The 54,831-nt window shown below is 60.6% G+C and carries 53 protein-coding genes and 3 tRNA genes (1 of these 56 only partly in view); 26 read left to right on the top strand and 30 right to left on the bottom strand.

From position 1 onward, the window contains the following. Positions 1–71, top strand: partial view of a zinc metalloprotease gene (locus HMPREF3056_RS10815; RefSeq protein ID WP_046647030.1) — the end only. It extends 532 nt beyond the left edge of the window; the window shows 71 of its 603 coding nt (coding positions 533–603); its start codon lies beyond the left edge, outside the window; its stop codon occupies positions 69–71. Between the two features lies 1 nt (position 72). Here HMPREF3056_RS10815 and HMPREF3056_RS10810 read toward each other — a convergent pair whose 3' ends face one another. Further along, positions 73–915 carry a PrsW family intramembrane metalloprotease gene (locus HMPREF3056_RS10810; RefSeq protein ID WP_049156732.1) on the bottom strand — a complete coding sequence of 281 codons (843 nt, stop codon included), beginning with the start codon at positions 913–915 and terminating at the stop codon, positions 73–75. Next, positions 915–1,406, bottom strand: a complete 492-nt coding sequence (locus tag HMPREF3056_RS10805) for a hypothetical protein (RefSeq protein ID WP_049156735.1) — start codon at positions 1,404–1,406, stop codon at positions 915–917. The genes HMPREF3056_RS10810 and HMPREF3056_RS10805 overlap by 1 nt, the downstream gene beginning before the upstream one ends. Positions 1,407–1,448: 42 nt before the next feature. On the opposite strand from HMPREF3056_RS10805, the gene HMPREF3056_RS10800 reads away from it, so the two are divergent. Together HMPREF3056_RS10800 and HMPREF3056_RS10795 are read left to right on the top strand one after the other, a co-directional pair. Further along, complete coding sequence (locus tag HMPREF3056_RS10800; RefSeq protein WP_070754776.1) at positions 1,449–3,365, top strand: M13 family metallopeptidase; 1,917 nt, start codon at positions 1,449–1,451, stop codon at positions 3,363–3,365. 14 nt (positions 3,366–3,379) lie between these two features. Further along, positions 3,380–4,189 (top strand): alpha/beta hydrolase, encoded by an 810-nt coding sequence (locus HMPREF3056_RS10795; protein WP_141759872.1) that lies wholly within the window; start codon positions 3,380–3,382, stop codon positions 4,187–4,189. A 2-nt stretch (positions 4,190–4,191) separates the two neighbouring features. Here HMPREF3056_RS10795 and HMPREF3056_RS10790 read toward each other — a convergent pair whose 3' ends face one another. The 5 genes from HMPREF3056_RS10790 to HMPREF3056_RS10770 form a co-directional block, all read right to left on the bottom strand. Then, positions 4,192–7,485 (bottom strand): arabinosyltransferase domain-containing protein, encoded by a 3,294-nt coding sequence (locus tag HMPREF3056_RS10790; protein WP_070754774.1) that lies wholly within the window; start codon positions 7,483–7,485, stop codon positions 4,192–4,194. Between the two features lie 31 nt (positions 7,486–7,516). Continuing rightward, complete coding sequence (locus tag HMPREF3056_RS10785) at positions 7,517–9,463, bottom strand: galactan 5-O-arabinofuranosyltransferase (RefSeq protein WP_049156745.1); 1,947 nt, start codon at positions 9,461–9,463, stop codon at positions 7,517–7,519. 38 nt (positions 9,464–9,501) lie between these two features. After that, the gene (locus HMPREF3056_RS10780) at positions 9,502–10,260 is read right to left on the bottom strand and encodes a decaprenylphospho-beta-D-erythro-pentofuranosid-2-ulose 2-reductase (RefSeq protein WP_070754773.1); all 759 of its coding nucleotides are present in this window, start codon (positions 10,258–10,260) and stop codon (positions 9,502–9,504) included. Positions 10,261–10,274: 14 nt separating this feature from the next. Continuing rightward, the gene (locus tag HMPREF3056_RS10775; RefSeq protein ID WP_070754771.1) at positions 10,275–11,690 is read right to left on the bottom strand and encodes a decaprenylphosphoryl-beta-D-ribose oxidase; all 1,416 of its coding nucleotides are present in this window, start codon (positions 11,688–11,690) and stop codon (positions 10,275–10,277) included. A 145-nt stretch (positions 11,691–11,835) separates the two neighbouring features. Then, positions 11,836–12,114, bottom strand: coding sequence for a hypothetical protein (locus HMPREF3056_RS10770; protein WP_046647039.1), 279 nt, complete (start codon positions 12,112–12,114; stop codon positions 11,836–11,838). A 36-nt stretch (positions 12,115–12,150) separates the two neighbouring features. Here HMPREF3056_RS10770 and HMPREF3056_RS10765 point away from each other — a divergent pair, with 36 nt between their 5' ends. Genes HMPREF3056_RS10765 through HMPREF3056_RS10750 form a run of 4 tightly spaced genes read left to right on the top strand, consistent with a single transcriptional unit; the run spans position 12,151 to position 14,349 of the window. Further along, the gene (locus HMPREF3056_RS10765) at positions 12,151–12,573 is read left to right on the top strand and encodes a hypothetical protein (RefSeq protein WP_070717111.1); all 423 of its coding nucleotides are present in this window, start codon (positions 12,151–12,153) and stop codon (positions 12,571–12,573) included. 20 nt (positions 12,574–12,593) lie between these two features. Further along, positions 12,594–13,469 (top strand): plasmid pRiA4b ORF-3 family protein, encoded by an 876-nt coding sequence (locus tag HMPREF3056_RS10760; RefSeq protein WP_049156751.1) that lies wholly within the window; start codon positions 12,594–12,596, stop codon positions 13,467–13,469. 32 nt (positions 13,470–13,501) lie between these two features. Beyond that, on the top strand, positions 13,502–13,891 hold the full coding sequence (locus HMPREF3056_RS10755) for a GtrA family protein (protein WP_049156808.1): 390 nt from the start codon (positions 13,502–13,504) through the stop codon (positions 13,889–13,891). Positions 13,892–13,893: 2 nt separating this feature from the next. Continuing rightward, positions 13,894–14,349, top strand: a complete 456-nt coding sequence (locus tag HMPREF3056_RS10750; protein WP_049156754.1) for a GtrA family protein — start codon at positions 13,894–13,896, stop codon at positions 14,347–14,349. Here the strand turns inward: HMPREF3056_RS10750 and HMPREF3056_RS10745 are convergent. Next, positions 14,346–15,260 (bottom strand): galactofuranosyltransferase GlfT1, encoded by a 915-nt coding sequence (locus tag HMPREF3056_RS10745; protein ID WP_198531134.1) that lies wholly within the window; start codon positions 15,258–15,260, stop codon positions 14,346–14,348. The genes HMPREF3056_RS10750 and HMPREF3056_RS10745 overlap by 4 nt on opposite strands. 34 nt (positions 15,261–15,294) lie before the next feature. On the opposite strand from HMPREF3056_RS10745, the gene HMPREF3056_RS10740 reads away from it, so the two are divergent. Further along, the gene (locus HMPREF3056_RS10740; protein ID WP_083312735.1) at positions 15,295–15,900 is read left to right on the top strand and encodes a GNAT family N-acetyltransferase; all 606 of its coding nucleotides are present in this window, start codon (positions 15,295–15,297) and stop codon (positions 15,898–15,900) included. Between the two features lie 111 nt (positions 15,901–16,011). On the opposite strand, the gene HMPREF3056_RS10735 is transcribed toward HMPREF3056_RS10740, so the two are convergent. Then, positions 16,012–16,809 (bottom strand): galactan export ABC transporter ATP-binding subunit Wzt/RfbE, encoded by a 798-nt coding sequence (locus HMPREF3056_RS10735; protein ID WP_070681585.1) that lies wholly within the window; start codon positions 16,807–16,809, stop codon positions 16,012–16,014. 12 nt (positions 16,810–16,821) lie between these two features. Continuing rightward, positions 16,822–17,673 (bottom strand): galactan export ABC transporter permease subunit Wzm/RfbD, encoded by an 852-nt coding sequence (locus tag HMPREF3056_RS10730; RefSeq protein ID WP_049156811.1) that lies wholly within the window; start codon positions 17,671–17,673, stop codon positions 16,822–16,824. A 195-nt stretch (positions 17,674–17,868) separates the two neighbouring features. On the opposite strand from HMPREF3056_RS10730, the gene HMPREF3056_RS10725 reads away from it, so the two are divergent. Then, positions 17,869–19,080, top strand: coding sequence for an aminotransferase class V-fold PLP-dependent enzyme (locus HMPREF3056_RS10725; protein ID WP_049156761.1), 1,212 nt, complete (start codon positions 17,869–17,871; stop codon positions 19,078–19,080). Here the strand turns inward: HMPREF3056_RS10725 and HMPREF3056_RS10720 are convergent. Both HMPREF3056_RS10720 and HMPREF3056_RS10715 read right to left on the bottom strand, forming a co-directional pair. Then, positions 19,077–20,033: an NAD(P)H-quinone oxidoreductase gene (locus HMPREF3056_RS10720; protein WP_070525080.1), complete on the bottom strand. Its 957-nt coding sequence runs from the start codon at positions 20,031–20,033 to the stop codon at positions 19,077–19,079. The genes HMPREF3056_RS10725 and HMPREF3056_RS10720 overlap by 4 nt on opposite strands. A gap of 15 nt (positions 20,034–20,048) precedes the next feature. Next, positions 20,049–20,945 carry an NAD(P)/FAD-dependent oxidoreductase gene (locus tag HMPREF3056_RS10715; protein ID WP_070525082.1) on the bottom strand — a complete coding sequence of 299 codons (897 nt, stop codon included), beginning with the start codon at positions 20,943–20,945 and terminating at the stop codon, positions 20,049–20,051. A gap of 226 nt (positions 20,946–21,171) precedes the next feature. On the opposite strand from HMPREF3056_RS10715, the gene HMPREF3056_RS10710 reads away from it, so the two are divergent. The 3 genes from HMPREF3056_RS10710 to HMPREF3056_RS13550 all read left to right on the top strand — a co-directional run bounded on the left by HMPREF3056_RS10710 (position 21,172) and on the right by HMPREF3056_RS13550 (position 23,592). Continuing rightward, positions 21,172–22,884 (top strand): SulP family inorganic anion transporter, encoded by a 1,713-nt coding sequence (locus HMPREF3056_RS10710; RefSeq protein ID WP_070754769.1) that lies wholly within the window; start codon positions 21,172–21,174, stop codon positions 22,882–22,884. A 128-nt stretch (positions 22,885–23,012) separates the two neighbouring features. After that, positions 23,013–23,100: transfer RNA gene (locus HMPREF3056_RS10705), tRNA-Ser, on the top strand. Between the two features lie 351 nt (positions 23,101–23,451). Then, on the top strand, positions 23,452–23,592 hold the full coding sequence (locus HMPREF3056_RS13550) for a type II toxin-antitoxin system Phd/YefM family antitoxin (RefSeq protein ID WP_168163677.1): 141 nt from the start codon (positions 23,452–23,454) through the stop codon (positions 23,590–23,592). Between the two features lie 28 nt (positions 23,593–23,620). Here the strand turns inward: HMPREF3056_RS13550 and HMPREF3056_RS13155 are convergent, their stop codons facing one another. From HMPREF3056_RS13155 to HMPREF3056_RS10665, 8 genes are all read right to left on the bottom strand, one after another. Continuing rightward, positions 23,621–23,941: a type II toxin-antitoxin system RelE family toxin gene (locus tag HMPREF3056_RS13155; protein WP_083317817.1), complete on the bottom strand. Its 321-nt coding sequence runs from the start codon at positions 23,939–23,941 to the stop codon at positions 23,621–23,623. 9 nt (positions 23,942–23,950) lie between these two features. Further along, on the bottom strand, positions 23,951–24,205 hold the full coding sequence (locus tag HMPREF3056_RS10695; protein WP_369816114.1) for a type II toxin-antitoxin system Phd/YefM family antitoxin: 255 nt from the start codon (positions 24,203–24,205) through the stop codon (positions 23,951–23,953). Positions 24,206–24,266: 61 nt separating this feature from the next. Further along, on the bottom strand, positions 24,267–25,010 hold the full coding sequence (locus HMPREF3056_RS10690) for an NAD-dependent deacylase (protein ID WP_070546101.1): 744 nt from the start codon (positions 25,008–25,010) through the stop codon (positions 24,267–24,269). Positions 25,011–25,014: 4 nt separating this feature from the next. After that, on the bottom strand, positions 25,015–25,746 hold the full coding sequence (locus HMPREF3056_RS10685) for a DUF1648 domain-containing protein (RefSeq protein ID WP_070754767.1): 732 nt from the start codon (positions 25,744–25,746) through the stop codon (positions 25,015–25,017). A gap of 441 nt (positions 25,747–26,187) precedes the next feature. Next, a complete protein-coding gene (locus HMPREF3056_RS10680) occupies positions 26,188–27,270 on the bottom strand; it encodes a ThiF family adenylyltransferase (RefSeq protein ID WP_246822514.1) in 1,083 nt (360 codons plus the stop codon). After that, positions 27,267–27,686, bottom strand: a complete 420-nt coding sequence (locus tag HMPREF3056_RS10675) for a molybdenum cofactor biosynthesis protein MoaE (RefSeq protein ID WP_070533419.1) — start codon at positions 27,684–27,686, stop codon at positions 27,267–27,269. The genes HMPREF3056_RS10680 and HMPREF3056_RS10675 overlap by 4 nt, the downstream gene beginning before the upstream one ends. Further along, on the bottom strand, positions 27,676–28,146 hold the full coding sequence (locus HMPREF3056_RS10670) for a MogA/MoaB family molybdenum cofactor biosynthesis protein (protein ID WP_070754765.1): 471 nt from the start codon (positions 28,144–28,146) through the stop codon (positions 27,676–27,678). Before HMPREF3056_RS10670 ends, HMPREF3056_RS10675 begins: the two co-directional genes overlap by 11 nt. Next, the gene (locus HMPREF3056_RS10665; protein WP_070754763.1) at positions 28,143–29,294 is read right to left on the bottom strand and encodes a molybdopterin molybdotransferase MoeA; all 1,152 of its coding nucleotides are present in this window, start codon (positions 29,292–29,294) and stop codon (positions 28,143–28,145) included. The genes HMPREF3056_RS10670 and HMPREF3056_RS10665 overlap by 4 nt, the downstream gene beginning before the upstream one ends. A 40-nt stretch (positions 29,295–29,334) precedes the next feature. On the opposite strand from HMPREF3056_RS10665, the gene HMPREF3056_RS10660 reads away from it, so the two are divergent. Continuing rightward, positions 29,335–29,589: a MoaD/ThiS family protein gene (locus HMPREF3056_RS10660; protein WP_070533522.1), complete on the top strand. Its 255-nt coding sequence runs from the start codon at positions 29,335–29,337 to the stop codon at positions 29,587–29,589. Here HMPREF3056_RS10660 and HMPREF3056_RS10655 read toward each other — a convergent pair. From HMPREF3056_RS10655 to HMPREF3056_RS10640, 4 genes are read right to left on the bottom strand one after another with little or no spacing between them, the layout of a single operon-like run. Beyond that, on the bottom strand, positions 29,586–29,957 hold the full coding sequence (locus HMPREF3056_RS10655) for a phage holin family protein (RefSeq protein WP_070754761.1): 372 nt from the start codon (positions 29,955–29,957) through the stop codon (positions 29,586–29,588). The two genes, HMPREF3056_RS10660 and HMPREF3056_RS10655, sit on opposite strands and share 4 nt — an antisense overlap. Positions 29,958–29,978: 21 nt before the next feature. Then, complete coding sequence (hisC, locus tag HMPREF3056_RS10650; protein WP_070754759.1) at positions 29,979–31,037, bottom strand: histidinol-phosphate transaminase; 1,059 nt, start codon at positions 31,035–31,037, stop codon at positions 29,979–29,981. Between the two features lie 10 nt (positions 31,038–31,047). Continuing rightward, positions 31,048–32,721 (bottom strand): alpha-keto acid decarboxylase family protein, encoded by a 1,674-nt coding sequence (locus HMPREF3056_RS10645; RefSeq protein ID WP_070754757.1) that lies wholly within the window; start codon positions 32,719–32,721, stop codon positions 31,048–31,050. A gap of 13 nt (positions 32,722–32,734) precedes the next feature. After that, complete coding sequence (locus HMPREF3056_RS10640) at positions 32,735–34,132, bottom strand: amino acid permease (protein ID WP_083317818.1); 1,398 nt, start codon at positions 34,130–34,132, stop codon at positions 32,735–32,737. Positions 34,133–34,245: 113 nt separating this feature from the next. On the opposite strand from HMPREF3056_RS10640, the gene HMPREF3056_RS10635 reads away from it, so the two are divergent. The 4 genes from HMPREF3056_RS10635 (at position 34,246) to HMPREF3056_RS13150 (ending at position 38,523) form a co-directional block, all read left to right on the top strand. Then, positions 34,246–35,400, top strand: coding sequence for a PucR family transcriptional regulator (locus HMPREF3056_RS10635; protein ID WP_070754755.1), 1,155 nt, complete (start codon positions 34,246–34,248; stop codon positions 35,398–35,400). Between the two features lie 45 nt (positions 35,401–35,445). Further along, a tRNA-Ser gene (locus tag HMPREF3056_RS10630) sits at positions 35,446–35,534 on the top strand. 741 nt (positions 35,535–36,275) lie between these two features. After that, entirely contained in the window at positions 36,276–37,358 is a 1,083-nt protein-coding gene (locus tag HMPREF3056_RS10625) for a HesA/MoeB/ThiF family protein (protein ID WP_070754753.1), read from the top strand. 16 nt (positions 37,359–37,374) lie between these two features. Continuing rightward, positions 37,375–38,523 carry an MFS transporter gene (locus HMPREF3056_RS13150; protein WP_141759871.1) on the top strand — a complete coding sequence of 383 codons (1,149 nt, stop codon included), beginning with the start codon at positions 37,375–37,377 and terminating at the stop codon, positions 38,521–38,523. A 225-nt stretch (positions 38,524–38,748) separates the two neighbouring features. On the opposite strand, the gene HMPREF3056_RS10615 is transcribed toward HMPREF3056_RS13150, so the two are convergent. The 5 genes from HMPREF3056_RS10615 to HMPREF3056_RS10595 all read right to left on the bottom strand — a co-directional run bounded on the left by HMPREF3056_RS10615 (position 38,749) and on the right by HMPREF3056_RS10595 (position 42,685). Then, positions 38,749–39,030 (bottom strand): TA system VapC family ribonuclease toxin, encoded by a 282-nt coding sequence (locus tag HMPREF3056_RS10615; protein ID WP_070754749.1) that lies wholly within the window; start codon positions 39,028–39,030, stop codon positions 38,749–38,751. Positions 39,031–39,209: 179 nt separating this feature from the next. Next, positions 39,210–39,572 (bottom strand): DoxX family protein, encoded by a 363-nt coding sequence (locus HMPREF3056_RS10610; RefSeq protein ID WP_070754747.1) that lies wholly within the window; start codon positions 39,570–39,572, stop codon positions 39,210–39,212. Further along, positions 39,569–40,144 (bottom strand): TetR/AcrR family transcriptional regulator, encoded by a 576-nt coding sequence (locus HMPREF3056_RS10605; RefSeq protein WP_010188362.1) that lies wholly within the window; start codon positions 40,142–40,144, stop codon positions 39,569–39,571. The genes HMPREF3056_RS10610 and HMPREF3056_RS10605 overlap by 4 nt, the downstream gene beginning before the upstream one ends. Before the next feature lie 943 nt (positions 40,145–41,087). Then, a complete protein-coding gene (locus tag HMPREF3056_RS10600) occupies positions 41,088–41,480 on the bottom strand; it encodes an NUDIX hydrolase (protein WP_070754745.1) in 393 nt (130 codons plus the stop codon). Between the two features lie 20 nt (positions 41,481–41,500). Beyond that, entirely contained in the window at positions 41,501–42,685 is a 1,185-nt protein-coding gene (locus HMPREF3056_RS10595; protein WP_011272788.1) for an Nramp family divalent metal transporter, read from the bottom strand. A gap of 174 nt (positions 42,686–42,859) precedes the next feature. On the opposite strand from HMPREF3056_RS10595, the gene HMPREF3056_RS10590 reads away from it, so the two are divergent. The 6 genes from HMPREF3056_RS10590 (at position 42,860) to HMPREF3056_RS10565 (ending at position 50,334) form a co-directional block, all read left to right on the top strand. Next, positions 42,860–45,400 carry a YhgE/Pip domain-containing protein gene (locus tag HMPREF3056_RS10590; protein WP_070754743.1) on the top strand — a complete coding sequence of 847 codons (2,541 nt, stop codon included), beginning with the start codon at positions 42,860–42,862 and terminating at the stop codon, positions 45,398–45,400. Further along, complete coding sequence (locus tag HMPREF3056_RS10585; protein ID WP_070754741.1) at positions 45,400–47,448, top strand: YhgE/Pip domain-containing protein; 2,049 nt, start codon at positions 45,400–45,402, stop codon at positions 47,446–47,448. Before HMPREF3056_RS10590 ends, HMPREF3056_RS10585 begins: the two co-directional genes overlap by 1 nt. 117 nt (positions 47,449–47,565) lie before the next feature. Next, the gene (locus HMPREF3056_RS10580) at positions 47,566–48,930 is read left to right on the top strand and encodes a TrkH family potassium uptake protein (RefSeq protein ID WP_070754739.1); all 1,365 of its coding nucleotides are present in this window, start codon (positions 47,566–47,568) and stop codon (positions 48,928–48,930) included. 1 nt (position 48,931) lies between these two features. After that, positions 48,932–49,615 carry a potassium channel family protein gene (locus HMPREF3056_RS10575; protein ID WP_070754737.1) on the top strand — a complete coding sequence of 228 codons (684 nt, stop codon included), beginning with the start codon at positions 48,932–48,934 and terminating at the stop codon, positions 49,613–49,615. Positions 49,616–49,675: 60 nt separating this feature from the next. Continuing rightward, a complete protein-coding gene (locus HMPREF3056_RS10570) occupies positions 49,676–50,038 on the top strand; it encodes a YidH family protein (RefSeq protein WP_070524592.1) in 363 nt (120 codons plus the stop codon). Next, positions 50,035–50,334, top strand: coding sequence for a DUF202 domain-containing protein (locus tag HMPREF3056_RS10565; RefSeq protein ID WP_070754736.1), 300 nt, complete (start codon positions 50,035–50,037; stop codon positions 50,332–50,334). The genes HMPREF3056_RS10570 and HMPREF3056_RS10565 overlap by 4 nt, the downstream gene beginning before the upstream one ends. A 105-nt stretch (positions 50,335–50,439) precedes the next feature. Here the strand turns inward: HMPREF3056_RS10565 and HMPREF3056_RS10560 are convergent, their stop codons facing one another. Beyond that, positions 50,440–51,348: a DUF559 domain-containing protein gene (locus HMPREF3056_RS10560; RefSeq protein ID WP_046648864.1), complete on the bottom strand. Its 909-nt coding sequence runs from the start codon at positions 51,346–51,348 to the stop codon at positions 50,440–50,442. A 394-nt stretch (positions 51,349–51,742) separates the two neighbouring features. Between HMPREF3056_RS10560 and HMPREF3056_RS10555 the strand changes: the two genes are divergently transcribed. From HMPREF3056_RS10555 to HMPREF3056_RS10545, 3 genes are all read left to right on the top strand, one after another. Beyond that, positions 51,743–53,317 (top strand): SLC13 family permease, encoded by a 1,575-nt coding sequence (locus HMPREF3056_RS10555; protein ID WP_070754734.1) that lies wholly within the window; start codon positions 51,743–51,745, stop codon positions 53,315–53,317. 33 nt (positions 53,318–53,350) lie between these two features. Continuing rightward, the gene (locus HMPREF3056_RS10550; RefSeq protein ID WP_070754732.1) at positions 53,351–54,418 is read left to right on the top strand and encodes a GTP-binding protein; all 1,068 of its coding nucleotides are present in this window, start codon (positions 53,351–53,353) and stop codon (positions 54,416–54,418) included. A 166-nt stretch (positions 54,419–54,584) separates the two neighbouring features. Next, positions 54,585–54,660, top strand: a tRNA-Arg gene (locus HMPREF3056_RS10545). The last annotated feature ends 171 nt before the right edge of the window (positions 54,661–54,831 follow it).

Here is a 54,831-nt window from a genome sequence, read left to right as displayed (position 1 = left end):
ACCAGAATCCCATTTCGTATCATGTGACTCCGCTCGATGCGGTGGCTGTCCTGCAAGGACAGTTCGATTAGTTCACCGCAGGCTGGCGGCGCCCGGCGAATGCGAATAGGTGTCGTCGGTCTTGGCCAAGCGGTGAGCGCGGATTCCCAGGTAGATGACCGTCGGGTACATGATGAGCGCCACGAGGACATACTGCGTGACGAGCTGCCAGGTTTCCTCCCACATGTAGTTCCACGCGAAGTGGAGACAGAAGGAGAAAAACAGCGCGCCCACGCCAATGCCGAGGCGCCACCACCATGGTTTATGCGCGGCGTAGATAGCCCAGCCGATGCCAAAACCTGCGATGGCAGAGAAGCACATGTGCAGGCACGGGCCTGCAACAAGGCGCAGGCCCCACATCTGGAGCATGCCGATCCAGTCTGAGGTGGGGTGCATCAGTGCGCCCATCGCGGAGTACAGGCTGTTTTCCAGGACTTCGAAGCCCCAGCCCACGAGGGCACCGACGATGAAGCCGTGCCAAGGCCGGTTGAGCTGTCGGAAGCTGAGGAGGATGAAGACCACGCCGAGGGCCTTGGCAAATTCTTCCGGATAAGCACCGGCCCAGGACATCATGGATTCCTCCCAGCCCAGGCCCACGGAGAGGTCGGTCAGTGGGGAGGCTGACAGCAGCGCCAAGGTCACAGCAGCGCCGGCTCCCCAGAGCACGCTTGCCGACGCCCACCCTTTCCCCGGCCTTGCCCACATCGGACTGCGACTCCACAGGAACAGGCCCAGCGCCAAGAAACCGACGCCGAGGATCAAGCTAACGAGGCCCGGCAGAGGAGCCACGAAGAAAATGCCGAGCAGATTAATCAGGGAAATCGGCAGGCAGAGACCAATGATGATCCACAAGGTAACGCGGAAGATTTTGCTCATCAGAAGGCCTCCATAAATTGTTGGGCAAGGTCGGTCGGGTCACCATTGGAGAAGACGATCTGATAGTTGAGATCGCCTTTAGCCACGCTGAAGGCGAAGACCGGAATAAAGCCATCCGTTTCAAGAGTGAGAATGCCTCCGGCATCTTTAACGTCTTCTTTCTTCGGCATGCCCTCGAAGCTGGTTGCGCGCACGGCGCGGCGCAAAGCGAGCGCATCGTCCTCGACGCCTTCGGTGACATAGGCCTCGACCAAGGTATCGCCGCAGTCCCAGGCCTGGTTGGCCATGGAATCATGATTTACGCTGCACGTAAGGCCCTCGATGGGTTGGCGCCACTCAGGGTCATCGAGCACCACTTCTTCCATTTCAGGTTCACGTTCCGGCAAGGCCAAGCTCAGCACAGCGGGCAGCCCAAGGACGAGCAAGGTTGCCCCGAGCACGGCGAAGAAAGGTCCCGTCATCTTCGCCGGAGGGAAACGATAAGAAGTCATGCACACCACACTAACGCGTGCTTCTGACATAGAGTGAAGTGCATGAAGGATCTGTATCAATTTGTTAATGGCCCATGGATTGAGTCCCACGTTATCCCCGATGATCGCGGTGTCGACGGCACCTTCCACGCGCTGCGCGACGAAGCCGAGGAACTCGTCCACGAGATCGTTAAGGAAGACGCTGGCCGTCCCGGGATCGTGTATTCCTCTCACATGGACGTTGAGGGAGTCAATGCTGCGGGGACGGCGCCACTTTCCGAAGATCTGGACAAGCTGGTTGCGGCTGATCCGGAGGAGCTGGCGCACAACCTGGGTGTTCTGGAGCGCGAGGGCGTTGGTGCCCCAGTGACCTTCTGGGTAGAAAAAGACTCCGGCTCTGAGGACGCGGTGGCCTACATTATTCAGTCTGGTTTAGGTCTGCCGGATGAGGCTTATTACCGCGAAGAAGCTCACGCGCAGACGCTCGCTGACTACGAGAAGCACGTTGCGGCGATGCTGGGATTCTTAGATCCCGCTCGCCTCTTCGGGCTGGGCGCGGAGGTTGCAGCTACCCGCATCGTGAACCTGGAGAAGGAAATTGCGGCTGGGCATTGGGATGTGGTGGCCTCCCGTGATGCGGTGAAGACGTATAACCCGGTGGACGTCGCCAATCTGCCCAGCATCACCCGCGCCATCCTGCAGGGTGGGGGACTGCCGGAGCACCGCGTGGTGGCCATGATGCCGTCCTACTTTGAGCACCTCGAGGGCCTGTTCACCGCCGGCCGTATGGCGGATTGGCAACTGTGGGCTACGTGGCACATTCTGTTGTCGCGTGCCCCCTACCTCACCGAGGAGATCGGTAAGAAGAACTTCGAGTTCTATGGAACTAAGCTCTCGGGTGCTACTGAACAGCGTGCACGTTGGAAGCGCGCCGTCGGGCTGGCGGAAAACATGGTGGGCCAGGAAATCGGCAAGGTCTTCGTGGACAAGCACTTCCCGCCGTCCTCGAAGTCCGAGATGGATGAGCTGGTGGAATACCTTACCGCCGCCTACCGCGAGAGGATTTCGCAGCTGGAGTGGATGACCCCGGCTACCCGCGAGCGCGCGCTGGAAAAGCTCTCCCAGTTCAAGGCCAAGATTGGGTACCCGGATACGTGGCGCGACTACTCTGACCTGGAGTTTTCGCCGAAGGGTGCGGACTTGGTGGCCAATGTGCGCGCAGGCAACGCGTGGAACCACGATTATGAGTTGGCCAAGATTGGCAAGCCGGCGGACCGCGATGAATGGTTCTCCACCCCGCAGACGGTGAATGCTTTTTATAATCCGGTGGTCAATGACATCCCCTTCCCGGCGGCTATTTTGCCCCCGCCGTTCTATAACCCAGAAGCTGATGCCGCGGAGAACTTCGGTGCTATCGGCGCGGTGATTGGCCACGAGATTGGGCATGGCTTTGATGATCAGGGCTCGCAGTATGATGGCCAGGGCAACCTCAACTCTTGGTGGACGGATGAGGACCGCGCGGCCTTCGAGAAGTTGACCGCGAAGCTGGTGGATCAGTTCCAAGGCCAGGTGCCCAAGGTACTGGAGGGCACTGATTCCGCAGGCGTCAACGGCAGCTTCACTCTGGGTGAGAACATCGGTGACCTGGGCGGATTGGGCATTGCCGTGGTGGCCTACAAGAACTACTGCGCCGACAAAGGCCTGGACATCAACGGCCAGGTCGCGCCGTTTGAGGCAGAAGGTGCTGAGCCTGAATTGGCCGAACACGAGTACACCGGTCTGCAGCGCTTCTTCCTGGCGTGGGCGCGCGTGTGGCGTACTGCTATTCGTCCGGAGATGGCTACGCAGTACTTGGCTATTGACCCGCACTCGCCGGCGGAGTTCCGCTGCAACATCATCGCCGAGAACATTGACGAGTTCTACGAGGCTTTTGATGTCGAGGATGGATTGGTCCCAGAGGAGCGCGTCACCATCTGGTAGTACCCTTGGGGGCCATGAGTGACTACCAACTAAGTCCGGAAGAACAGCTCGAGCAACTCTCCTCCTACATGGAGGTGCACTACCCGCTGCCGGACTTCCGTCCGCCGTGGGCAGGTGGAGGTTCGCCGGAGGCGGACCGCTACTGTGCGCTGCTGCCGGATCGCATCGTGCAGGCCTCGATGATGGTGCTGGGTTCCGCGGTGGATCACTCGCTGCCTGGTACTGCCTTCACGGAGGGGGTGCGTGTTGAGGAATCTGAGGTCGGAGCGATCTTTGTTCCCTCGGAACAGAATGGCCGTTGGGCAGTCTCGCTGCACTCCGGTGGCTGGTGGCGCGGTGACGGCAAGGCGCTAGAGATGCAGTGGCGGCCCGAAGTGGCTGCTGCGGCGCAGCTGTCGGGGACCACGATCATTGATGTGGATTATCCGTTGGCGCCCGAGCACACCGTGGCGCAGATGGTGGAGTCGGTTCAGGCGGCCGTCGATTATGCGCGCGCCCAGGGGGCAGAGCGCGTGACGGCGTGGGGCTATTCCTCCGGTGGCGCGCTCGCAGCGCTGGTGCCTGCCGACGCCCTCCTCCTCACCTTCCCCGACTTCGGTGCGCTGGCCAAGCTGCCGGAGGAGATCCGCGGCGACTATGTTCTCGATGTTGAGAAGCTGCCGGGGCTGTATTCCGACATCTTGGTCCAGACCGCAGTACAGGACGAGATTGCTGAGCCCGTGGAGATTCCCGGTGCACAGACCGCGGAGTACGTGTCGATGCACCGTATCTCTACCCCGGCCGTGGCGCGCCAGCGGGTGCGTGACGCTGCCAAGTTCCTGTAGGGCTATTGCTCGCCCTCTGGGCGAATCTTCATCTCAGAGTTCTTCCACCAGCCGGAGCGCTGAATGATTTCTTGGTCGATCTTCGCCTCCAGCGGGGCCTCGCCTTGGGAGTTGGTGCGCAGCTCGTACTTTTCAATAGAACCCCAGTCCCGCGCCCAATCGTTGTTGAGGTAGCTCGGGATCTCATAGGAGTAGTTCACTGCCTCCGCGGTTGCCAGCGCGCCACCACCGGAGAAGGACTGGAAGTCCGTGAGGGAAGTTTGCGCGGCGGCGTCGGGAAGAATGCGGAACTGCGGAATTTCGGTTACCCCGGCGTAGTGGTCAAAGGTGCGCTGGCAGGGGAACTGCAGGGCGACGGACCAGTCAAGGAGTGCCGGGGTGGAGGAATCGAATTGCGAGTTGATGGTGGCAAGCTCCGGCACGCGCGGCGGGGTAAACGCCATCCAATCATCCTCATCGGTGGAGTCGTCTACCGCAACGAGGCGCACGACGTTGGCCTCCTCCGGGAGCTCGTCCAGAGCAATGCGGAGGTTGCGCCACTTGGGGGTAGCACCGACGTCGGAAAGCTCGGCCTCACCCTTGTTGGTGACCTTGCCGTCCTTGAGGGTGCCGTACTCCAGGGTGAGCTCGGTGCCCTCCTGCTCCACGCCGTTGACGTCGTGGTGGTAAATCTTGCCGGCGGCAGAGACCGAGAGGATGGGGGAGTTTTCTGAGGATTCCGGCAGGTTGTACCACTGCGTGGTGATGGTGGCGGTGGAGCGCTGCGACTCATCGTAGGAGCCCATGACCGGGACCTTCGTGTAATCCAGGTTGAAGGGCAGGTGCATCTCGGAGCCGTTGACGCCCAAGGTTCCGCGCACGCCGCCGGCGGAAGAGTCGGTGACCTCGGTGGCCTTCTCCTCGGTTTCGGTGAGCTCCTTTTGCTCATTGGAGGACGCAGAGGAATCACCGGTGGTGTTGGCAATGGCGCCTACCGACGCCGAGTTGAGGTTCTCCGGTTCAATATCCTCCTTGATCATGTTCGGGCCGAAGCCGAAATTGTCTTCCTCCGGATCCACCAGGGAGTCTTTGAGTTCGCCTGTAACCGGAGTGAGGAAAGCGTCGTTGGTGTTGGTTTCCACCAGCGTGGCATCCGCGAGCGAGCAGACATCGCCGCGTAGGGAGGCCAGGTTGCCCTTGCCCACGGAGTAAGAATCCGCCTGGGCCACGTAGCCCTTGGCAAAGGAGGCGCAGGAGAAGGCGACGATGAGGATGCAGGCCACTGCGATTGGTGCGGACATGGCGCCTGCCCAGCGGGACACCTCAGCCTTCCGGCTGTTGTGAGTAAGTGATTGGTAGAGGCCAATCGCCAGCACCACCATGCCGATGGCGAGCACCACGGTATTGGCCTCAATAGCCTTGAATTGCACCGTGCGGTCCCACCACGGGATGCCGAAGGAAGACACGTACCACCAGGCGTTCCAGCCGCCCAGGGAGATGGCCATGAGGAAGATCACCGCGGCGATGGAGAAGGTCCGGGCGCGCGGGGAGCGCATGGCGATCTGGGAAAGGACCACCGAGCCGAGCGCGGCGATAACGCCGGCGATACCGGCGTAGATGCCGAAGTGGTGCGTCCACTTCGTCGGCGTGAACATGAGGAAGAAGGCCGACAGCGCCATGATGGCTAGCAGGCGCTTGGTGGGATCTGCCTCCGCGCCCACGACGCGGTGGTCCTTGATGAAAGCGTAGATAATGAGCGCCAGGCAGAAGAGCATGGTGAACATGGCGAATCGGCGCGTCAGGGAGCCATCCACGGAGGGCTCAAACAGCGTGGAGTAGCGCACGAACTCCGAGTACCACGGCAGGGACGGGCCGACCGCGGAACGAACGCGAGTGGACTCGAGCACGGACGCTAACGTTTGATCCCCGAAGGCGGCAACCATGACCGCAGTGCCGCAGGCCAGGAACGGGGCGATGAGGGCTGTCCAGCCGACCTGGGAAGCGCGCGTGCCCATGATGCGGAACAGCGCGGGCAGGCAGACCAGGAAGATGCCCACCGCGGTAAGACCAGTGGGGCCTGCGGCCAGGGTAATGGCGGCGATGATGGTGCCCACGGCCGCTGGTAGGAGGCGCTGGTTGGAGATGGCGCGCTCAAAGGAGGCCCACGTCAGCATGACGCCGAGGGCCACGATGGGTTCCGGGCGGATGCCGTTGTTATACGGCAGCCAGAAAGCCAAGAACATGAAGGCCGCGGTCCAGTGCGCCAAGCGGCGCTCGTTGACGCGGGCACCGAAGCGCGGGAGCATCTCGCGCGACAACACGAACCAGATGATGAGCGCCGAGATGAGGGAGGGCAGGCGCACGATGATGGAGGCGCTGGAGAACTGCGCCAGCCATGCTACGAGGTCGTAGTAGGGAGCACCGAACGGGGCCTCGGGGACGCCGTACCAGCGGTAGTAGTTCGCCATGTAGGTCGCGTGATCGGAAACGCGGCCCATGGTGAGGATGAAGCCATCATCGGAGGTGTTGGCGCCGAAGATATACCACCAGCCGAGTACGGCAGCCACGACGCCATCGAGCGGGCGGATCTGCTTCCAGGTCTCGGGCATGAAGCCGAAACGTTTGCCATCGAGGCGGTCAATTCGCCACAAACACACCAGGCTGATGACCACCATGGCCAAGCCCAGCCACATGGCGATGAGCTTGAGCGGTGTCGGGGAGGAGGTGAAGCGCGAGTTGATCTCGACGTGGATACGGAGGTCATCGCCCAGCTCTGTGAGGTTTTCTGGGGTGTCGTCGATTTCGGTGTAGACGCCGGTGACCTGCGGGCGCAGATCCTCATCGGAAGTTTTCTTGTGCTTGCCCAGGGTCACCGTGGTGCCGTCACCGGTGGACTGGATGCGGAGGGTGGCGTCGTCAGGCAGCTTCGCCACTTGCTCGGCCGTGAGCGAGAAAATGACCTCATCGAGGCTGGTGACCGAGAGACCGCCCTCGCCGGCACGGACAAACATGCCGCGGTTGGATGCCTTCTTGGACTCCGGGGGCACGGTGCCGTAGAGCAGGTCCTGGCCATCGCGCAGCTTGTCGACGGCGCTCAGGGGGATCTCTGCATCAATTTCTTCCGGCGCTACCGAGATGAGCGGGGCGTTGATGGACTGCAGGGAGCCCTGCTGGGGCCAATCGAAGGAGGACTGGGTTTGGTTCACCGGCAGCAGCGGCGTGGCCACAAAGCAGAGGAACCCGATGAGTCCAGCGATGATGGCGGTGAGCCGCAGGGACTGCGGTGCACGTAATGAAGAGGTTTTCCGATCTGACACGGCGATCAGTGTACGTCACCGACGTGCCTTTTTAAGATCTGGCCGCGACGACGAAGGGGCCGATTTGTTTGACTTCCCAGCCCTTCTCAAAGACTTCCGGGTTGAAGAACACCGCGCGGTAGCGCACGTTGGGCTGGTTGGGGTAGATGTCCTCCGCCAAGTGGGTCTTGTAACCGTCACCGGGTTCTTCCATGTCGCCGCGGAAGATGAGAACGTCGGGCCCGCGCCACGGCGCAGACTCGAGGGACTGCGCGAACTCCTCCGGAGTTTGTTCCCAGGACTTCGAGGCCCACTCCTCGATTTGCAGGTTGCGGGTGCTGAACTCTCCCAGCGGGTTGGCGTAGTTGCTGGTGAAGGCGTTGAACCCGTAGTAGGGGTTATACGCCATGAAGAGTTTTTCATCCGTCAGGACAACTGTGTCGGTGGCGTCGTAGCCCTGGGAGTCGATGAACTCGCGGATCTTGGCGTAGTTGGCGGAGGAATCGCTGGTGTAGCGGTCCGCGCGCTCACCGTAGCCGTCGGTATCGGTATAGGCGTGGTCCAGGGCGGTCACGTTCGTCGCCGGGATCTGCTGGGCATAGTAGATACCGCCAAGGCCCATGATGATGGCGAATACCAAGGTTATGCGCCTGCTCGTGGTCTCGGTGAAGCGCGCCGGGTAGAGCGTGGGAAGGCCCATGAGGCGGACGTCGGCCAGCGCGAGGATGCCAGCAGTGGCGAAGAGCACCGCGACGATCAGCTCGAGGCGGAAGCCCAGCAGCGTGCTGCCGGCGAGGGTCATGACCATAGAAGCCAAGATCCACAGGTAGGTGCCGACGATCGCGGTGCCCATTGACTTGATGTCGGGTTCGTCGATGCGTAGGACGAGGTAGATCAAGCCGATGAGGCTGAGAATGCCGATGACGGACAAGGAGAGGAAGGGGGCCGGGATCTGGGTTCCCTCCTCCGGCAGGTAATGCTGCGCGGTGGATTCCAGCGGGGCGGTGGCATGCAGAACCGCGCGCAGGTATGGCGCCCAGGCGATCGCGGCGATGGCCAGGGAACCGGCCGCGATAGTGGCGAGGTGTATCAGGGGAGTCCATGTACGTTCGGCCATGCAGGTGACGAGCGCAATGAGACTGACGATGGTCAATGCCACGGCACCGGTATAGAGCGTGTAGAAGCAGGCGGAAACTCCCAGGTAGATGGCAATTCCGGCGGTGGAGAACCAGGAGGAGCTGTGGAAAGCATGCGAGCACAGCACGGCCACGGCCGGCACCCCCATGGCGATGACCGCGGAATACGGCTCCTCAGCGCCGATGGCCAACGTCACCGCTGTGGTGGTGAGGGCAATGGCGGCGGCAACCGGAAGGGAACCGGACAGCCGTTGCCACAAGGGAACCAGGATGCACCCGGACACGGCCAAGGAGATGAGGCTCCACGGTTGGTATACCTCCCAGCCGGGCATGTTGAGGAGGTTTGCGAGGCGCCCGCCCATCCAGAACCAGCCCAGTGGGTAGAAGGTGGGCAGGCCCTCGTAGTTCATGTCCGCATAGGAACCGGCTTCCGTGGCGCGGGTCAGGAATTGGGTGCGGAAAACCTGGTCTACCTGGACGCCGTCGAGCCACAGGCGGGAGGCCGAAAGGGGGAGGCCGATACTGGTCAGCGTGAGCAGCGCTGGGGAGATATAACACACAGCGGTGGTGAGCCACGACCGCCAGCGGGGGCGCGGGGAGGCGCCAATCACCCACCACACGCATAACGCGCCCACTAGGAGAACGGTGAGCGCAGTTCCCGCAGTGCTCAATGCGCGGGTCACCATCGACGTGCTGAACGCCGGAAGGGAGACCGTCTTGAAGGCGAAGAAACCAATGAGCGTGATAAGGCCGCCACCTACAGCGGCGGCGGCCATTCCCACGAGAGTGGCGCGACGCGTCAAGCGGTCGACGTTATATTCCACGGTGGGGGACATAGACGACGTGGCGGGAGACTCAGTCATGCACTTAGTCTCCCACACGCCGTGGACATAGCGGAACTTTAGAAAGGCAGCTTCCGGAAGATGGCCTGCGGGATGAACTTGAATCCCAAGGACACGTACTCAAAGAGCGGGTGCACGAAGATGGACTGCTTGCCGTCGAGCACTGCCTTGACGGTGGCCTTGGCCACGTCGGAGACGTTAACGGTCAGCGGCGCTTCGCCGGCCTCCGCCGACATCTTGGTGCGCACCTGGCCCGGGCGAACCACGAGCACCTTGGCGCCGGAGCCGTGCAGGGCTTCGCCGAGGTTGATGAAGAAGCCGTCCACGCCGGCCTTGGAGGCGCCGTAGACGAAGTTGGAGCGGCGCACGCGCATGCCGGCGACAGACGAGAGCGCCACGATGGTGCCGTGGCCCTGCTGCTGGAACTTCTGGCCGAGTAAGACTCCGAGGGAGACCGGTGCGGTGAAGTTGGTCTGGGCCGAGGCAACTGCCTTAGCCTGGTCCTGCCAGAGTTCCTCCTGGTCACCGAGGGTGCCGAAGGCGATGATGGCGACGTCGACATCGCCACGTTCAAACGCGCGCTGGACGACGTCCGGGTGGCCCTCGAAGTCAGTCGCGTCAAAGTCTAGGACCTCAACGTCGCCGCCGCGGGACTCGATGGTGGCGCGGGCCTCCGCGATGCGTGGGGAGTCGGCACGAGCAGCCAAGGTGACCTTGGCCGGACCGCGCTCGAGGAATTCCTCGACGATGCCGAGGCCGATCTCGGAGGTGCCGCCGAGAAGGAGGATGTGTTGTGCTTGGCCTACTGCATTCAGCATGAGGTTAATCCTTTCTAGTGCAGCTCGAGGCGGCGGGACATATCGGAGGCGAAGACGCCGGTCGGGTCGATGTTGTTGCGGGTCTTGAGCCATCCCTCGAGGCCCGGGTACATCTTGTGGAAGTTCTCCGCCGAGGTGCGGGACTCCTTGGCCAGGTAGAGGCGGCCACCAAATTCCATGACGCGCTTGTCCAGATCGTCGAGGAAGGTGCCCAGGCCCGGCTTGATGGGGAAGTCCACGCAGACATTCCAACCCGGCATCGGGTAGGACAGCGGGGCCTTGTTACCCGGGCCGAAGAGCTTGAACACGTTGAGTGCGGAGTAGTGGCCGGAGCGCTGCATGTCCCGGATGATGTCCTTGAAAGGCTCGACGGCGTCGGTCGGCACCACGAACTGGTACTGCAGGAAGCCGTTGGAGCCGTAGCCGCGGTTCCACTCGCCGATGAGATCCAGCGGCTGGTAGAACTGCGTGAGGTTCTTGACCTGGTTACGAGCCGGGGCGCCCATGAGGTAGTAGGCCTCGCCGATAGCCATGAGCGAGAGCTTGTTCATGGTGAAGTTCGGGAAGATATCCGGAACGGTCATCAGCTGCGGGGCATTGAACTTCAGCGGGTTCTTTGCCAGCTTCGGGGCGAGCTCCTCGAGCTGCTCCAAGGTGGCCAGGGAGCCGCGGGAAATGGTGGAGCGGCCCAGCTTCGGTTCTGGGGAGATGACGTCGAACCACGCGGAGGAATACGTGTAGTTGTGCTCCGAGCCATCGGAGTGGAAGGCGATGGTTTCCTCGAGGTTATCCGTGCGGTCCGTGTCCGCGATGAAGTAGGCGGTTTCGGTCTTGGTCATCTTGATCTTGGCGCGCAGGATGATGCCGGTCAGACCCATGCCGCCGACGGTGGCCCAGAAAAGATCTCCTTCTGGATCCTCATCTGAGCCCTCTGGGCTCAGATGTAGTACGCGGCCGTCGGCGACGAGCAGCTCCATGGAGGTGACGTGGTTACCAAAGGAACCGGCGGAGTGGTGGTTCTTGCCGTGGATGTCGGGGCCGATAGCGCCACCGATGGTGACCTGGCGGGTACCCGGCAGAACCGGAACCCACAGGCCGTAGGGCAGGGCGGCTTTCATGAGCTGGTCCAGGTTGACGCCACCGTCGACGTCGACAATGCCCGACTCTGGGTCGATGGAGTGGATCTTGTTGAGCGGTTGCATGTCGATGACGAGGCCACCGGCGTTCTGCGCCGGGTCGCCATAGGAGCGGCCCATACCGCGGGCGATGACGCCGCGGCGCAGGTGGGAAGGCTTATCAGCGTTGTCCTCGGCCACCTGGGCGACGGCGGTCTTGATGACGTCGACGTCCGGGGTGGATAAAACATGGGCGGTTGTCGCCGCCGTGCGGCCCCAACCGTAGAGGGACTTCTCAGTAGTATGCAGTTCCATCTCTTACTCTTTAAATCGATGTGATGGGTCGGTTTTCTACACTACCTAGGCGGCAGTGGCTGTGGCGGGAGTGAAAACGTGAGATTAGGTACAAAAGCCAAGCAAACGGAACATTTGTGCCGTCCGGTTGTATGGTTTTCTATGGCTAGTACAGATCCATGATCTGCCGGATTTCCTCGGGAAGTTCATCCTGCGAGGTGATCTCAGGGCCTTCATAAGAACGCAGGATTTCATAGACACGGCCGCGCGAGGTGGAGTCAAGGATGGGCAGTTCCTCGGCGATGAGCCGCGTCATAAAACCATTGAGTGGCAGTGAGGTGTGCTCGGTGGCGAGGAAGTGACCGTGGCGCTTGTCGTCCTCGGCGCGCTCATCTTGCGCCGCGCGCTGTGCCGGAGTGAGGTGCTCTTTTTTGGAGGAGTACATGCACGGTAGCCTACCGCCCGCCTAAAGTGGTGCGGTATGACTTCTCCCAAGCAAGATAATTATGCGTTGGATGACACCCTCGCCGGACGTATCACCCAAGCTGCGGCCGTGGCGATCATGACTTCTTATCCAGATTGGATCAAGAACAAGACTGCGCTCGTGTCCGCCTATGTCCTGTCTTTCTTAGGCTTTGGTGCACTCGTGGCCATTACTAATGCCGAGAGCCACGAGGGGCAACCGGAGCCGGAGAAGCCGGAGGTGCCGCTGTGGACGCTTCCGGTTGGCCTTGGTGCGCTCGTGGTTGGCGGCTGGTTGGGGATTAAGGCACAGCGGGGAATCGTTGGCTTTATCCGCCGCCGCGGCGTGGCAAAACCGTGGACGGTGTGGGGCGGAATCGGGGCCGCCATCGTGTTCATCCTCAGCGAGCTCGAAGCACGCGAGAACGCCGCCCGCAACTAAAAGTGCGTATGGTGGGGCACATGAGCTCACAGGTCACAGATTTGGCGCAGGTCCGCGCCAAACGTGGTGATTCTGCTCGAACCCTGCTGTGCCAGGTGTCCAACGTCCGCGCGGAAGCCGAGGTGCACCGCCAGATTGGTTTCTCGGATGCACTCACGCTGGAAGAGCTTCATCATATTCTCGAGGTCTGCTTCGGCCTGCCTCAAGAGAATTCGCCGTGGCACTTTTTTGAACATACCGATGCCCGCGGCCAACGAATCGATCCGAGCCATACCGTGCGCGAATTCTTAAGCCGCGAAGGCGAGCAGATTGATTATGCCTGGGGGCTGTGGGATTTCGAGATAGTCGTGGTGGAGACCTATCCGCGCGATAACGGCACGCCGGAGGCTCTGTGCGTGGGTGGCTCCGGATCTTTTCAGACACCGTTTGATCTCACCGCCGTGAATGCTGAGCTCACAGGCCAGGAAACCATTGATGAAGTTCTGGATCTGGTGGTTAGTCCCGTCCGCGCGCTCATTGAACGAACCCGGCTCTATGATTTCGTTCCGCTCCTCCAAGCTTTGGATTTGAATCGCGAAGTCAACATTGATGCTCAGGCGTACCGCCAGCTGCGTACCCTGCCGCGAGAAGTAACAAACGAAGGCAAGGACGCCTTTTGGTCGATGGCGCTGGCGCTGTCCTGCATGGGCGGGCGCGAGCTGACGGATTCCGTGGTGGAGACCGCCATGGCGGCGTTGGGCTGGGTCGACGATGACGGCGAGGAGCTTCGCGGTGCCGAGATTCGGGAGCTGTGCACGGCGTCGCTTAAGGTTTTGTCATCCCTCGGCGCCTATGGTGAAGATGCCGTCGCACCCGTGGATCGCCTGGACATTTACCGCGCCCTCATCCGCGGGTAGAGTATTCCGCCGTGACTGAACCTACTTCCACCCTGAAGACGCAGCTCGTGCGCTTTGTCTCCGTCGGTGTTTTCACCGCGGCCATCGACTATGGCCTCACCCTCTTCCTGACGTACCTGGGCCTGCACCGCTCCCTGGCCAAGGCGATAGGCTGGGTTTTCGGTACCATCGCCGCGTATGTAGCCAATGCTCGCTGGACTTTCGGTGCACAAGTATCTGGTCGTACCGCCGGTGCCGTGGGCATGCTGTACCTGTCTACCTTCGCCGTGCAGAACTTCCTGTATTGGGTGCTCAACGCTCCGCTGATCAGTCTGGGCTTCGAGGGCGCGCTGAAGGACACTATCGCTTTCGTCATCGCGCAGGGCGTGGCCACGGTGACTAACTTCGCCATTCAGCGCGTATTCATTTTTAAAGGCAAGTAACTATGGCTGGTCGCGCCGAACGCCTCTCACGATCGAATTCCCTGCACGCGCAGGGCGCGAAGTTCGCCATTACGGGAGCCATTGCCGCGCTTATCGACGTCTCCCTGACCTGGCTTTTTCAAATTGGTTTAGGGGTGTTCGGGGACGTGGGCTCCCGAACTGTCGGCTTTGCTGTGGGCACCTTCGTGGCTTATTTATTGAATCGGCGGTGGACCTTCAACGCGCGGGCATCGAAGCGCCGCTTTGCCGCGGTGTTTGCCACCTATGCCATGACCTATGCGATCAATATTTTGTTATACCGCTGGGCCTTCCCCTTTTTCGACCACAACCTGGAGTGGCCCTCGTCCTGGGCACTGGCGGTGGCGTTTGTGATTGCGCAAGGCACGGCAACACTCATCAACTTCTTCGTGCAGCGGTGGGTCATTTTCCGCAGCACGCGCAAGTCCTTTGAGGTTTAGGGCCTGCGGAAGTCTTCCTTGCGGCCACGGTTGTGCAGGCGCAGCCATTCCATGAATCCCTTCACGTCATGCTGCTGCACGATGAAGAACCAGCCGAAACGTGCGAATTCCTGCGGCAGCAGCTTGCGCATGCCGCGCTGCCATAGAAGGTAGCCGCGGTTGCGGTAGGTAAAGAAGCGCTTGAACTCGCCCTCCGGATACTGAGTATGCATTTTGCCGCCGAGGATGGGCTTGAACTCGTCGGAGCCATCCGGGTGCAGGTAGCTGGTGGTCAGCGCAGTGCCGAAGTTTAAGCCCGAGTTGACCAGGCGGCGGTGGTATTCCACCTCATCGCCACGGATGAACAGGCGGTAATCTGGCACGCCGATGATCTCCATGGCCTCGGCGGAGATGAGCGCGCCGTTAAAAAGCGAGGCGATACCAGGGAGGAAGTCGCCCTCTAATTCGCTCATGTAGCGCCGCCACACCAAGCCCTGGCGCAGCGGGAAGGCCAGCTTGGCGGGCTCGTTGATGTTGCACACGGCGGGGGAAACTTCGTGAAGGCTGTTGTTTTCCGCAACCCGGTAGAGCTCCTCGAGCACGTGGTGGTCGGCGGGGCGGCCATCATCATCGGCGCACCACACCGCGTCCGCGCCGAGGGCGAGTGCGGTGAGGAAGCCCAGCGCGAAGCCGCCGGCGCCGCCGAGGTTGGTTTCGGAAGGCACGTAGACGGCGCGCTCACCGGCCAGTTCGTGGAGGAGTTCCTCTACAGCTTGTTCTGTGCCGTTATCGACCACGATGACCCACTGCACTGGGTGCGTCTGGTTCACCACCTGCTCAAGGGAGGCGCGCAGCAGTTCCACGCGCTGGTGGGTGACGATCACAGCGGCCGTCGTACCGGCCTGGGACAGGGTGGCAGTCATGCGTTCCATTGTGCCACCCGTGATGAGTTATACGATGCTAGCCATGGCTGTAAAAGGTATTGAAGAGATGTGGGCTCCTTTTCGGATTTCCATCCAGGTGGGTGACCTGACCTTGCGGGTGCTGCGCGATAGCGACATTGCTGCCATCCACGGTGTTAGTGCGGCTGAGATTTTCGGTGAGCCGCTTCCGGAGTACACGTTCCCCTGGCTGAAAGAGAAGCCGGACCCGAGCTTCCGGTGGGCGCACCGCGCGCAGATGTCCCCGGAAGAATGGTCGCTCGACTTCGGAGTGCATCTTGATGGTGAGATCATCGGCTCGGTGGATCTGCGGGCGAAGAGTTTTCCCGATAACCATGAGGTCGTAACCGGATCGTGGATCTACCACCGCCTTCAGGGCCGCGGGATAGGGACGCAGGTTCGCCATGCCGCTGCGGTCTTCTGTTTTGATTACTTGGGGGCCCATCGGCTGCGCTCCGAGTGGGACCCCGGCAATGAAGCTTCCCAGGCTGTATCACGCAAGCTGGGCTACATCATCGAAGGCAACAAGGCCGTGCTGCGCAAAGAGGACTACCAGCCGGGGCCGGCAGTGACTGTCAGTGGCATGAGCGAGGAGCTGGGCGAGCTGCTTGGGGTGAGGTGCCCTAAGTGACGAAAGTATGACCGACCATTCGCTGGGGCCCGAAAAGTTTGGCAACTAGGGCAGTAGGAACAGCAAGGTTTCCGTGAAAACAAGTGAATTGTCGCCTGTTTTCACGGAAACTTAGGCGTTTTCCTCGTTATCGAAGCGCTTGCGCAAATCCCGCACGTACTCGCCCACCTCGGGGCCTTCGTACTCGCCGACGACCTCGGAGACCTCGCCCACCGAGCGAATCTGACCGTGGTCGATCCACAAGGCGGTATCGCACAGCTGGGCCAAGAAGTCATTGGAGTGGGAAGCAAAGACCAGGATGCCGGAGCGCTTCACCAAGTCCTGGAGGCGCACGCGGGCCTTGGCCATGAAGGCGGCGTCGACGGCGCCGATGCCTTCGTCGAGAAGCAGGATCTCCGGCTCGATGGAGGTCACCACACCCAGCGCTAGGCGAACGCGCATACCGGTGGAATAAGTGCGCAGCGGCATGGAGAGGTAATCACCCAGCTCAGAGAATTCCGCGATCTCATCCATCTTGGCCTTCATCTGCTTGATGGTCTGGCCCAAGAAGAGGCCGCGGATGATGATGTTGTCATAGCCGGAAACCTCCGGGTCCATGCCCACGCCGAGGTCGAAGACTGGGGCAACGCGCCCGCGGACGTCGGCAGCGCCGCGCGTAGGTTCGTAGATGCCGGACAGCAGGCGCAGCAGAGTGGTTTTGCCCGCGCCGTTGTGGCCGACGAGGCCCACACGGTCGCCCTCGCGCAGGTGGAGGTTGATGTCTTTGAGTGCCTCCACCATGACCACGTTCTGGTCATTTTTGCCAATGGAGCCACCGGCCGTGGAGAGCATCGCCTTCTTGAGCGAACGGGATTTGGCATCAAAGATGGGAAAGTCCACGCAAGCGTTATACGTATCAATGGAAACCATGGACGATCCTTTCTAGACCCAGTAGGAGACACGGAAGCGCCACTGGCGCATGGCCAGTCCGGCGATGAGCAGGCCGGCGACGGTGCAGCCGATGACGATAAGCCAGTGATAACCGGCAACGGGTTCACCAATCATGGGGGCGCGGATGATCTCCATGTAGTGATAGAGCGGGTTGATCTCAGCGATGCGCGCGCGGCTGGCCACGGCACCTCCCTGCTCCTTCAGGGTGTTGGTCATCCACACGATAGGCGTGACGTAGAAGAGTAGCTGGGTCAGCGCTTCCAGCAGCGGGGCAACGTCACGGAAGCGGGTGGCGATGATGCCGAAGAACATGGCGACCCACACGCCGTTGACCAAGAAGAGCGCCAGCGCCGGGATGAACAGGAAGAACTCCCAGCCCAGGTGGCGAGGGAAGATGATGATGAGCAGCAGCCAGATGATGAGGTTGTGGCCCAAGAAGAGGGTTTGCCGCCACACTAAGCGGTAGACGTGCACCGATAGTGGTGCGGGCAGCTGTTTGATCAAGCCCTCGTTGTCGATGAAGACCGTTGAGCCTTCCTTAATGGCGCCCGAAATGAAGTTCCACATAATCAGGCCCACGGTCACGTGGGGCAGGAATTCTGCAACCGGGATCTGGAAAAGCATGGAGTACAGCAGGCCTAGGGCCGCGGCCATCACGCCGGTCGCGATGGTGATCCAGAAAGGACCCAGTACCGAGCGGCGGTAGCGCTGCTTGATGTCTTGGATGCCCAGCTTGAACCACAGCTCGCGCTGGCGCGCACCTTGCAACAGATCGGCGAAGGCCGCCGACATGGTCATGGAACGCGAGGCCGGCTCCTCGCCGGGTGCAGGCGCGGAGGTCATGCGGGCGACGTCGTCACGCAGGTTTTTCTTGTCTTGCACGCCCTTCACCCTAGCGCGCACATCCGCTAAAAACCTACACACACGCCCTTAACCTGGGAAAACACGAGCGAGCTGGGAAAATCTCGGGTTAGGAAAGATTTACGTAGGGCGTATAGAGTAGGGAGTCGATCCGACGATTCGAGGAAGGGTTGAAGCATGACGGAACAGTATGACGTCGCCAGCGTGCGAGGTCTTTACACTGGTCTGTCCGATGGTTGGACCTACCTGAACGCGCACGCCGCGCCGCAGATTGCAGAACGCGTGGCCTCTGGGGTTGCCCGTTCTTTCCGAATGTCCGCCACGGTGAAGCCTCTGGAGGATGCCGTGGGCGCACACTCGGCGCATCACGACCCCGGGGAGCTCCACGCGGCAGACATGTATGCTTCCGCGCGCCGAGCCGTGGCTGATCTCACGGGTGCGACGGCAGACCGCGTTATCCTCGGCCCGTCCCTGCCGGTGCTGTATCAATCTCTGGGAGTCGCACTGCGCCCGCTGCTGCGCCGCCAGTCCTCGGTGGTGCTCTCCCGTTTTGATTCTCCAGAGCTCACGCGCCCGTTTGCGCACGTGGGCGCCGATACTCGGTGGTCACAGCCAGACCTGGGCACGGGCGAGCTGCCGGCGTTCCAATACGCTGATCTGGTGGATGGCTCTACGCGGTTTGTTGCTTTTTCGGCTGCCCATGAGCTGCTGGGCACGGTCACGCCGGCGTCGGAGATTATTGATACGGTCCATGAGCGCTCGCGCGCCTGGGTGCTTGTCGACGTCTCCTCGATCGCCCCCTACCGTCTCCTCGACTTTGATGCGATTGGGGCGGATATCCTCGGCGTGGATGTGGGTGCTCTCGGTGGCCCGCAGATGGCAGCGCTGGTCTTCCGCGATACCGCGATGTTCCGCCGCCTCGATGAGCTTGTCGTTGGCCCGGTTTCCGCGGGCTTGGCGGGTGGCGTTGGCCCCCTAGTGGATCATGTGGCGGAACTCGCCGGCGGGGAGCGCGGTTCGCGCCGCGTGCGCCTGACGCGTTCGATGCAAGCTCTCTCCGGCTATATGGAGGATCTCACCGGGGATCTCTACAGCTTGTTGGGCACGCTGCCGGCCGTCCACATCCTTGGTGTGACGGGGGAAGCGGCAGCCGACGCCTCCGATGACCGCCTCCCGCGCCTGACCTTCGCCGTGCGCGATGTGCCTGCGGACGTGATCCACCGCCGCCTCTTCGATAATGGGTTGGTGACTACCATCGCCCCGCACACCCCACTGCTTACGGAGATGGGTGTGGAGGAGGTTGGCGGTGCCGTTACGGTTTCGCTGAGTCCGTTTAGCACCTATCACGACGTCGAGCACCTCACCCGCGTGGTCGCGTCTTTGGCTTAGACCTCGAGGACGAGCTTGCCCGTGACCTCGCCGGAGTCGAGGGCTTTGTGGGCTTCGGCGGCGCGAGCAAGCGCAAATGTGCGATGCAGGTGGTGCTTGACGCTGCCGTCTTCCAACCAAGGCCAGACATTTTTGACGGTGTCCGCAACGATGGCGGCCTTGCCCTCCAACGAGCGGGAGCGCAGCGTGGTGCCCTGCAGGGTCAGGCGCTTGTTAAGCAGAATACCCATGTTGAGCTCGGCCTTCGTGCCACCCTGCATGCCGATGGTGACCATGTGGCCACCCTTGGCTAGCGCGATGAGGTTCTTTTTGAGGTACTTCGCGCCCATGATGTCGAGGATGACATCGCACTGGTTCTTCAGTTCCTCGGCGAAGTCCTGCTCGTTGTAGTTGATGAGGATGTCCGCGCCGAGTTCCTTGCAGGTCTCGAGTTTTTCGTCCGAGCCAGCCGTCACGGCGACGGTGGCGCCCAGTTGCTTCGCCACCTGGATGGCGAAGGTGCCGATGCCACCCGCGCCGCCGTGGATGAGGATGGTCTGGCCCTTTTCTAGTTTCGCTTCCATAGCAATGTTGGACCAGACCGTGCAGGCCACCTCGATGACGGAGGCGGCCTCGGCAAAGGAGTAGCCGCTGGGGATGGGCAGCAGCTGGCCCTGCGGCACGGCCACATACTCGGCGTAGCCGCCGCCGGCCAGCAGTGCGCCGACCTTGGAGCCAACCGCGACGTCGGTGTCGCCTGCGTCGACGACTTCGCCTGCGACTTCGAGGCCGATAATCTCCGAAGCGCCCGGCGGCGGTGGGTAGTGCCCGCGGGCCTGGAGCAGGTCGGCGCGGTTTACGCCGGCGGCTTTGACTTTAACGAGGACTTCGCCGGCGCCTAGCTGCGGCTTATCTGCATCCCCTAGCTCCAGCGAGTGTGGGTCTTCCGGATTGGTCTGAATGATGGCTTTCATGCCACACCACCGTACTTAAATCCAATCGTCCTCGACGAGGAAGCCGTTGACCGTAATAGCAGCAGCATTGGCCTGGCCCATGGCCATGGCCACCTGTGCGCCTGGATTGACCACGTTGCCCACCGCCCAGACGCGCGGGTGGCTGGTGGCACCGGTGAGATCAGCCTCGATCAGGCTGCCGCCCATCGCAGCCGGTGGGCTGTGGCGCTTGAGGTTGAGGTCAGCGAGGAAGTCATCGTGTGGGTGGGGAATGGGCATGTAAAACAGTGCATCGACGGCATGCTCGCCGCTTTCCACCAGGACTTTTCCGTCCTGGAAGGCGGTGACGGGGCCGTCGATAAGCGCAATGCCCCGCCGGGTCAGATCCGCGCGCTGTTCGTCGGTGAATTCCATTCCATTGGTGAAGAAAGTGATGTCCTTCGACCACTGGCGGAGGGTTGCCGCATGGTGGAAGGAGAACTCGCCGATGTAGAGCACGCCGAGCTTCTTGTCCGCCACCTCGTATCCGTGGCAGTAGGGGCAGTGGAGGACCGTATTTCCCCAGTTTTCTTGCAGGCCCGGGATGTTTGGATGTACGTCGTCCACGCCGCTGGCGACGATGATGGAGCGGGCCGCGACGGTCTCACCGTTGCTCAACGTGGCGGTGAGTGTTCGGTCATTATCGGTGACGGATTTTACGGTGGCGTTTAGGATCTGTACGCCGTAGTTGCGCAGCTGCTCCTTGCCGCGCTCCTGGAACTCAAGGGGTGGCGTGCCCTCGAGGGCAATGACTCCATGAATTTCATGGGCGAAACGGTTGCGGGGAGTGGCGGAATCAACAATGAGCACGCTGCGGCGGGCGCGGACCATGACTAGGGCTGCCTGCAGGCCGGCCGCGCCACCGCCGATGATGAGGGTATCTACTGTCTGCATGGCCGCGAGTAAACCAGAGGAGGGTTTATATGGCAATGGTTTTCATTAATTTGTGGCAGGCGTCACGCCCAACCCTGACTTGGCCAAGTTAGTGTCGAAGGGTTGGGGTGTGGTGGGAATTCGTCAACATGAGGCATCGGCCAGAATTGCGAATGCGGCCCGTCGAAGGATGGCGCCTTGTGTATCCTTTGGATGTCGTTGAGCTTTTAAGGAGCAAGAAAGTAGCATGACCTACCCCTCCACCGTCTCTAAGGTGGGCATCCGATCGCGTGCCCTGCGTTTCGCACCGCGCCGCTCGGACTGGTCCCGCGCGACGATCGGGCGCGACCTTTCGGCAGGCCTCATGGTGGCCCTCGTCGCACTGCCCCTCGCGCTCGGCTTCGGCGTTGCGTCCGGTGTTGGCGCCGCAGCCGGAATTACGACGGCCATCGTCGCGGGCATCTTGGCCGCGGTCTTCGGTGGTAGCAATGTTCAGGTAAGCGGCCCGACCGGCGCAATGACCGTCGTGTTAATCCCCATCGTGGCCGACCATGGTGCCGATGGGGTGCTCGTTGTCGGCGTGCTGGCGGGACTCATGCTGCTCTTACTGGCATTCACCGGCGCTGGCCGCGCGATGAAGTACATGCCTTTGCCTGTCGTCGAAGGTTTCACAGCCGGTATTGCGGTGATCATCGGCCTCCAACAGCTGCCTGCTGCACTCGGTGTTGACGTCGACGGCGAGAAGGTCCTCGGGTTGGCGTGGGGCGCAATCAAAGCTTGGTTAGATGCCCCGGGATGGCAGGCGCCAGTGATGACCCTCGCGGTGGCGGCCGGAATCGTGGTTGCGGCGCGCGTTCGTAGTGGCTTTCCCGCGGCGCTGGTGTTGGTAGCTGCCGCGACGGCCATCAACATGCTGGCAGACAGTAACCTGAAGACAATCGGCTACATCCCGTCGACGTTGCCTGCTCCGCGCTTGCCGCAGATCCCGTGGGAGCACCTGGATTCCTTGCTGTTGGCAGCGGTCGCCGTCGCAGCTCTCGGTGCGTTGGAATCGTTACTGTCTGCGACGGTTGCCGACGCGATGACTGTCGGCGACCGTCACGATCCCGACCGCGAGCTCTTCGGGCAGGGCGTGGCCAATGTCGTCGCGCCTCTGTTTGGCGGGATTCCCGCGACCGCCGCGATCGCCCGAACTGCTGTCAACGTGCGGGCCGGCGCAGGTACGCGCCTGGCGGCGGTGTTCCATTCGCTGCTTTTGCTCGTCGCAGTGCTCGTCGCGGCCCGGTGGGTGGGCGAGATTCCTCTCGCTGCGCTTGCCGGCGTGCTTATCGCCACTGCGATCCAGATGATCCATCCGCGGAACCTCCGCTCGGTGATGCGCGCCACCAAGGGCGACGGGGTCACCCTGCTTATTACGGCTGCCGCCACCGTCGTGTTCGACCTTGTCGTCGCCGTGCTCATTGGCCTTGTAATAGCGGGCTTCTTCGCGCTGCGCGATACCGCCCGCACGGCGGTGTTAGAGGCCGCTCCACTGGAGACAGGAGACCACCGCGACAAGGAACGCGAACTCCTCGATGAGCACATCGCCGCCTTCCGCTTGGAAGGCCCACTCTTCTTTGGCGCAGCGCACGATTTCCTCCTCGATCTCGCTGATGCTTCGTCGGTCAAGGTTGTCGTGCTCCGCATGCGCTATGTCACGACGATTGACGCCACTGGCGCCCAGATGCTCGCTGACACGATCGGGCGCCTTGAACGTCACGGCACCCGGGTCCTACTCTCAGCCACGAAGCCCGAACATGTTCCGGTGTTGCGCGAACTCGGCGTATTTGACCAGCTTGCGCATGCGAATCACGTCTTTGACGACACTCTCGACGCCATCGCCCATGCCCGGCTGCATGTCTCACGCATTCAGCATGAGGAGTCTGATGGCGCACCCGCGGCGTCGCAAAGCAATCAGTAGGACGAGTAGCACTGGCGAACCTGCGGTTGTGAGGCGATTATCGGTGACGTGTTGAGCCGAATTCTTCTCCCGCGGCGGAGTCTAGTACTCTGAACGTGTTGCGCGCGGTGCATGCTGACGCGTGACGAGGAGGCGTGGCAGAGCGGCCGAATGCACTGGTCTTGAAAACCAGCGTGGGGAAACTCACCGCGGGTTCAAATCCCGCCGCCTCCGCCAATTGTTTTGGGGGTCATTTGTAGCGGCTTTGCTTCTGTCCCATGCGGCTGTAACGAAGCTCAGAACGCATCCTGCCAGTAGGAATCCGCTAATTTGCAGGTGGGTGGCCGAGTTTCCGCCGCCGCCAGCCACGACGAGGAAAATCGAAAATGCAATCGCGACAAGGCAGTGGATGACCAACCGGCTATGCGCTCCAAGGTGGCATTGCGGCCAAGCTTTCTCGATAGCCCAGCTCACTGCTGCGAGAATGACATAAAAGACGATTCCCGCTAAGGCTCCTGGAACTAGGTAGAGCATGGATTCATCTCCTCTCGGGGGAATAATGGTTGTGGTAAGGAAGGCGGTTTCGTGATGTCAGAGGATAACTATTCGGCGTGGGTAGAGACTGATTATCTTTTCGGCTCCCCAGTCAATGCTCGCCGGCTATTGGAGTCTTACGAGCAAGTGCTAGACGGAAAGGCTAAGGAGCACGACATCGATCTAGCTGTGTAAGAACTATCTTCCGATCGAAGTGGAGTATTCACCTTCTGGCAGGGTGGAACCGGTTTTGTTTATCTGAGAGGAATTTTACCTGTTTCCGGTAAACATCTCGTCGGTGAGCAATGCGCAGGACGAGCACCACGAGTTTTCCGTCTAAGATTTCATAAACCACGCGATAGTGTCCGACTCGAATTCTGTACAGGTCGTCTGAGGCTCTTAGCTTCTTTACTCCATCAGGGCGAGGGGTAACGGCCAAGTCTTCGATTGCAGCAAGTAGTCGCCTCTGTGTCGGCCTGTCGAGCTTGCGTAGCTCCTTGGCTGCGGATGCCTTATAGGTGATGCGATAAGTGGAGTTAGCCATAGAAGGCGATTAGGTGAGTCCGAGTTCTTTTTTGAGGTCTTCGTGTGAAATCTCTACGGACTCTTCTCGGGCAATCTCTGCGGCCTGAACATCCTCACGATCTTCCAGTGCTTCGACTGCGCGGGCGAAAAATGAAGGAGAGACGACAAAAGCGCGAATCCGGCTTCCACGACTAGTGATGGCGACGGGTGTGTGCTGTGCCTCTTCAAGAATTTGGCTTTGGGATTGGCGGAATTGGCTGGATGCCACTGACATCGTTTTCATACTGCAAATGTACATCTTGTACATTTCGGTGGGCAAGGGCCGCGGGATATCGGGTTGCTGTTTATCCGATTCGCCCCGCCAGGATCCGAGGCAGCGCCTCCGCTGCGGTGGCGGTGACCACCACGCTGGCAAGCGGCGAGAGGTCCGTGGGCTGCGGGGTGACTTCCACGATGGGGATGCCGCGCGCGTGGGCAATCTGCGGCAGGCCGGCGGCGGGATAGACCACGCCGGAGGTTCCAACGATGAGCAGCGCGTCCGCGGTGGACATGCGGCGCTCGGCCTCGGCCCATTCGTCGTTGGGCAAAGCCTCACCGAACCACACCACGCCTGGGCGTACGAGCCCGCCGCACACGGGGCACTTGGGTGGAGTGATGCTCTCGACCGGTTCCTTCGGCAGCGCAATGTCCTCGTCGTACGGTGTATCGCAGTCGGTGCAGCGGAAGGCGAATAGGGAGCCGTGTAGGTGGACCACGTCCTGGCTTCCGGCGCGCTCGTGCAGGTTATCGATATTTTGCGTGGTCACCGTCATGCCGCGTGCGGCAGCAATTGCGTGGTGCCCGGCGTTGGGCTCGGCCCGCTGCGCCCGCTGTGCGCGCCACAGGTACCAGGCGAACATGGGCTCAGGCTCGGTACGCCATGCGCTTATCGACGCCATTGCGACCGGATCCACGTTCTCCCAAATGCCCGTCTGCGCATCGCGGTACGTGGCGATGCCGCTGTCCGCGCTCATGCCCGCGCCGGTGAACACCTCGACGTGGGTGGCATCAGAAAGAATCGAGTGTGCGCGCTCAAATAGGTGCTCCATGCATCTAGAGTACGGCGATGAGCACGCAGAATGCTATGGATGCGCTAAGCGCGATTCCCATGCGCCACAGGTAGCGCCGGCCCGGTTCGTGCGCGGTGTTGATCTGCAGCTTCGAAGAATTCGTGGAAAAGACTGCCATGCACATGGGGTCGGTGGGCTCGTTGTAGATGCCCATGCTGCCGGCAAAGCGGAGCGCTTCGTTGCGAACTTGTTCTTCATGGTCGGCGGGTATGGATTGCACGGCCTTCGGGGATGTCAGCGTTAATCGGACGCCCTGAATCATGACGAACACGGTGAAGGCTATCCACGCGGCCACGAGCAGAAAGCCGGAGAAGGGGATATCCGGAATGACGGTGCAGACCGCAGTGAGGCACACGCAGGCCGTCATGGTGAGGACTGTCTGGGCAATGAACGTGGAGGTCTTTCCAGTGAGCAGCTCCGCGCGCTGGGCGGTGGCCTCGGAGAACGGAAGAGCTGACTCTGCCGGTACATCCATTGTTTTTCGAGCCAGCGAGATCGGCGGCACGCACAGCGGCAGTGCAATGGCGAACACAACGCCGATCCACACGAGGACCGTTGCGTTGAGGAAAGATTTGGGCTCGAAGCGGTCCGGGGTGCCCGAGCCATCGAAGTGGACCGGGATGGGATCGGGCACCGAGTCCCAGCGCAGCAGCATGTACACCAGCGTGAGAGCACACACCACAGCGGTAGCGACGTAATACTGGCGGGTCTTCATGGCAGTGAGCTTACAAAGGGGGTGTCTGGTTGGGGGCGTTGCAGGAGTCGTTCTCGTACATGGTTCCAGTCATAAGGTTCGCTTGGGGGCAAGTAAACCATCTGCACCTAGGTAGATGGTTCGTTTGGGTGCAAACAAACCATCTGACTAGAACCATGTGAGGGGAACCCTTTGTGGGGCAAGTAGTACGGACTCTTGGGGGCTGATTGGTCGATGAAGGGGAGCTGTAAATGGTCCCTTCAAATTGGTCTCTTTACTTTGGTCCTTTCACTGGGTAAAGGTACCATCCTGGCGCAGGAAACTGGCTGTAAATGGTCCCTTTGCAATGAGTAGGGACCAGAGTATGGGGACCAAACTAAAGGGACCATGTAGCCAAGGTGATGTCGAGAAGGTGGAGCCGCCAGCTGAGGGGTAGAGAATCTCACGGCCAGTGGCGTGAAGCTAGTCGGCCACGCCCTGCTCGGCCTCTAGGTCATCGAGAGAAATGGTCTCTAGCTCGCCTCGGTGGGCGGCGTCGGCTTCGGCCTCGAGCTCGGAGATGTGCTCTTGCCAGGCGTCGATGCCGCCGCGCAGCGAGTAGACGTTGCTGAAGCCGCGGGCGCGCAGGGCCTCGACGGCCTGGGCGGAGCGCAGGCCGCTGGCGCAGTAGAGGACGGCGAGGTCGGCGAGGTCTATGGGCGGGTTGTGGCCAGCGAGGATGTCATCGAGCGGGAGGTGCTGCGAGCCGGGGATGAGGGAGGCGGCGCGCTCGGGGGAGGTGCGGACGTCGATAAGCGTGGCGTCCTCCGGGATGACGCGGATGTCCGTGGGGTTGTCGGGGCGCGCCGGGATGGCGCCGTTCGCGCGCACGGGGATGTATTCCCACGTCCCGGCGAGGGAATCGTAGTAGCCCAGCATGCCGATGAGCGGGGTGCCGATGCCCGTGAGGAGCTTGAGCGCCTCGACGGCTAGGGCGGAGCCGGCCACACCGACGACCGGGCCCATCACGCCGGCCTGCGAACAGGAGGGCACCTGCGGGTCGGTGGGGAAGAGGTCTTCGTAGACCGGGCCGTGGCCGGAGTGGAAGACGGTGAGCTGCGCGTCGTAGCCCAGAAGCGAGGCCCATACGTGCGGAATGCCCAGTTCATGGGCGGCCCAGGAGGCTAGGTGGCGGGAGTAGAAGTTATCGGTTCCGTCGATGATGAGGTCAGCGCCGCGCAGTTGCTCCAAGGCGGTATCGGGTGTCAGGCGCGAGAACTCCTCGACGGTGCACTCCGGGTTGAGGGCGTTCAAGGCCGAAGCGGCGGATTCGGTCTTGGGCTGGCCTACGGTTGCTGTGCTGTGGATGACTTGGCGGTGCAGGTTGGAGAGGGAGACGGTGTCGTCGTCGAAAAGCAGGATGCGTCCCACGCCTGCGCCTGCGAGATAGAGAAGGGCAGGCGATCCCAGGCCGCCGGCGCCGATGACGGCGACGGCGGAAGCGCGAAGTCGTTCCTGTGTAGAGGTTCCCCACAGGGCTTCCTGGCGTGCGTAGCGTGAACTCATTCCAGGCCTACCCACGTGGTGGTGTCATCGGTGTGCAGCTGTTCCTTCCAGATGGGGACTTCCGCCTTGACGCGGTCGGCGCAGGTAGAGGCCGCTTCGAAGGCGTCCTTGCGGTGTGCGGAGGCGGTGGCGACGATGAAGGCGGACTCGCCGATTTCTAGTTTTCCAGTCCGGTGTGCGCACCAGAGGCGCACGGCGGGGAAGGCGGCGGCGACTTCGCCGGCGACGCGTTCTATTTCCTGCTGGGCGCTGGGATGCGCGGTGTAGGTGAGGAGTTTGACGCCGCGGCCGGAGTCGTGGTTGCGCACGATGCCGTCGAATACAACGACAGCACCCGTTTCCGCGGTGGCGATGTCCGGGGCCGTGATGGGCTCGGTGCTGATGTGTGCGCCGAGGAGACCGTAGTTAGTGCTCATTGATGCCTTCCAGCTGGTTGATGATGTGGTGAAGAACTGGTTCGAGGACGGCGCAGCCGTCCTTGGCCGCACCCGTGGAGCCGGGCAGGGCCATGGCGAAAGTGGCGTTGGAGACGCCCGCAACGGTACGCGAGAGCGCCGCAGTGGGGATGCCGGCGGAGTGCGCGTAGAAGGCGTGGGCCAGGCCGGGGAGCTCGCGCTCAAGGTGTGGGGTGAGCGCCTCGACAGTCTGGTCATCCGGACTGATGCCCGTGCCGCCGGAGGTGAGGATGACGGAGGGGGCATCGGCGAAGGCGGTGGCCAAGGCGGCGTCGATGTCGGCGTCCGCGACGACGAGGGGCTGCGGGGTATCGAAACCTTGCTCACGAAGGAAGTTCACCAGGATGGGTCCGGAGCGGTCCTCGTACTCACCGGCGGCGGCGCGGGTCGAGGCAACGATGACGAGTGCGCGGCGGGTCATGAGAGCGGGAACACCTCCACGAGGTCGCCGGCTGAAAGCTGCGTGTTAGCCGGGATACGGATGAGGGCAGTAGCGCCGATGGCTTGGGACATCAGGTGGGAGCCGGTGCCGCCGAGGAAGGAGGCTTCGGCGGTGCCATCGGAAATGTTGATAGTTCCACGGCGGAACTGTTCACGGTTGTTGAGGCCTTCGGCGGGCTCAGTAAGGTGTGCTCTAAATGGAGCGGGAGCGCGGCCGATAACGGGTGCCAAGTAGAGGCGAAAACTTACTAGCGTGGAGATCGGGTTGCCGGGGAAGCAGACAACGGGAACCTCCCCCAAACGCGACAGGCCCTGCGGGCCGCCGGGCTGCTGCGCCACGTGGCCGAACCAGCCGTCCTCTTCGAAGATCTGGCGGATGACCTCAAACTTTCCGTGGGAGATGCCGCCGGAGGTGACGATGACATCGGGGCGGTGGGTGATGACCGCTTCGGTGAGGTCCGCGCGCAGGGCAGAAGGATCGTCGTTTGTGCGCACGAAGCCGGCCACGTCGATGCCATACTGCGCAGCCAAGGCCGCGAGCATCGGTGCATTGGAATCGGGGATGGTGGCCTCGCCCGTGCCACCGATTTCCGCGCCGCCGGTGCAGATGAGGATGCGGGCGGGCGCGTATGTGAGGACCTCGGCCAGGCCCTGGGAGGCGAGGGTGGCGATGGAGGGGGCGTCGAGAAGCGCGTGCTCGTTGATGAGGGTCGTGCCGGCCTGGACATCGGAGCCGGCACGGCGGATGAACTGTTCGGGAGCTGACGGCACGGTGACCGTGGCGCCCTCTTCCGGGAAGTGCGGGGGTTCGCAGTGCTCGACGGGGACGATGGTAGCGGTGCCTTCGGGGATTTTGGCGCCGGTCATGATGGGAAGGGCGGTGCCTTCGGTGAGGTCCCCCGGAGGATCACCCGCCGCGATGGTGCGGCCGACGGTAAAGGTGCCGCCGTGTGTAGTCGGAAGAGCATAGCCATCCATCTGCGAATTATCAAAAGGTGGAAGGTTGTGTTCCGCGCGGTACGTGGCGGCGGCGCGGCGGCCGAAGGCGCTGCTCAGGGGTGTGGAGACCGCGCGGGGTTGTGGAAGGACCGCGCGAACGGCGGCAAGGTGTTCCTCATAGGTGCGCATCAGGTTCCTTCCTGTCACGGAGGCTGGCATAGTGGCAGCCATGGTTGATATACACTACTTTGCCGCAGCCCGCGCCGCCGCGGGGCGCGCGCAGGACACGGCGCAGGCGGCGACGCTGGGGGAGTTGCTGGACGTGTTGCGTGCTCGGCATACCGGTAGCACCGAGGCCGGCATGAGCTTTGCGGAGGTGCTGGAGCGCTGCACCTTCCTGGTGGATGGCGCGAGCGCAAAGGAAGACGCCGTGCTTGCCGACGCCTCCCGCGTCGACGTCCTCCCGCCTTTTTCTGGCGGTTAGTGTCGAGTTCGCAACGGGCTGGTGAAGAAGTTCACCACGCCGGAGACAAGCGCAAGCACAATCGCGCCGATGATGGCGGCACCCCAACCGTCGATGACGAGCGAGTCCATGAGCGCGCTGACGAGGAGGAGGACCGCGCCGTTGATGACGAGCGCGAAGAGGCCCAGTGTTAGGCAGGTCAGCGGTGCGCCGAGGAAGCGGAGCACCGGGGTGACGACCTCGTTGACGATGATGAAGACCGCCGCGATGAGCAGGAAATTCTGGGTGGTCGCAGGAACGATGTCGATTCCGGGGACAATCGCTACCACGGCCCAGAAGGCCACCGCGACGGCAATGACGTTGAGTGCAAAATTGATAAATGTCTTCACAACTGCACTCTAACTCGGAAACTAACCCTCTGCACCGAAGGCAGCGTCCCAGGCCTTAAGCAGCGTCTCGGTTTCCTCCGCCGTGGTGACGGAAATGCGCACGCCCTCGGGGAAGGCACGGACCAGGACATCATTCTCGGCGAGCTTTGCCGCGACGTCCTGCGGGGAGCCCAGCTTCGCAATGGAGTCGGCGGCGAACCAGATGTGGTTGGCCTGGGACTCCGGAACGCCAAAGTCCGCGAAGTGCTCCACCAGGCGGTCGCGCTGCTTAACGGTCTCATCGGTGCGCTCACGCAGCTCCTTCTGCGCGGCCAGCGAGGCCGCTGCACCAACCTGCGCCACCGAGTTCACGGAAAAGGGGATGGCCACCTTGCTCAGTGCCTCGATGATCTCGGCATTGCCGAAGGCATAGCCCAAACGGATGCCGGCCAGGCCATAAGCCTTGGAGAAGGTGCGCAGGCCAATGACGTTGTCGTGGGTGTGGACATAGTCGGTGGCCAGTGGGACGGCATCGTTGCGGTTGTATTCGATGTAGGCCTCATCGAGCGCCACGATGACGTCCTTCGGAACCTTGGCCAAGAAGGCGTCGAACTCTTCCTTGGTGATGATGGAACCGGTGGGGTTATTCGGGTTGCACACGAAGATCAGGCGGGTCTTGTCCGTGATGGCAGCCGCCATAGCCTCCAAGTCCACGCGGTGGTCCGCGGTGAGCGGGACCTTGACCGGGGTAGCGCCCACGACCTGCGCGAAGATGGGATAAGCCTCGAAGGAGCGCCACGGGAAGACAATCTCATCACCGGGCACCGAGGTGATCTGCACCAGCTGCTGGCAAATGGCGGAAGAACCCGCGCCGGTGGTGACCTGCTCTGGGGTGACACCGAGGTTTTCGGCGAGTGCCTTGCGGATTTCCACTGCACCCATGTCCGGGTAGCGGTTAACGTGCGCGGCGGCTACCTCCATGGCCTTGAGCGCGCCGGGCAGCGGCTCCTGAGTTGCCTCGTTGGAGGAGAGCTTCAAGGCGTGCTCGGCATTCTTGCCGGGAACGTAGGCGGGCAGGGAGGAAAGGTCTGGTCGAATCATGTTCTCTACCTTAGGCGTTGCGGGGGCCGCGAGGGCCGAAGTCGAAATCAGCGGTCTGCGGGCCGAAGACTTGCAGGCCCTTCGGCGCGTCGAAGGCGTCGAGGCGCACCTCGAGGAAGGCACCGCGCTCCGGGTGGGCGGCGATATCCTCCAGGGCCGTGGCCAGCTCGCCTTCGGTGGAGGCCACGTAGGACTCCATCGAGGTGTCCTTCATGAACACCTTCGGCAGCGCCGTGTAATCCCACATTTGGATCTCGTTGTACTCGCGTTCCATGCCCAGAATGAAGCGCTCGATGGTGTAGCCATCGTTGTTGACCAGCACGATGATGGGCTTGAGGTCCTGGCGCAGGATGGTGGAGAGCTCTTGGGCAGTGAGCTGGAAGGAACCATCACCAATGAAGAGGACGTGGCGGCGCTCCGGGTTAGCCAGCTGCGAGCCCAGCACGCACGGCAGGGTAAAGCCGATGGAACCCCAAATGGTGGAATTGATGTACTGCACGCCCTCGGGCATGCGCTGTTGGCCCAGACCGATATTGGAGGTGCCGGCCTCGGCGATGACCACGTCATCTTCCTGGATGAAGCCGAGCATCTGCGGCCAGATGCGCTCCTGAGTCAGCGGGGCATCCGGGTTCGGCTCGAAGGGCTCGGGTTCGAAGGCAGCGCTTGGCGACGTCTCGGCTTCCTGGATGCGGTCGAGGAGGACGTCGAGAAGCTCCAGCGTATTAATGCCCACGAAGAACTCGCCGTCAGCGTTGAGGTGCTGGTCGCCGAAGTTGTAGACGCGGGAGTCGGCCAGGTTGTGGGTGAAGGAGCCGGAGTTGACCTCGATGAAGCGCGGGTTCGTGGTGACTAGGAAGTCGGACTTTTCGATGCGCTCCTGCACGCCCGGGGCAGAGGCCGCGCCGTTATAGGTGCCGATGAAGAGCGGGTGGCGCTCAGACAGGATGGCCTTGCCGGAGGAGAGCTGGGAGTAGGGCAGCTGGGCCTTGTCGATGATGGCGCGGAACTTCTCCGTGAAACCGTGGCGGTTGGTGTCCTGGTCGATGAGGATGATCGGGTCCTTGGCCTTCGCGAGGTGCTCCAGCACGTAGTCCGCAGCGGCGTTCAGGCGCTCCGGATCGGAGGGGGCGAGCTCGGTGGAGAAAGGCTCGTCGGGGACCTCGATGGTCAGGTGAGTGATATCGGAAGGAATCTGGATGTGGACCGGGCGCTTTTCGCGCAGGCAGGTGTGCAGGGCACGGTCGAATTCCTCGACCACGTTCATGGGGGACACGCGTGTGGCCACCTCGGTGAAGGGCGCGAAGGAATCCAGCATGTTGGCATAGTCGCCGTCGGCAAGCGAGTGGTGCAGGTTCCAGCGGAACTCGGTCGCGTACTGCGGCGGCGCGCCGGCGAGGGATACTAGCGGGACGTGCTCAGCGCGGGCACCAGCGATGCCGTTGAGTGCGGAAAGCTCGCCCACGCCATAGGTGGTGAGCAGGCAGCCCACGCCCTTCTGGCGTGCATACCCGTCGGCGGCATAGGCGGCGTTGAGCTCGTTGCAGGCGCCGACGAAGCGGATGCCCTCGGAGGCCTCGATCTGCTCGAGGAAGCTCAGGTTGAAGTCACCGGGCACGCCGATGATTTCGGTAATGCCGATGGCCTTGAGACGGTCGAGGATGAAATCACCAATGGTGGTCTGCATGAGAGGGTCCTTTCTATTTGTTATGGGCGTCGTGGCGCTTCTTGCCCAGCCAGATCAGGGCCAAGGTCACAATCCAACAGGGTAGGACAATCGCGCCGGTGCGGTAGTCGGGCAGCATGAACATCAAAGCGATGACAAGAGCGAAGAAGGCCAAGCACAGGTAGTTAGCGATGGGGTAGAGGGGCGCGCGGAAGGCGGCGTCCGGGCAGCGCTTGCGGAAGTTCAGGTGTGCAAGGGCGATGGCGGACCAGGAGATGAGCTCCGCGCCGACGATGATGGCGAGGAGAACAATCAGGATCTTGCCTTCAAAGAGGAAATTGAGCAGTACCGCCGAGCCCATGAGCAGGGAGTTGAAGAGCAATGCGCGCACCGGTACGCCCTTGGCACTGACGGAGTTGAAGAAGGGCGGGGCCTGGCCGCCGCGGGAAAGATCCCGCAGCATGCGTGCGCCGGAGAAGGTCATGGTGTTGAACACAGAGACGGCGGCGACCAGCACGATGAGGTTGAGGCCCGTGGCGGCGGCTGTAATGCCCAGGGTGCTCAGTGCGCGCACGAAGGGTGAGGTGGAAGTATCGAGTTCATTCCACGGGGCGAGCAGCACGATGATGCTGATGCCGCCGACGTAGAAGAGGAGGATGCGCCAGATGACGTTGTTGATGGCCTTGGGCAGGCTCTTGGCGGGATCCTGCGCCTCGCCTGCGGCGGTGCCGATGGAGATGATGCCGCCGAAGGAGAAAATCACCGCGACGAGGGAGAAGAGCATGCCGGTAGCGCCGTTGGGGAAGAAGCCACCGTGCTCGGTGATATTGCTTAAGCCCAGGGCGGGCTCCGGGGTGAGGCCAAAGACGATGGCCGCGCCGACGATGATCATGAGGATGAGCGCGGCGACCTTGATGAGGGAGAGCCAGAACTCTGCCTCGGCGAAGGCACCGACGTGCACCAGGTTGATGGCGGTGACGATGACGAGCGCGACGAGGGCGGTGAGCCAGTGGGGGATCCCGGGGAACCAGAAATCCATGATGGTGCCGGCGGCGGTGAGCTCCAGCATGCCGACGACGATGGTGGTAAACCACCAGTTCCAACCGGTGACAAAGCCGGCGATGGGCCCGATGTACTCGCGGGCATAAGCACTGAAGGAGCCTGCGACGGGGTGCTCCACGGCCATCTCACCAAGCATGCGCATGATGAGGAAGATGATGAAGCCGCCGATGGCGTAGGCGGCGATAACGCCGGGACCGGCCTCCTGGATGGAGGCGCCGGAGCCTAAGAAGAGGCCCGTGCCGATGCACGAGCCAAAAGCGATCATTTGCAGGTGGCGCGACTTCATGCCGCGCTGCAGGCCGTCGTCAGTATTGCCGTTGTCGCTGGCGACAACGTCCTGTGCCCTGACGGGATGGTTGGTTGTGGTCATGTAGACGCCCTTCATGAACGTATATCTGTGACGTGAGTCATTGAACTGTAGGAGATTATTGCGCACCACAGTTTTGTTTGTCACTAGACAATATTCGGAAGTATCTTTGACATATGTCAAAAGTGACACCCCCGCAGCTGACGAGCATTCAGGATATCGTCGACGAATGCGCCCAGATCCTGCAGCGCTCCGTCGAGGTGACTACCCCCGCCATCGCGGTGATTGTCGCCAGTGCCCAGATTGGTGCCATCGATAAGAACCGTGCGGCCTCTATTCTTAACCGCACCCCGCCCCCAGAGCCGATCCCGTGGATGTTGAGCTTCGGTATTCAAGAGGCTGTGCTGCCGGTTCGCCTGCCCGCCAACCCGCGCTATGACATGCTGCCTCGCGTGGTCATCCCCCTGCGCCACGAGGATCGGCTCGTGGGCTACCTGTGGATTATTGATGAGCCCGCGCTGGGTGATGCCCCCTTGGTCCGCCTCGGTTCTTTAACGGCTCCGCTAGCCAGGCTTATCGACGAACGCGATGCGCCCCTCGCCGCCCGCGCCCAACAGCTCGGTGAGCTGGCCCGCGAGGTGCTTACCGGTGATCTGGCCGCGCTGGCCGGGGCGCGTGAGCGCGATCTTTTGCCCTCCGATGGTGAGCTGACCGTGCATCGCGTGCTGGTGGAAGGCGATCAGCGTGCGGTGGCCGTGGAGCTTGCGCGCCCCTTGGTGCGCCGGCCCTTCTTGGTCGCGGATTCCCACGATTCCCTCGTGCTCGTTGAGTGCCGCCGCGACGACAAGGACACCGAGGCCCTCATGGAGGAGCTGCAGAGTGCCGCGCTTGTCACCGGCGCTGAGGTGGTGGCGCGTGGCTCGGCGCCGACGGCCCCGCAAGCGCGACTCATGGCGGATGTGGCCAAACTCTGTGGCCAGGATTCGCTGCGCTGGGAGGAGGCCGGCGCGTGGCGGCTGCTGCGCGGGTGGGAGCTGACCCCGGCAACCGTGGTGGAGATGAGCCCGGATGCCGCCGTGCTTCTCGACGACCCCCGCAATTCCTACTGGCACACCCTGCTGACCTACTTTGAGCATTCCCGCAACGTCTCCGCGACCGCCGCTGCGCTCTACATTCACCGCGCCACGCTGCACTACCGCCTAGACCGCGTCCGCGAGATTCTCGGGCCCGGCGTGCTGGATGACGGTTGGCGCTGCGCGGCTCTCTACGTGGCCCTCAAGCTGCATGCGGCGCTTCAGGGAAAGGATAGGGAAGCCCCATTTTGTCCCTAGGGGAAGCGCTCAGGTAGAGTGATGGGCGATTCATTGCGAATCGCTGGAGACGTGCCAGAGCGGCCGAATGGGGCTCCCTGCTAAGGAGTTGACTTACTTGCGTAGGTCCGGAGGTTCAAATCCTCTCGTCTCCGCAAACTACAGAACCCGAGTCATCGTTTCACCGGTGGCTCGGGATTCTACGTTTTGTTGTTGGCAACGGCTTTTCCGGAGCAGGCAAGTGCATATCGATCAAATAAGCCCCGAAAATCCGCCGGATCAGGGGCCTTATTTGTAAGAAGCGTACCTACCCGGCCAGGGCTTCATCCAGTTTTCTTGAAGATTCCCGCCGATTAAGGGGGCTGGATAGCCTAAAGGCCCTGCTCTCGGTGGGTTGAAGTGCGGACGGTACCCAGGACTCTGCTATCGGACCATGCTGTTTACGTAGGTAAACGGCGGCATCAAGCGCGAAAGGTTTCGCGGATTGCCACTCGCTGCCATGATGCTGACTCTAAGTTTGTCTCGCTACCTCGCGAGCTTTTGTGCTTCCATTGCCTTGGAGGGCAGGCCCATTTAATGAAGCAGCGGACTTGATCACCCTAGATATGAGGCCAACGCATTGGACGTCCCTCTGGACTGCAAAAGTGGGAGTGGCTAAGCGTCATATGTTTGAGGAGCGACGATCCTCCTAGTCGAAATCGCGCGTCCGATTTAATTTTTTAGTACAAACCCTTTTTAGATCCCAAAGCTTTTGGTAGCCTAACTGGTTGTAACAGTCATTTATCCTGAAGGGAGTGAAAATGGAAGGCCTGACTTTCGAAAACGTGAAAGCTGAAGATTTCGTATTGTTATGCGGCGGTTGCTGTACCGACGGATAATCCCAGAAAGAGTTGAGTATGTATCGTCTGAAATACGCTCATAGGCCACTCGCTGTTGGTAAGGACTCCTTGATCATTGGCGGAGTTTCCTACGGGAGCTCTAGGAAGGTAAGGGATTCCGATGGGAGAATCAAGGCGATCTTAACTCGGCTAGATGGAACTAGGACCCTTGAGCAGATCTATTTCGAGCTTGAGGGATCCTTTCCGTCGCTAAGCTATCAATTTGTCGAGGAGCTCGTTTCCGCACTTGCAGACTTTGGCTTTCTTGAAGAGTCGGAGTATCCCTCCGAACTTGATGCTAAGTTCGAACTATGGTCTAGAGCGCAAAACCTATATCAGGGGATGGATAACCAGTTGCGTGAGCATCCATGGTATGTGCAGGAGAAATTATCAAATAGCGTAGCTGCCATAGTAGGGCTTGGGGGAGTCGGGTCAGAAGTGGCCGTTCTTCTTGCCCGAGCCGGCATTGGAAAACTCGTCCTTATTGACCCAGACACAGTTGAGCCGACAAATATTGTTCGCCAGCATTTCAAATTCACCGATATTGGAGATGCGAAGAGTAAGGCGTTAGCTAGTCAAATAGCGGAAATTGGACTTGAGACAGAGATAGACTGTTTGCAGAAAAGCTTATGTACAACGAGTGACTTCGAACGTACGCTGAATTCGGTAGATACCTTCGCACTGTCAGCGGACTACCCTGAGAGAATAAGATTCACGGCGAATGACTTTGCATTACGCCATGAAATGCCGTGGGCGCACTGTGGGTACCAAGGTCCCGAGATCATCCTGGGTATTCATGATAGCTGTGGCGCCTGCTTTAGATGCATAAAAGACTATCAGACGATGGAGCGTGCCGACCGCGATCTGCACATCCGAGAGTACTCACGTCCTCTAAAACAAGCGGGTAATTCCGTATCTTCCTCAATTTCAGCAGCTTTTCTTGCGCACGGAATAATTAGTCTACTTACGGGGGTTCCTTGTATAAAAACAAACGTAGAGTATTGGTTTTCTATGCAATCAATGGCGATAAACGAAGTTGAAGTACCTGACTTCGAAACTTGTGTCCATAAAGGAGCCGGTGTTGTCGCTTTGGGAAAATAGAGACTACAAATTACTAATGTCGGGGCAAACAGTAAATGTAGTCGGTAATCAAATAACTACTTTCGCCTTATTCCTTGTAGTCCTTAACGTTACTAATTCTCCAACCGCTGCAAGCTTTTCGTCAGGACTATTTGTCTTAAGCATGGTTGTCTTGGGGCTACCAATCGGCCGCCTAGTAGACAGATATTCAAGACTTGCAATTCTTAAGATCTCCTCCACACTTGGAGTAATTGGTTCCCTACTATGCGTCATTGCGGCCAATGGGCATTATCCAATATCTCTTTTTGCAATTTCAGCTTTCTTGCTAGGTGGTATCTCGTCGGCTTTTGGTACGGCAGAACGCGCATTTCTTAAAGAGCTAATCCCCCCGAACTTGCTAGCAAAAGCCATGGCTGTTAATCAAGGTAGATACTCGATCGGAACTTTAATTGGGCCACCAATTGCAGGTCTCCTTATCTCGCATTCGGCGCAAGCTCCTTTTTGGGTTGATGCAGCTTCATTCTGCTGGGTTCTAGCTTGCCTTGTGTTAATTCGTTTCCGATCAAGCGAAACAGACTCTTCGAAAACCCCCAGCGAAACGCCTCCGCTACGACCAGCATGGGATTGGCTACGCGGTCAGAAGCAGCTCTTCTCTATCGGTTGGTATAGCCCGTTGATGAATTTTTCATTTGCTGGAATAACAACACTTTCGCTTCTTAGTTTAAAGTATGCTTCTTTCAGTTCATTCTCATTGGGAATATATCAGGCTGCAATTGGATTAGCAGGCCTAATGGGCGCAGTGATTGCAGGAAAGCTAGTCGAAAAAGCGCAGGCCGGAAGGCTAATTCTTTACTCGATGTGTTTGTTCACTGTAGCGCTTGCAGTAACCATGGTAAATAGTACGTTCACTATTGTTGGAATGGTGTTGGCCGGATTGGTCTTGCCAGTTTTCAACGCGCCGTGCAGTGGCTTTTTCGTAAAATCAGTACCGCAAGAGTTTCAAGGACGTTGTACCGCGATTCTGTCAACGTCTGCGATGGTAACCATGCCTATCGGAAACGCACTTGCCGGCGTGCTCTTTGAGCACTTTGGGGGATTGACTGCAGTAGCCTTTTTTGCTTTGGTCTTGATTCTCTCAGATCTGTTTTTCATCAAGAAGGGCGACGTTAAATCCATTCGTTTATAGGTGTCTTCTTACCTTGATGACGCTTATAAAGAGCCCTAGTCATCGTTCACCGGTGGCTCGGGTTCTGCGTTTTGTTGTCAATCTGAAAGTGGGTGCCAGCGCAGCTCTCGGAAGCGGGCAAAACCTTGATCTTGGCTCAGTAGGGTTGCTTCTTCTTCTATTACGGCCGCAGCTATCCAAGCATTAGGGATGTCGCTGGCTTTAAGCTTGTGCAAGCGCACCAATTCAGTGAAGGTTGTCCAGGTCCCTGGGCTGGAGCTTAAAAGGGGTGCCGTTTGGGGCTTCTAAAATGGCATTGAGTGCAGTCAGCGCTTGCTGGGCGGTAAGTGGTTTGTGAAAAAGCTTGTGGTTCGTCATGACTCGAAGAAAGCCCGTTGCCACAACATCCAGGAGTCCAATTGTTTCATGCCGATTTAGAGCACTACTTAGCCACTGTTGAGCGGGCTTATGTTGTGGTGCTGCGGAGTGGAAGGCATAAACGAGGATGTTGACATCAGGAATGATCATCGAGTACCGCCCACACAGCTTCTTTGTCGCTGAGATCAATTAGAGCTGGTCCGCCGCAATCGAAGGAGGGGAGGTTTATCGTCGTGCGCATACCTTTAGGGTAGAAAGCATCAAGTCATCAATCAACGGGTGCAATGATGTATCTGCCTTCTGGAAGCCGTGAATGGTTGGCTAGTGTCTTAATTCAGTGCGAGCGTCAGGATGAGCACGCCGGTTGAGAGTGCGAGCATGCCTAAGCAGTTGATCCAGAATGCGCTACCGAGGAAGTGGGCGCGGACATGGGCTGCTGCGGCTGCGCAGAAGTATGCGATGACGCCAACCATGGTTGCAATTCCTACGCCGGGGAACCAGAGGCCGGCAATGAGTCCTGCGGCGGCGAGATACTTGATGACAATGAGCGCCCACCACCAGTCCTTGGGGAGTTTGACGCCGCTGAGGCAGGCTTCGATAAAGGGGACTGGTTTGAGGGAGAGGGCGGCGTCGCCAAGCAGGATGGCAGCCAGTAGCAGGGAGGGCCAAGCGGGGGAGGATTCTAGGATCATTGGGTTACTCCGAATGCGGTGTTGAGGCGTTCGATGGATGAGGCGGCTTGGGAGGTGAGTTGTTCGGTGTCGTAGAGGCCCGCGGCCCACCCGATGAGAAAGCCGAGGTAGACGTTGTATAGCAGGTTGGAGTACTCGGCTGCATCGTCACTGTTGAGTCTGGAGCCAAGGCGCAGGGTGATTTCATCGGTCAGGAGTGTTTTGAGCGCGGTGAGTGCTTCGCCTTGATTTCCTTGTTGGATGAGTGCCGCGCCGAACGCACGGGAGAGTTCTTCGTGGCCGGTGAACATCTGGAGGAATGGCTTGAGGACATCGAGGAGGCTATCGGATTGCCCCCGAATCTCGTCGTGGAGCTCTGAAATGTGTTGGCCAATGGTGCGGATGAGCAGCGTTTGTTTGTCGCCGACTCCCATGACGGTTCCCACGCTGACGCCAGCCTCGGATGCGATGGTCCGGATGCTGGTGGTGGCGTAGCCCTGGGTGAGGAAGAGATCGTAGGCGGTGGCCAGGACCTTGCTGTCGGTGCCAGCTTTGGCGGCCGAACGCGATGGGTGAACGTGTTCAGTGAACATGTTCAAAAGGGTAGCTCTTGATGGCTTCGGGGTCAATGACGCCGAAGTGTTGACAGTTGGCGCTAGGCCAGCGCGGGGAAGACGCGGTCGCGCAACAGATGCGCAAGTTCGCGGTCGGGTGCAGCTGGGTTGACCCAGGCGGTGTCGCCGATTTCGGCGGCGGCGTGGGGCTCGTCGGTGGTGACGGTGCGTGTGCAGGTGAAGATGGTGCCGACAATGACAGAAGCAGCAGGTAGGCCGAAGCCTAAAGGAGGCTAAATGTCAGCAGGGCGAATTGCGGCAAGATACGCCCTCTTGCGGGCTCTCGCAAGGATTTTTGGGGAAGTGTATACGTTCGTCTACGGTTTCCATTTTTTGCTTCCAAATTTGTCTACCACATGTAACTCTAGGGGGTGTCCGAGTTCTCGGCCATCTTCTCGCGAAAGGGATAAGGGCATGTATTGCCCCAAGAAATGTGCGCCTCTGGTAGTGCTGATTGCGGCAGTATCAGTTCTCGCTCCAGTTAAAGCACTTCCTCAGCGGGTTGGTTTTTGAAAACTATCGTTGCACTAAATGGCGAAGGTTTTAGGGTAGCGTGCTTGGAATTTCGCCATATGGACGTTGCTGAACTGTCTGGAGAGCAGTCAAAGAGAATCTACCGGTTAGGGAGAATAATTTATGTGGAAAAAAATCTTGGCCACTATTGGCGCTATTCTGATGACGCTTTCCGTTTATGTTCAATGGCCGTATGCTGTCACGATTGCTCTAGCAGTTTTGGTCATTGTCCTTGTGTTTCTTCCCAGCGGGAAGAAGTAAATGCCTGAGTAGGGGTGGGTATTTCAGCGGACCTGCCTCTGTCTTATGTTGATGAGCCGAGAAAATGGGCGCGGAGGTGCGCTGCTACAGATGCGTAGAAACAGGCGATGCGGCCTGTGGCTTCGAGATGCAATTTACGAAAACGTACCTACCCAGCCAGCGCGGGGAAGACGCGGTCACGCAACAGGTGCGCAAGCTCGCGGTCGGGGGCTGCTGGGTTGACCCAGGCGGTGTCCCCGATTTCGGCGGCGGCGTGGGGTTCGTCGGTGGTGACGGTGCGGGTGTAGGTGAAGATGGTGCCGACGACGACCTCGCCCGGTTCGTTGGCGGCGGGAGCGTCGAAGGTGCCGAGTTTGTTGAGGCTCTCGGCGTCGAGGGTGAGGCCTACTTCTTCGGCAACTTCGCGCAGGGCGGCGTCGACAAGCGCCTCGCCCGCCTCGGGCTTGCCGCCGGGCAGTTGGTACTTGGTGGAGGACTTCTTGCGCACGGTAAGCACGTGGCCTTGTGGGTTGCGGATGACGACGGCTGCTACTTCAATCATGGCTGCTGATTGTAGGCGGCCTAGAGCAGCGGCAGGAGCACGAGGGCGAGATTGAGTGCGATGACCAGCGCGGCAAGCGTCCAGCCCACGGCCATAGACCAGGGTTTCGCGGCGAACTCACCCATGACGTCCCGGGAGCCGGCATAGCGGAAAAGCGGGATGATGGCGAAGGGGATGCCCAGGGAAAGAAGTGCCTGGCTGACCACCAGTGCCATAGTGGGGTCGACCCCGCAGCCGATGATGACCAGCGCCGGGATGAGCGTGACCAGGCGGCGGACTAGTAGGGGGACCTTGATGTGAAGCAGGCCGTCCATGATTTCGGAGCCGGCGTAGGCGCCCACTGACGTCGAGGCGAGGCCGCTGGCCAGCAGGCCGATGGCGAAGAGAACGCCGGCCAGCGGGCCGAGGTGGCTGGCAATCGCCGTGTGGGCCCCGGAGATGGTCTCTGTGCCGTCCACGCCGTAGAGGGCCGAGCCCGCCAGGACCAGCAGGCCCACGTTGACGAGCCCGGCGATGGACAGCGCCACGGCGATGTCCGCGCGGGTGCCGGCCAGCACGTGGGGGATTTCCAGGTCGGGGTAGCGCTGCTTGGTCAGGGAGGAGTGTAGGTAAATGGCGTGCGGCATGACGGTGGCGCCCAACATGGAGGCGGCCAGCAGGATGCTGTCCTTGCCCTCTAGGCGGGGGATGAGGCCGCCGGCCACGTCGGCGGGGTCGGGCGGGGCGATGGCGAGGCCGGCAAGGAAGCCGATGCAGATGACCAGGAGCAGGCCGATGACAAGCCCCTCGAACCACTGGTTCTTCTTCTGGAAGATGAGGAGAATGATGGAGACCGCGCCGATGATGAGCGCGCCCGCGAACAGGGGGAGGTTGAAGAGGAGTTGCAGGGCAATGGCGCCGCCGATGACTTCGGCGAGGTCGGTGGCCGCGGCGATGAGCTCGGCCTGGGCCCACATGCCTAGGCGCGCGCGGCGGGAGAGACGCTCGCCCATGATTTCCGGCAGGGAGCGGTGGGTGACTAGGCCCAGTTTGGCGGAGTGGTACTGGATGAACATGGCCATGAGGTTGGCCACGACGAGTACCCACACCAGGAGGTAGCCGTAGTGGGAGCCGGCGCTGATGTTGGCGGCTACGTTGCCGGGGTCGACGTAAGCCACTGCAGCAACGAAGGCGGGGCCGGTGAGGCTGATTAAGGTCTTACGCATAGGCATCTCCATACCAAAAGTTCAACTACTTGAAGTCTAGTTTTCATCGCCATATGTTCAAGCCAGGGGTTTGATCCGGCAAACCATGTTAAAGTTTATTTGTTAATTATTTAAATTACTTTATGTATTTCGGCAGGTTAGAGACTCGAAGCTTCAACGGGTACACTGCCTTCAGTGCGCCAAAGTTGGAAGATTTTTATTAGAGATGTAGCCAGGCTTGGCCGCGTCCCCAGGGCGTGGATCATCCTCATCGGGCTTATCATCACCCCCGCGTTGTATTCATGGGTGAACATCGCGGCTTTTCGTGACCCCTACGGCCATACCAACAACATCAAGGTGGCCGTGGTCAACGAGGATAAGGGTGCTAACAACGAGCTGACGGGGAAGATAGATGTCGGCAGCGAGGTCATTGAGAAACTCAAAAAGAATGACCAGCTAGGCTGGCAATTCCTCGAGCGCGACGAAGCCGAGAAAGCCCTTTTAGAGGGGGACGTGTATGCCTCGGTGACGATTCCGGAGGACTTTAGCGAGAACCTCGTGAGCATGCTCGACGGGAAGTTCACGCAGCCCCAGTTGGTCTACCGCGTCAATGAGAAGAACAATGCCATCGCCGTGAAGATCACGGATGCCGGTGCCAAAGGTCTGGACAAGCAGATCACGGCGGCCTTCAAGGAGCAGGTGGCCACCGTCGCGGCGGAGAACATCAAGGACACCGGTACCGACTTCGAGCGAAAAGTCACGCGCGCGATGAACAACACTAGTTCGGCCTTCGGGGAGACCGCGCAGGAGATTGACGGCAACCGTGAGAACCTCGCGCGCATCCAGGGAAAGCTTGACGCCGCCGCTGATTCCACGTTGGGCGCCAAGTCCACGGTGGCTGATGTGAGTGCTGCGCTGGGCGACGCCCAAACCGCCCTCGCCGAGGTCTCCTCCCTAGTCGAGCAGGCCCAAGGGGGCATCGGTGACTTCACCGACCAGACCACCGGTGCCTTCGTCAGTGGTGCAAGTGCGGTGGCGGACGGTACCGCCAAGGCGCAGGAATCCATCGCGGATGTCACAGCTGGCCTGAACCAGGCCGGTGACCGCTTCGATTACGCCACGCAGCGGGCGAACACTGCTATTGACGCGAGTGCGGAATCGATTGCGCAGCTTAAAGCCCTGCGCGATTCCGCAACGCTCTCACCGCAGGTGGCCAAGGAAATTGATGACGCCATCCAGCGCCTCGATGAGGGCAATGAATCCAACCGTCAGCTGGTGGGGAACCTGACTGCGCTGAGCAAGGATACCCAGGCCGCAGCGGACAACGTGCAGGCTAGCGCGGAGGCCATCAACCAGGCAGCGGCCGATACCAAGGCCACGTCGCAGACGCTGCGCGATACCGTGACCACCGCCGTGCCGGAAATCAACCGTGCCATGAGCAATCTGAGCTCCATGGCGAGTGCTTTGAGCTCCACCCTGGAAGCTCAGAAGGGAACCATGCAGGAGGCCAATGGTCTCCTGGACGGCGTGGCCCAGCAGCTGCGCGCCACGAAGGACACCTTGTCCGATTTCGATACCAACCTCCTGGCCCTGCAGGACAGCCTGCGCGCTATGCAGGGCGATGTGGGTTCGCTGCGGGCTGCGATGAACTCCAAAGTTGTTCAAAATGTCACCGGGCTGGACGCGGAAGAAATCGGTAAATTCTTTGCGGAGCCCATCGAGCTGAAGACCGAAACCGTGTACCCGGTGGACAGCTACGGCTCCGCCATGGCGGCGCTGTTTACTAACCTCTCTCTGTGGATTGGTGCCTTCGTCCTCATGGTGATCTTCCGGGTTGAGGTCGATAAGGAGGGCTTCGACCGCATCACGGTGGGCCAGGCCTACTTGGGCCGCTTCCTCCTCATGGCCCTGATGGTCATCATCCAGGCCGTCACGGTGACCGTGGGTGATCTGCTCATCGGCGTGCAGACCGTGAACGCGCCTGTCTTCATCCTGACGGGCGTGCTCGTGGGACTGGCCTACTTGAGCATTATTTACGCACTGTCCTCATCCCTGGGACACCTGGGACGTGGCCTCTGCGTGGTCTTTGTCATTATCCAGATTCCGGGTGCTTCGGGCCTGTACCCGATTGAGCTTTTGCCCAACTTCTTCCACACCATCTACCCACTACTGCCATTCACGTACGGCATCGATGCCATGCGCGAAACCATCGGTGGGTTCTATGGGAACCACTATTTCAAGAACATGGCCGTGCTCGCCTTCATGTTCATTCTGTTCTTCGTCTTCGGCCTGCTGCTGCGTAAGGCGTTGGCGCACTTCAATGTCATCTTCAACCGCGAGCTGCGGGACACTGAGCTCTTTGACTATGAAAACGTGCAGGTTGTGGGCTCCGGCTACCGCATCGCGGACGTCATCCAGGCGCTGGATAGCCGCAGTGGCCTGAAGAAGGATCTGGACCGCCGCGCGCACAACTGGGGCTATTGGCTCAAGCTGGTGGGCATCGCCGGTGTTATCGGAGTGGTGATCCTCATCGTCGTCTCGGGTCTCTTGCCCGACCAGAAGCCGCTGCTTCTGGCTATTTGGACGGCATGGTGCTTCCTCATCATTATCGCCGCGGTCACCCTGGAATACCTGCGCATTAGCCTGAAGCAGTCCGCGGAGCTCGTGACGCTGGATGAAGATGACATCAAACACCCGGCTCGCGCCGGCGCGGATTCCACGGAGGGGGATAATTAATGCGTGGAACACTCGATCTTTTCCTCAATGACATGCGCACCGCATGCCGCAACGTGATGAGCGCGGTGATGCTCGTGGGTCTCGTTGTCATCCCGATGCTGTTTACCTGGTTCAACGTGCTGGCCAGCTGGGATCCCTTCGATAACACCAGCCAGCTCAAAGTGGCGGTGGCTAGCAAGGACACCGGCTATGAGAGCGATCTGCTGCCGGTGCCCATCAACGTAGGCAACCAGGTGCTCAATGAGCTGCGAGCGAACGAGCAGCTGGATTGGGTTGTGACCACCTCCGATGAGGCGATTGAAGGTACCAAGTCCGGTGAGTATTACGCAGCCATCGTGCTTCCGGAAGATTTCAGTACCGACATGATGAACTTCTACACGGATGGTTCCCAGCCCGCGGATTTGTCCTTCTACATGAATGAGAAGAAGAACGCGCTGGCGCCGAAGATCACCGGTCAAGGCGCAGAGGGCGTGTCGGCCCAGGTTGCCGAAGCCTTCACCACGACGGTCGGTGACGTGTCCTTCGATCTGGTCACCTCGCTCTCCGATTTCTTGAGTCAGGGCGATACCAAGGCTGTGTTGGACCGGATGCAGGCGCGCGCGGATGGCGTGCAGACCCAGCTGGATATGGCGGCGCGTACTGCGCGTTCCCTGGCTGGACTTGTGGATACCGCAGTTCCGCTCATGGAAAGCGCCCAACGCATTGCGGACTCAGCGGACCTGGAGCTTCCGGAGGTTCAGTCCTCCTCGCTCAACGTTTCCACGGACGCGCTGCAGCAATCGCTCGATGCCACCAGCGCTAGTTATGACGTGGTGCGCCAACGCATTGATGCGCTTTACGACGACGCCTCCGCCTCCCGCGCTGACCGCGTCGCCACGCTCAACACTTTGGCCGGCCAGGTGGAAGGCACCATTGCGCAATACCAGAACCTGCATGGCCACATTGAGGCCCTGCCAATTCCTGCCGGGGATAAAGAGAAGGCGCTCAGCCGTATCGAAGAGGCCATCGACGCGCAGCGCACTCTCCACGCGCGCCTCACTGCGGCCGCGAATGCTCCCGAACCCACGAAGCCGAATCTCTCCAGCCTCGATGATGCCAAGAAGGCAGTGGAGGGAATCTCCACCTCCGGTCTGCGTGAATCCTTGCGCGCACTGCAGGATTCCCTGGGCCAGGTAAGCGCGGATCTGGATACCGCTAAGGCCCCCGTAACCATTGACTCTTCATCGCTGACGGATGCTCGGGATGCGGTACAGAAGCTCGCCTCCGGCCTGCAGGATAAGGCCAACAAGTTCGGCGACCTGCGGAAGGATATCGACTCCGCTGCGGCATCCGGGGATCTGAAGAAGCTGGCGGACCTCATCGGTTCCGATCCGGATGCTCTGGCGCACGCGATTGCGGCTCCGGTGGACGTCGACAGGCAAGCGGTCTACCCAGTCAAGAGCTTTGGTGCCGGCATGACACCCATGTACACGGCGCTGGCCCTGTGGGTCGGCGCGCTGCTGACTGCGGTGAGCGTGCGCACCGACGTGGTGGACAAGGACAAGTACTCGCCGATGCAGCGCTTCTTCGGCCGCTTTGGAATGTTCGTCGCGGTTGGTCTCATGCAGTCGACGATGCTCATCTTGGGCCTCATCTTCTTCGTGGGCATCGAGCCCGCGCACCCGATTCTCATGCTGCTGGCAGGCTGGGTTAGCTCGCTCATCTTTATGCTGATTTGCTACACCTTCGTGGTCTCCTTCGCCAACGCAGGCAAAGCCTTGGCGGTGCTCATGCTGGTGGTCCAAGTATCGTCGTCGGGCGGTGCCTACCCCTTGCAGGTGCTCCCGGACTGGTTCCAGAACATTAGCCCGTGGCTGCCGGCGACCTATACCATCCGTGCTTTCCGCGCGGCCATCGCCGGAACTTACCACGGTGATTACTGGCTCTCCCTGTTCGCCCTCTTGCTCTTTGCCGTACCGATGCTCATTCTGGGCGTGGTCTTCCACAAGCCGCTGGAGAAGTTCACCAACGGCTGGGTGGAGACCTTGGACAAGACCAAGCTGATGTAGCGGTTACTTCGCGGTGCCTTCGGGGTTATCGATTGTGATGATTCACATAATAAAATCGCAATATTCAAGGCTGAGGGGAGTGTCCATCGGAGGTAAATGGCAGTAAGCTGAAGCGCTGTGAAACGCGGTCATTTCCTGGGCCCGGCTCGGCTCACCGCCGTGGGCTTTATCCTGCTCATCCTCGTGGGAACGCTGCTGCTGATGCTGCCGATTTCCGCCAACGTTCCGCAGTGGACACCGTTCCTGCCGGCGCTGTTTACGGCTACCTCGGCGGTCTCTTTGACGGGTCTCGTGGTGGAGGACACCGGCACCTATTGGACGCCCTTCGGCCAAGCGGTCATCATCGCGCTCATCCAGCTGGGCGGCCTCGGCATTATGAGCCTGGCATCGCTATCAGGCATGTTGTTGACCGGTCGCATCAGCTTCAAAGCCCGCCGGACCATGGCGGCGGAAGGTCGTGCTGTGGCTTCCGGAGGCATTCGACATGCCCTGCTGCTCACCCTGATGATGACTCTGATCTGTGAGGCCACAGTTGCCGTGTTCATCGGTGTGCGCCTAGCCACCGAACACGGTGTAGCACCTGGGCGTGCAGCGTGGGAAGGAATCTTCCACGCCATTTCGGCCTTCAATAACGCAGGGTTTAGTACCTATTCAGACAGCGTTATCTCCTTCGCGGCTGATGGCTGGATTTTGATTCCTCTCGCCTTCGCCCTGATTGTCGGTGGTCTGGGCTATCCCATGCTGGCGGAGTTCGTGCGGCGGGCCCGCGCACGGCTAACGCGGTGGCGCGGCGGCACGCCGCGCATTCATCGCATGTCCATGACCGCCCGGATGACGTTGGGCGCCACCGCGTTCTTGTTGCTGGGTGGCACCGTGGTCTTCTTCCTCTCCGAGGGCTCCGGTGTACTGCATGGGATGACGTTGGGCCAGAAGCTGATCAACGCCTTCTTCATGAGCGCTTCGCCCCGAACGGCAGGTTTTAACGCCATCGATTACGGTGAGGCGCACCCGTTGACGCTGATGGTGACGGACATCTTGATGTTCATCGGCGGCGGCTCCGCCGGTACGGCGGGTGGCATCAAGGTGACTACCGCATGCGTTCTGGGCGCGGCGATGATTTCTGAATTCTTGGGCCGGGAGGACACTTCCATCGGGCACCGGCGCCTGCCGCTGTCTACCTTCCGTCAGGCCCTCGCGCTGACGGCCGCCGGAATGATCGTCGTTGCCGTAGGCGTGGCGACGCTGCGCATCTGGGACCCCGAGTTCACCGCGGACCAGGTCACTTTCGAAGTCATGTCTGCCTTCGCCACCGTGGGTTTGTCCACGGGCATTACCGCAAGTTTGTCCGCACCATCGCAGCTCATGCTGTGTCTCATCATGTACGTTGGCCGCGTAGGACCCACCACCTTCGTGGCGGCACTGGCCGCCCGGACCATCAGCCTGCGCTACCGCTACCCAGAAGAAAGGCCGTTCATTGGCTAACATGTTCAGCGCCCTGCGGCGCGAGAAGACGTCCATCAATATTCCACCGGTCGTCGTCATTGGTATGGGGCGGTTCGGTTCTTCCCTGGCCCGCGAGCTGATGGAGCACGGCGTGGAGGTTCTCGGCATCGACGCCGAGGAGAAGCACGTGCGCGAACACGCCGCGTACCTCACCGAAGCGGTGACCGCGGATACCACCGACGCCGAGGCCCTCCGCCAGCTGGGCGTTGATGAAGTAGAGCGCGTGGTCGTGGCCATCGGCTCCGATTTGGAGGATTCCATCCTTACGGCCTCCAACCTCGTGGAGCTCGGGGTAAGCGATATCTGGGCCAAGGCCGATTCAGATGCTCATGCCCGCATCCTGCGCCAACTGGGAGTGCACCACGTGATCCGCCCGGAGCGCGATACGGGTCGCCGCGTGGCGCACCTGTTGGGCGGGCGCTTCGAGGATTTTGCGGAAATCGCCACTGATTATGGCGTGACGGCGATGACCCCGCCGGCGTCGATAAGCAAGCACCCGCTCAACCTGCACCAGGTGTGGGAAGCGCACAACGTTCAGCTCATCTCCCGCTGTGAGGGGCCTGGCCAGTGGCGCCCGCTTGTCGACGGCACCGAGCTCACCCACCGCGACCTCATCGTCGTCGCCGGTAGCCCCGCGGATCTGGAGGCCTTCTCGCAGTCTTAAGCGCGGCGCTTGGGGTGCTGCGCGCTGTGGAATGACGCGTCGGACGCTACAGTAGCGCCTATGACGAAGGCACGTTTCCCGGGCTCGGTGTATGGAACAGGGGAGGAACCCGACCCGCGCTTCAGCATGGCCAATGAGCGCACGTTCCTTGCGTGGATCCGCACGTCGTTGGCCTTTATCGCCGGTGGTGTGGCCCTGGAGACCTTCGAGCTGCCGTTGAACACGACGCTGACCCGCGTCGTCTCCGTCATCATGCTGATCGTGGCCATCGTCCTGCCGGCGGTGGCATGGTTTCACTGGGGTGCCTCGGAGCGCGCGATGCGCCATGGGCGTCCGCTCCCGGCTAGCCCGGCGTTGGCGTTGATTGTTGGTGTGGTGATCATCATCGGCCTGATGATTCTGGTGGGCGAGCTGCTAGCGTGAGCGAGCTTTTTGATCCCGGCCTCCAACCCGAGCGCACCCGCTTAGCCTGGCAGCGCACGGGTCTAGCCGGCCTCATCGCGGGTTTGCTCGTCGTGCGTTCCGTTGCGCCATGGGCCGCCGTGATTGTTGGGGTAGTGGTGGCCGTGGTGCTGTGGTTGGCCACCGCCAAGCTCCGCCATGCTGACGAGATCCTGGCTCGGGCCGAATCACCTGTCCTGCCCGGTGCCCCGGCTCTTGCCGCCGTTGCGTTAGGGACGATGCTCCTCGGGGCGGTAGCCTTCGCCGCTATCTGGTAGCGCAAACCCCCAGACCTCGATCCCGAAACTCCCTGGTGGGCGGTGGGGCGTCGGCAAGCGCTTGGCGACGCCCACCTGCAGGTTGCGGGTTTCAGGTCTGGGGATCTAGCGGAAGTTTCGGGGGCCCGCAGCTAAGTGCCGTGCGATGGTGTTGATGAAGTCTTCTGGAGCTTCGCGCAATTCTTGGGGAGAGAAACGTAAGACGACAAAGCCCTGGTTGAGGAGTGCCTTTTGGCGTTGGTGCTCGGCCCGAATCACCTCATCCAGCTCGTTCTCGTATTTCACGTTGCCGTCGATCTCAATGAGGAGCCAGTCATTGATCGCGAGGTCGGCGTAGTACTGATTGACTCGGTATTGGGCGCGCAGGCTGCGAACCGCCGGAAGGTCCGCGTCAAGGATGAGCGCCCGCGCGTAGGACTCCCAGGGAGATTCGGAGCTGTTGACGCTATGTTCCACGGCCCGGCGTGCATCCGCGACTCCTTTCACGCGGCCCATGTCGCCGAGTACCCAGTTGAGAGTGTCCTTTGATACCCGTCGTGACCTTACGTAGTCTGCGGCGACGAGTCCTTCGACGAATCCATCGAATCGTGCGATATCAATCGCCGTACGCGCGAGAGAAGTGACCCGGATGCCGTGGACTTCTGTGACTTGATTGTTGAGTTTCGTTTGCTTGTAGCGGAAGTATTGGCGCTTGGATTTTTGGGGAACGGAGTTGGAGGGGACTGTCGCGAAATACTCGCTCGGCGTTGTGAGCGTAGGGATGCCGTGGATGCGAGCCGCCGCTTTGCCCAGGAGAGTTGCCCGCGGTGCGGCACGCGCATGGGCATAGACCTCTGCGGTTTCTCGCTCCCAGGGTTTCAAGTGCAGCCATCGGTGCAGGGGAATGGCATAGCACCACGCGAGCTTATGGAATTTCCTCGCGTGAATTTTGCCCCATCGGGGGTCGTCGTTGGTGAGCGTGCGCAGATCGACTATGTGGGTGTCTATGTAGTGAAAGATGCCTAGGTTGTTCATGGCTTACTTGTAGCGCATTGGCGTGGATCGCGCGCGGCGAGCGGTACGCAGCGCTAAACCCCCAGACCTCGATCCCGAAACTCCCGGGTGGGTGGTGGGGCGTCGGCAAGCGCTTGGCGACGCCCACCTGCAGGTTGCGGGATCGAGGTCTGGGGATCTACGGAGGCGGGGAATTGAGTAAGGAATGCCCACACATTGGTGAGCATTCTTTGCAGCTAATCTGCAAAAGATTTTGCTAACAGGGGTGAATCTTCGGCTTGAGTGGGGGTAATGGGGCGAAAGTGTTTGTTGGCTGTCTGTGGTCTCGATAGCCTGAACGTGTAGGCCCATTCAGTGATTTCAATAACTCTCTCAGCTGAATGGGGGCTGGTTAACCAGGAAAAGGAGGGGGCAGATGACTACCCCGCAAACTCACGTCTCAACTTCGCACACGGAGGGCGAGGACGACCGCGGCGTCGATACGCGCGAATGGCGCCGCATGGCCATTGGCCTCATCCTCGGTCTCGTTTTGGCCGCTCTTGTGTGGTTTCTCTTTCCCAGCAACGCCGTGGAAACGGTGTTGCAATCACCCGGCGCTAAGGAAGACGCCGAATACACCCAGGGTGCGCTGCGCGCCGTAGCCGCCGTGACGATTCTCATGGGTGTGTGGTGGATGACGGAGGCCATCCCGCTGGCCGCCACCGCGCTTTTGCCGCTGGTCATTTTCCCACTGGCCGGTGTGGGCACCATCAAGGATGTGGGCGCACCCTATGCCTCATCCACCATTTTCTTGTTCATGGGTGGCTTCCTCATCGCTTTGGCTCTGCAACGCTGGAACTTGCACCGCCGCATGGCGCTGTTCGTGGTGAAGGTTGTTGGTACCTCGCCGAAGCAGCTGATCCTCGGCTTCATGCTGGCCACCGGCTTCTTGTCCATGTGGGTGTCCAACACCGCTACCGCAGTGGTCATGCTGCCGATTGGTATTTCGGTGCTTTCGCTGACTGCCGACGCCGTCGGTGGCATGGCTAACCAGAAGAAGTTCGCCACCGCGCTCATGCTGGGTATTGCGTACGCGGCGTCGATTGGCTCGCTCGGCACCCTCATCGGCACCCCGCCGAATACCCTGCTGATGGGCTACATGAAGGAAACTCACGGCATCGTCCTCGGCTTTGGCAAGTGGATGATGGTGGGCATGCCGCTGGCATTCATCTTCCTGTTCATTGCCTGGTTCATGCTGATTACCGTGTTCAAGCCGGAGATGGACAAGATTCCAGGCGGCCGCGAGCTCATTGATTCCGAGATTGAAAAGCTTGGCCCATGGACCGGCCCGCAGGTCATGACGGGCATCATCTTCCTCGGTGCCGCCTTGGCCTGGGTGATCATTCCCTTCTTTGTGAGCAAGGAATCCAACTACGACGACGCAATCGTGGGCATTGCCGCTGGTTTGCTGCTGTTTACCATCCCGGCCGACACGAAGACTGGCGTGCGTCTGCTGGATTGGAAGACTGCGAGCGAAATGCCGTGGGATGTGCTCCTGCTCTTCGGTGGTGGCCTGTCCCTGTCTTCGATGTTCAACAAGTCCGGTTTGTCTCTGTGGATTGGTGAGATGGCCAAGGGGTTGGGCAGCCTGCCCATCATCCTGCTCATCGCTTCGGTGGCCCTGCTCGTGCTCTTCCTGACGGAGATCACCTCGAACACCGCAACTGCGGCGACCTTCCTGCCGATTATGGGCGGCGTGGCCGTGGGTATCGGCCTTACCCAGAATGGCGACATCAACGTCCTGCTGCTCACCATCCCGGTGGCGCTGGCCGCAACCTGTGCCTTCATGCTGCCGGTGGCGACCCCGCCGAACGCGATTGCCTACGGCTCCGGCTACGTCAAGATCGGCGACATGATCAAGGGCGGTATCGGCCTCAACCTGATTGGCTGCGTGCTCATCACCATCACCGTCTACCTGCTTGCCGTTCCGGTCTTTGGGTTGGTCCTGTAGCCCTCAATTAATGAAAAACGTTATCATTACGGGATGGCTACACCCGTTACCGTGCTGTCCGGATTCTTAGGCAGCGGAAAGACCACCCTTCTCAACCACCTGCTTGCTAACCGTGAGGGGCGCAAGCTGGCGGTTGTTGTCAATGACTTCTCCGAAGTCAACATCGATGCCGCCCTCGTCGCCGGCGAGGGCCATCTTGAACGCGGCGAAGACCGCTTCGTTGAACTCTCCAACGGCTGCATTTGTTGCACGTTGCGCGAGGACTTGATTGAGTCCGTCGGCAAGCTGGCTCGTTCCGGCCGCTTCGACCAGATTGTCATCGAGTCCACCGGCATTTCTGAGCCCATGCCCGTTGCCGCCACTTTCGAGTGGGAGTTCGGGGACGGCACCACGCTTGCCGACGTCGCCCCTATCGACACCATGGTCTCCCTCGTGGACGCCTCTACATTCCTGACTAACCTTCGCCGCGGACGCAGCTTGGTTTCCGAGAATATTGAGGCCACGCCTGACGACGACCGCACCATCGCCGATCTCTTCGTGGATCAAGTCGAGTTTGCCGATCTCATCCTCGTCACCAAGACCGACCTGGTGGAGGTCGCTGAAACCGAGCGCGTCATTGCCACCGTGCGTGTCATGAACCCTCGCGCGCGCGTCGTGCCTGTCACTAACGGTGTTATTGATCTCACGCTGGTTCTTGACGCCCACCTTTACGACACCGCCACCGCCGCGGCCTACCACGGCTACGCGGAGGAGCTGGCCAACCCTCACACCCCCGAAACCGAGGAATATGGCATTTCTTCGGTGGTCTTCCGCGCTGACCGCCCTTTCAACCGCGAGCGCCTGCTCAAGGCCTTGCGTGCTAGCACCGGCTTAGTGCGCTCGAAGGGTTATTGCTGGATTGATACCGATCTGCGCGTGGCCCACGCCTGGCAACAGGCTGGACCTAACTTGCAGATCATGCCGGCCTCCTTGTGGGCGGCCAACGGTGTCACTCCCGGCACCGAGCTCGTGCTCATTGGCATTGACTTCGACCACGAGTCCACGCTTCAGTCCTTCCGTGACGCCGTGCTTTCCGACGCCGAAGTGGCCACCCTCGTCTAGCCCCTCATTAAGGTGAACACGGGATGAATTGCTATGCCCATTTCTTGGGTTGAAAACATGCATTGACGTCGGGATTTGTCAGTTTCCTAGCGTGTGGGTATAGTTATTCCTCGTTGCACAGCAGAGCGCACATGCTCCGGCGTCAAGCACTGCGAACCAACGGACTGCGCCCGTAGCTCAACGGATAGAGCATCTGACTACGGATCAGAAGGTTGGGGGTTCGAATCCCTCCGGGCGCACCACATTTCAGCCGCCTTCGGGCGGCTTTTCTCGTTTTCAGCTCTGTGGTCTGGGCAAATCCGGTAATGTTCTGAAATATGATCAAAGCGATTCTCGCCGCCATTCTGCTATTCATCTCCTCGCTGTTTTCTAACGCGGGCTCCTGGCTTAAGGGACATTTCGTGTGGATTTGC

The sequence above is a fragment of the Corynebacterium sp. HMSC056F09 genome (assembly GCF_001815785.1).
GTDB lineage: Bacteria > Actinomycetota > Actinomycetes > Mycobacteriales > Mycobacteriaceae > Corynebacterium > Corynebacterium hiratae.
The sequence above is the reverse complement of the archived record's forward strand: the minus strand, read 5'-3'. Positions and strand labels throughout refer to the sequence as shown.

Bases quoted from the DNA above. Each gene is read 5' to 3' on its own strand.
- HMPREF3056_RS10810 (WP_049156732.1), bottom strand. From the start codon at position 915: ATGAGCAAAATCTTCCGCGTTACCTTGTGGATCATCATTGGTCTCTGC.
- HMPREF3056_RS10805 (WP_049156735.1), bottom strand. From the start codon at position 1,406: ATGACTTCTTATCGTTTCCCTCCGGCGAAGATGACGGGACCTTTCTTC.
- HMPREF3056_RS10800 (WP_070754776.1), top strand. From the start codon at position 1,449: ATGAAGGATCTGTATCAATTTGTTAATGGCCCATGGATTGAGTCCCAC.
- HMPREF3056_RS10795 (WP_141759872.1), top strand. From the start codon at position 3,380: ATGAGTGACTACCAACTAAGTCCGGAAGAACAGCTCGAGCAACTCTCC.
- HMPREF3056_RS10785 (WP_049156745.1), bottom strand. From the start codon at position 9,463: ATGACTGAGTCTCCCGCCACGTCGTCTATGTCCCCCACCGTGGAATAT.
- HMPREF3056_RS10780 (WP_070754773.1), bottom strand. From the start codon at position 10,260: ATGCTGAATGCAGTAGGCCAAGCACAACACATCCTCCTTCTCGGCGGC.
- HMPREF3056_RS10775 (WP_070754771.1), bottom strand. From the start codon at position 11,690: ATGGAACTGCATACTACTGAGAAGTCCCTCTACGGTTGGGGCCGCACG.
- HMPREF3056_RS10770 (WP_046647039.1), bottom strand. From the start codon at position 12,114: ATGTACTCCTCCAAAAAAGAGCACCTCACTCCGGCACAGCGCGCGGCG.
- HMPREF3056_RS10765 (WP_070717111.1), top strand. From the start codon at position 12,151: ATGACTTCTCCCAAGCAAGATAATTATGCGTTGGATGACACCCTCGCC.
- HMPREF3056_RS10760 (WP_049156751.1), top strand. From the start codon at position 12,594: ATGAGCTCACAGGTCACAGATTTGGCGCAGGTCCGCGCCAAACGTGGT.
- HMPREF3056_RS10750 (WP_049156754.1), top strand. From the start codon at position 13,894: ATGGCTGGTCGCGCCGAACGCCTCTCACGATCGAATTCCCTGCACGCG.
- HMPREF3056_RS10745 (WP_198531134.1), bottom strand. From the start codon at position 15,260: ATGGAACGCATGACTGCCACCCTGTCCCAGGCCGGTACGACGGCCGCT.
- HMPREF3056_RS10740 (WP_083312735.1), top strand. From the start codon at position 15,295: ATGGCTGTAAAAGGTATTGAAGAGATGTGGGCTCCTTTTCGGATTTCC.
- HMPREF3056_RS10735 (WP_070681585.1), bottom strand. From the start codon at position 16,809: ATGGTTTCCATTGATACGTATAACGCTTGCGTGGACTTTCCCATCTTT.
- HMPREF3056_RS10730 (WP_049156811.1), bottom strand. From the start codon at position 17,673: ATGACCTCCGCGCCTGCACCCGGCGAGGAGCCGGCCTCGCGTTCCATG.
- HMPREF3056_RS10725 (WP_049156761.1), top strand. From the start codon at position 17,869: ATGACGGAACAGTATGACGTCGCCAGCGTGCGAGGTCTTTACACTGGT.
- HMPREF3056_RS10720 (WP_070525080.1), bottom strand. From the start codon at position 20,033: ATGAAAGCCATCATTCAGACCAATCCGGAAGACCCACACTCGCTGGAG.
- HMPREF3056_RS10715 (WP_070525082.1), bottom strand. From the start codon at position 20,945: ATGCAGACAGTAGATACCCTCATCATCGGCGGTGGCGCGGCCGGCCTG.
- HMPREF3056_RS10710 (WP_070754769.1), top strand. From the start codon at position 21,172: ATGACCTACCCCTCCACCGTCTCTAAGGTGGGCATCCGATCGCGTGCC.
- HMPREF3056_RS13550 (WP_168163677.1), top strand. From the start codon at position 23,452: ATGTCAGAGGATAACTATTCGGCGTGGGTAGAGACTGATTATCTTTTC.
- HMPREF3056_RS13155 (WP_083317817.1), bottom strand. From the start codon at position 23,941: ATGGCTAACTCCACTTATCGCATCACCTATAAGGCATCCGCAGCCAAG.
- HMPREF3056_RS10695 (WP_369816114.1), bottom strand. From the start codon at position 24,205: ATGAAAACGATGTCAGTGGCATCCAGCCAATTCCGCCAATCCCAAAGC.
- HMPREF3056_RS10690 (WP_070546101.1), bottom strand. From the start codon at position 25,010: ATGGAGCACCTATTTGAGCGCGCACACTCGATTCTTTCTGATGCCACC.
- HMPREF3056_RS10685 (WP_070754767.1), bottom strand. From the start codon at position 25,746: ATGAAGACCCGCCAGTATTACGTCGCTACCGCTGTGGTGTGTGCTCTC.
- HMPREF3056_RS10680 (WP_246822514.1), bottom strand. From the start codon at position 27,270: ATGAGTTCACGCTACGCACGCCAGGAAGCCCTGTGGGGAACCTCTACA.
- HMPREF3056_RS10675 (WP_070533419.1), bottom strand. From the start codon at position 27,686: ATGAGCACTAACTACGGTCTCCTCGGCGCACACATCAGCACCGAGCCC.
- HMPREF3056_RS10670 (WP_070754765.1), bottom strand. From the start codon at position 28,146: ATGACCCGCCGCGCACTCGTCATCGTTGCCTCGACCCGCGCCGCCGCC.
- HMPREF3056_RS10665 (WP_070754763.1), bottom strand. From the start codon at position 29,294: ATGCGCACCTATGAGGAACACCTTGCCGCCGTTCGCGCGGTCCTTCCA.
- HMPREF3056_RS10660 (WP_070533522.1), top strand. From the start codon at position 29,335: ATGGTTGATATACACTACTTTGCCGCAGCCCGCGCCGCCGCGGGGCGC.
- hisC (WP_070754759.1), bottom strand. From the start codon at position 31,037: ATGATTCGACCAGACCTTTCCTCCCTGCCCGCCTACGTTCCCGGCAAG.
- HMPREF3056_RS10645 (WP_070754757.1), bottom strand. From the start codon at position 32,721: ATGCAGACCACCATTGGTGATTTCATCCTCGACCGTCTCAAGGCCATC.
- HMPREF3056_RS10640 (WP_083317818.1), bottom strand. From the start codon at position 34,132: ATGACCACAACCAACCATCCCGTCAGGGCACAGGACGTTGTCGCCAGC.
- HMPREF3056_RS10635 (WP_070754755.1), top strand. From the start codon at position 34,246: ATGTCAAAAGTGACACCCCCGCAGCTGACGAGCATTCAGGATATCGTC.
- HMPREF3056_RS10625 (WP_070754753.1), top strand. From the start codon at position 36,276: ATGTATCGTCTGAAATACGCTCATAGGCCACTCGCTGTTGGTAAGGAC.
- HMPREF3056_RS13150 (WP_141759871.1), top strand. From the start codon at position 37,375: ATGTCGGGGCAAACAGTAAATGTAGTCGGTAATCAAATAACTACTTTC.
- HMPREF3056_RS10615 (WP_070754749.1), bottom strand. From the start codon at position 39,030: ATGATCATTCCTGATGTCAACATCCTCGTTTATGCCTTCCACTCCGCA.
- HMPREF3056_RS10610 (WP_070754747.1), bottom strand. From the start codon at position 39,572: ATGATCCTAGAATCCTCCCCCGCTTGGCCCTCCCTGCTACTGGCTGCC.
- HMPREF3056_RS10605 (WP_010188362.1), bottom strand. From the start codon at position 40,144: ATGTTCACTGAACACGTTCACCCATCGCGTTCGGCCGCCAAAGCTGGC.
- HMPREF3056_RS10600 (WP_070754745.1), bottom strand. From the start codon at position 41,480: ATGATTGAAGTAGCAGCCGTCGTCATCCGCAACCCACAAGGCCACGTG.
- HMPREF3056_RS10595 (WP_011272788.1), bottom strand. From the start codon at position 42,685: ATGCGTAAGACCTTAATCAGCCTCACCGGCCCCGCCTTCGTTGCTGCA.
- HMPREF3056_RS10585 (WP_070754741.1), top strand. From the start codon at position 45,400: ATGCGTGGAACACTCGATCTTTTCCTCAATGACATGCGCACCGCATGC.
- HMPREF3056_RS10575 (WP_070754737.1), top strand. From the start codon at position 48,932: ATGTTCAGCGCCCTGCGGCGCGAGAAGACGTCCATCAATATTCCACCG.
- HMPREF3056_RS10570 (WP_070524592.1), top strand. From the start codon at position 49,676: ATGACGAAGGCACGTTTCCCGGGCTCGGTGTATGGAACAGGGGAGGAA.
- HMPREF3056_RS10560 (WP_046648864.1), bottom strand. From the start codon at position 51,348: ATGAACAACCTAGGCATCTTTCACTACATAGACACCCACATAGTCGAT.
- HMPREF3056_RS10555 (WP_070754734.1), top strand. From the start codon at position 51,743: ATGACTACCCCGCAAACTCACGTCTCAACTTCGCACACGGAGGGCGAG.
- HMPREF3056_RS10550 (WP_070754732.1), top strand. From the start codon at position 53,351: ATGGCTACACCCGTTACCGTGCTGTCCGGATTCTTAGGCAGCGGAAAG.